Genomic DNA, 57,671 nt, shown 5'->3' with positions numbered 1-57,671 from the left:
GTCGGTCGCGTTCTCGAGGGCACCCTTCATGCCGGCGAAGCGCTGGTCGAGCATCTCGCGCCCGAGGAGGTCCTTGATCTGCTCGTAGGCCTGCCGGGCTTCGCCGCTCTGCCACCGGTAGTCGGACAGCTCGGCGACGGCACCGGCCGGGGACGGCGGCAGGCTGTCGAGCTGCAGCTGCGCCAACGCCCGGTCGCCGTCGTCGAGGTCGACGTCCCGGGCGAGCTGTGCCCGTTCGGCACGGAGCGCCCGGTCGAGCAGTTCGCGGACCTCCTGGAGCGTCCCGTCGAGGTGGTGGTCGCGGGTCAAGGCCCTCCGGCGTTCGGCCACCTGGCGTGCGAGGTCGTCGAGTCCGGTCTGGTCCCGTCCTCCGCGACGCAGGAACTCGCGCAGCGCGGCCTCGGCACTCGTGCCCGCCATGACGTCGCGTCCGACGGCGTCGAGCGCCTCGGACAGGTCGGCAGGAGGCGCGAGCGGGTCGGGGCCGTCGGCGTACGCCTGGTAGCGCGCGGCCCGGTGCAGGCGACGGTTACTCCTGGCCACGTCGTCCCTCAGAACCCGTAGGCCGCTTCACCGTCACCGCTCTCCTTGCTGACCCGACGGGCCAGGAAGAGGCCCTCGAGCGCGAGCTCGACGGCGCCCGCCCGGGCGCCGTCGGTGGTCGCGCCGAGGCGTTCGGCCACCCGGTCGTACAGGTCGTCCTCGCCGAGCGAGGGCAGCCCGGCCAGGAAGTCCCGGGCGGTCACCTGCTCACCGGTGGTCACCATGACGCCCGACTCGAGGGCGTCGACGAGGGCGCCGAAGTCGAGGCCGCGGAAGTGCGCCCGCACGGTCTCGGCCGTGGCCGTCCTCAACAGGTGCTCGAGCACCTCCTCGGCGCGGTCCTCCTCACCCGACTCGAACTCGATCTTGCCGCCGAGCACGTCGACCGCGGTCTCGAGGTCGATCGGCCGTGCCACCGCGACGTCCTCGCCCTGACGGGTCGCGCGGTGCAGTGCGGCGGCGGCGATGGTCTCGGCCCCTGCGATGGCGAACCGGGCGCTGACGCCGCTGCGCTGGTCGACCGACGGGGACTCGCGGAGGGCCCGCGTGAACCGGGCCAGGATCTCGACGAGGTGGTCGGGCACCTCGGCCACGAGGTCGGCCTCCTGCCGGACGACCGCGACCTCGTCGGCCAGCTCGGTCGGGTAGTGCGTCCGGATCTCGGCCCCGAAGCGGTCCTTCAGCGGCGTGATGATGCGTCCGCGGTTCGTGTAGTCCTCGGGGTTGGCGCTGGCGACGACGAGCACGTCGAGCGGCAGCCGCAGCACGTACCCACGGATCTGGATGTCGCGCTCCTCCATGACGTTGAGCATCGCCACCTGGATGCGCTCGGCGAGGTCCGGCAGTTCGTTGACCGCCACGATGCCGCGGTGCCCTCGCGGGATGAGCCCGAAGTGGATCGTCTCGGGGTCGCCCAGGCTGCGGCCCTCGGCCACGCGCATCGGGTCGACGTCGCCGATGAGGTCGGCGACGCTCGTGTCGGGCGTCGCGAGCTTCTCGACGTACCGCTCGTCGCGGCCGCGCCAGGCGACCGGCAGGTCGTCGCCGAGTTCGGCCGCCCGGCGGCGGCTCTCGGTCGTGATCGGCTCGAACGGGTGCTCCCCGAGCTCGGATCCCTCGATGACGGGCGACCACTCGTCGAGCAGCCCGGCGAGGGTGCGCAGCAGCCGGGTCTTGCCCTGGCCTCGTTCGCCCAGCAGGACGACGTCGTGGCCGGCGATCAGGGCCCGTTCGAGCTGGGGGATGACCGTCGACTCGAAGCCGTGCAGTCCGGGCCAGGGGTCGCGGCCCTCCCGGAGGGCGTCCAGCAGGTTGTCTCGGATCTCGGCGCGGAGGGGCTTCGGGACGTGGCCCGAGCGCCTGAGCTCGCCGACGGTTCTCACGGAGGGAGGCATCACCCCGGCGACGCTACGCTTCCGACCCCGACCTGGCGAGGGGCGCCTCCTGCGAGCTTGCCGTGACCCCCCGACCGGACGACGGCGGCCGCTCGCGGTCAGCGGTCAGCGGTCAGCGGCCGGCGGCGGCGCGGGCGGCGGCCTCGACGCGGTCGTGGTGCCGACGCCATCCGTCGGCGTCCCGGTCGGGCACGTTCGGGTCGGCGGGACCGTTGCCGAGGCCGCCGTCGATCAGCTCGCGGACCAGGTCGGCATGGCCGGCGTGCCGGGCCGTCTCGACGGTCAGGTGCACCAGGATCTGGTGCAGGGTGACCTCACGCCGGTCAGGTCCCCACCAGGGAACGTCACCGCGGGCGTCCAGGGGCAGCACCCGGACGGTCTCGTCGGCGTGGGCGTTCGAGCGTCGGGCGAGGTCGACGACGAAGGCGCGGCTCTCGTCGGGCGTTGCCCACAGGTCGGCCTCGGGTTCGCTCTCGTCGGTGAGCCACGGCGTCTCGATGCCGCTCGGACGCCCGAAGACGTCGCCCAGGTAGCCCAGCTGCACGGTCGCGACGTGCTTGACCAACCCCAGCAGATTCGTCCCGCTGGGGACGAGCGGACGGCGGACGTCGTACTCGGTCAACCCGTCGAGCTTCCGCACCAGGTCGTCGCGCGAGCGGGTCAGGTAGCGGCTCAGGTGTTCCTTCTCGTCCATGCCGACACTCTGCCGGTCTCCCGACGGGCCGTCCAGCGCGGAGGGCCGGAGGTGCCCTACTGGACCGCCGCGGTCAGGCGCGCGACGTTGTCGAGCACCTGCAAGGGGGCGGGCCGCGTCAGCCAGCCGGCGAGGGTGATCTCGTGCGACTTCGAGCGGTAGTCCTCTTCGATGTCGCGCACCTGGTCGACGAAGCCGGCGCCCCGCACCATGAGCGACACCTCGAAGTTGAGGCTGAACGATCGCATGTCCATGTTGCTCGACCCGATCACCGCCACGTCGTCGTCGACCGTGAAGTGCTTCGAGTGCAGCACGATCGGCTTCTCGTACAGGAAGATGCGCACCCCGGCGCGCAGCAGGGTCTCGTAGTACGAGCGCTGGGCGTGGTAGACGAGGAACTGGTCGGCGACCTCGCAGGCGAAGAGCTGGACGTCGACGCCGCGCTCCGCGGCCGTCGTGATGGCGTAGAGCATGGAGTCGTCGGGCACGAAGTACGGGCTGGCGATGATGAGGCGCTCCTGAGCGCCGTAGACGAGGGCGTTGAACAGCCGCAGGTTGTTCTCGCCGTCGAACCCCGGTCCGCTGGGGACGACCTGGCACTCGAAGGCGTCGTCACCCGTGCGCGGTTCGACTCGGGGCCCGGTCCGCGCGTCGGTGGGCAGTTCGTCGGTCTCGCTGTACCAGTCGGTGATGAACAGGGCGTTGAGGCCGATCGCGGCGGGACCGTCCACGCGCACCATGAGGTCCTTCCATTGCAGACCGCGCCGCATGTTCCCTCGCTTGTTGTAGCTCGGGTCGGTCATGTTCTGCGAGCCGGTGAAGGCCACGTCGCCGTCCACGACCACGATCTTGCGGTGGTTGCGGAGGTCGGGCCGCCGCCACATGCCCTTGGTGGGGTGGAACGGCAGCATCTCCTCGAAGCGGATGCCGGCGTCGCGCAGCCACGTGCGCGTCACGCGTCCTTGCGGGTTGCGGATGGTCGCCCAGTGGTCGTAGAGCACCCGCACCTTGACGCCGCGGTCGTGGGCCCGCTTCAAGGCGTCGAAGAACAGGTAGGTCGACTCGTCGCGGGTCAGGATGTAGAACTCGACGTGCACGTACCGCTCGGCCGCGTCGACGGCCTCGGTCATCGCCGCGATCGACCCCGCGTAGTCCGGCAGCAGCCGCGCCGTGTTGCCGGGGATCAGCGGCATCGCGCCGAGCGTGCGGTTCAGCTGCACCACCGTGCCGAACCAGGGCGGCTGGGTGTCGGTCGGCACCCGGTTGTCGAGGCCCTGGGTGTTCTCGAGGATCAACGAGTTGATCTCGCGCTGCTTGTCACGCCGGTCCTTCGGCAGCTTCGAGCTGCCGAGCAGCGCGTAGAGCACGCTGCCGGGGATGGGTGCGACGAAGATCGCCATCAGCCACGCCATCGCCGAGCTCGGCCGACGGTTGCGCGGGACGACCGCCACCGAGACGATCCGGATGAGGACGTCGACCACCAGGACCACGGTGGGGAAGGCCTTGAGGAGCTTGCGCCAGGTCATCCGCCGATCATCGCAGGTCGGCGGACGACGCGGCCGACGGAACGACGCCGCACCGCGCCTCCTATGCTCGGGGCATGCCCGCCGGTGACCCGCGCCCGTCCCGTCCCGACGTCGACCTGGTCGTCGTCGGGGGCGGTGCCATGGGGCTCGCGACGGCCTGGCAGGCCGCGTCACGGGGGCACGAGGTCGTCCTCGTCGAGCGTTTCGAGCAGGGCCACCACCGGGGTGCCTCCCACGGGGCGACCCGCAACCTGAACCTCGCCTACGACGACGCCGACTACGTCGCCCTCGCGAAGGAGGCGCGGGTGCGGTGGGACGCGCTGGCCGACGAGACCGGCACCCCGCTGCTCGACCTCGTGGGGGTCGTGAACCACGGTCGCCCGTCGATGCTCCGCCGCATGCGGGCGCTGCACGTCGAGGCGGGCGTCCCGAGCGAGCTGGTCGACCCCGTCGAGGCGGGGGAGCGGTGGCGGGGCGTCCGCTTCGAGACCGAGGTGCTGCACGTGCCCGGCAGCGGACGGATCCGGGCGGCCGACGCCCTCCGCGCCCTCGCCCGTGCCGCCACCGACCACGGCGCGCGGCTGCTCTGGTCGACGCCCGTGACGGGCCTGCACGTCGAGGGGCCCGAGCGCGTGCGCGTCGTCACGGCCGACGCCGAGATCGTCGCCCGCCGCGTCGTCGTCACGGCGGGTGCGTGGACCGACGACGTCGTCGGCGGTCTCGTGAGCCTGCCCCGCCTCACCGTGACGCAGGAGCAGCCCGCCCACTTCGCCGTCCGCGACGCCGACGCGGTGTGGCCGAGCTTCAACCACCGGCCCGACCCGGACGACTCCGCCGAGTCGTGGTGGCCCGGGGCGGTCTACGGCATGCTCACGCCCGGCGAGGGCGTCAAGGCCGGCTGGCACGGCGCCGGGCCGGTCGTCCACCCCGACCGTCGGTCGTACGCCGCCGTCCCCGAGCAGCTCGAGGCGCTGCGGCGGTACGCGAGGGAGTGGCTGCCGGGCGTCGACGCCGAGACGGCCGACCCGATCAGCTGCACCTACACGACGACCGACGACGAGGACTTCGTCCTCGACCGGGTGGGTCCCGTGGTGGTGGGTGCCGGGTTCTCGGGCCACGGGTTCAAGTTCACGCCGCTCGTGGGCTCGATCCTCGTCGACCTCGTCGAGGGCGGCGAGGCGCCAGCGAGGTTCCGCCGGCTGGGCCGACCGTGACCGGGCGACCGGCCACGGCCCGGGGCACCGTGGCGGGCCTCCCGTTCGTCCGTCGCGGCACGGGCACTCCCACGATCCTGCTGCCCGGCATCGGCCCCGGACGACACCACCCCTCGGCCTGGGACCGCACCCTGCTGCGCCTCGAGACGGCGGCGCTCGCCCGCGAGGTCGAGCTGTGGACCCTCGGACGTCGGCGCGGCCTGCCGCCCGGCACCACGATGCGCGACCTCGGGGACGACGTCGCCCGAGCCGCCGCCGAGATCTCGGACGACCCGATCGACGTCGTCGGCACCTCGACGGGCGGCAGCATCGCGTTGCAGCTCGCGGTCGACCACCCGCGGACGGTGCGTCGCCTGGTCCTCGTCTCGGCGGCCCATCGCCTCGGCGACGACGGCCGCGAGGCCCAACGCCGCGTCGCGGCCCACCTCCGAGACGGCGACCCGGGACGGGCCGCGGCGACCATGCTCGGCCAGACCACGACCGGCGTCACCGCCTCGAACCTCCTGCGCCGCTTCGGCCGGTTGGCACCCCACTTCGTCGTCGGTGAGCGTCACCACGACCTCGTCGCCACGCTCGAGGCCGAGGACTCGTTCGACGTGGGCGACCGCCTCGGGGCGGTCACCGCTCCGACGCTCGTCGTGGCCGGGGGAGCGGACGGCTTCTACCCCCTCGACCTCGTCGCCCGGACCGTCGCCGGCCTGCCGGACGCGACGCTCGCCGTGCACCGCCGGTCCGGGCACCTCGGGCTGGGCTCGAGGGGAGTCTCGCGCGAGGTGCTCGCCCACCTGACCCGCGCCTCCTGACCCGCCGCCGCCGGCGTGGGCCGACGAGGGCGCCCGGTGGCTCGAGAACGACGAATGTGCCGGTCGGACCGGCGAGTCCGCCCGGCTGGGGACCGTTCGTCACCTACCATCCGAGCATGGCCGACAACGTGCAGACCGCGAGCGTCGGGGGCATCGCGCCTCCCGACGACGACGTCGCGTTCCACCGGCGCCGTGTGACCTTCGTCGCACCCCTCGACGACACCGCCCCCGAGCGACCCGCCCGGCCGGGCCGGCACGACCAGGAGCACCACCCCGTGAACCACACCCTCGCCCCCGAGGCCCCCGTCGACGACCTCGCCGGCCCCGCCGAGACGGCCGACGCCGCACCCGCGGACGCCGCACCCGTGGCCGTCCTGCCCGTCAGCCCTCCGCACCGCGAGCCCCGTCCCGTCTCGACTCCGTCCCACCGGGCCGACGTCGACCTCGACGACGTCGTCCCCACCGACGCGTACGAGGCCCGCCCGGCGAGCGTCGCCCGGCACTCGGTCGACACGTCGGCGATCACGCTCCCGGTGCTCGCCGTCCCGGTGCCCGACGACCTGCCCCAGCCCCCCGAGCGACTGACGCTCGACGACGAGGTGCTCGCCCGACTCGTCGAGAAGCGCTTCGACGACACGGCGACGATCGACCTCATGGCCGTCGTGCAGGCGCAGCTCGACCTCCGCCGGGTCGAGGCGGCCCGCTTCGCCTCGTGGGAGGACGAGATCACCCGCGTCGGCACCGACGAGGCGGCTCGAGCCCTCGAGGCCACCCGCCTCCGCTTCACGGGAGTCGTCCCGGTGGTCGGCCACGGCGCGTCGCGCGAGCCACGACCCGTCGTCGAGGCCGGCCACGCACCGGCCGCCCCCGCCGGCCCCGCCGCCGAGCCCGCCGAGGTCGAGGCCCCCGCCGTCGTCGCGTCGACCGGCCCCCAGGGCGTCACCGCCGCGTCGGGCGACGAACCCGCCGAGCGCGCGACCGCCGACCAGGAGGCGCTGGTCGCGTCGACCGCGTCGGCACCCGACGCGCGGGCGGTCGCCGCCGTGCCCGCCCCGACCCTGCTGCGTCGCCCGACGGCCCTCGTGGTCGCCGCGGCGGCCCTGCTGGTGGTCGTCGCGGCCCTCGTGCTGGCCTTCGTCCCCGGCCTCGTGCCGGCCTCGGCCGTCCTGGCGACGGTCGCCGTCCCCCTGACGACCGGCCTCGTCGGCCTGGCCGCCCTGGCCTCGGTCTCGACGCGACCCGACGACGCCGCGCGCGTCGCCCGCCGCGGTCCGGTCGGCGTGGTCGCCGGGGTCGTGGTCGGCACCGTGGTCGGCTACGGCGTCCTCCTGAGCGACCTGGGCTCGCTCGCCTGGCAGGGCTACCTGGTCCGAGCCGTCGACCTGACCGGCCTCTCGACGCCGGTCTCGGTCGTCGCCGCCGTCGTCGGCGCCGGCGTCGTCGCCTTCATCGTCGCGGTCATGATCACGGGGTTCCGCTCGACGGCTCGCGACTAGGCTGTCGAGGTGTCCACCCTCGCCTCGGTCAACTCCGTCATCGAACGCCTCTGGCCTCTCGCGGGCGCCTCGTCGTGGGACTCACCCGGCCTCGTCGTCGGCGATCCCGACCAGCCCGTGAACCACGTGCACCTCGCGGTCGACGCAGTGCTCGACACGGTCGACGAGGCCCTCGGCATGGGGGCCGACCTGCTGCTCGTGCACCACCCCCTGCTGTTCCACGGCGTCTCGACGGTGTCGGAGGACACGACGAAGGGCGCCGTCGTCGCCCGGCTCGTCCGGGCGGGGTGCGGCCTCGTCGCCGCCCACACGAACGCCGACGTCGTCGAGACCGGCACGTCCCGCGTCCTCGCGCACCAGCTCGGCCTCGTCGAGCAGCGTCCGATCGTCGAGGGGTCGGTCGACGGCACGGGCCTGGGCGTCGTCGGGCGCCTGCCGCACCCCATGACCCTGGTCGCCCTCGCCCGCCAGCTCGGCGACGTCCTGCCGCCGACGGCGTCCGGCGTGCGCGTCGCGGGCGAGGCCGACCGCGTGGTCGAGACGGTCGCGCTCTGCGCGGGCGCCGGCGACTCCCTGCTCGCCGACCCCGCCGTGCTCGACGCCGACGTCTACGTCACGAGCGACCTGCGACACCACCCCGCGTCCGACGCCCGCGACCTCATGCGACTCGGCCGCGGCCCGGCGCTCGTCGACGTCTCGCACTGGGCGAGCGAGTGGCTCTGGCTCGACACCGCGGCCGCGCAGCTCCGCCTCGAGCTGCACGACGTGGAGGTGACCCTCAGCGACCTGCGGACCGACCCGTGGGACTTTGCCGTCGTGCAGTGACCACCCCCGGGCCGTCCGTGGCGACGGCCCCGCGGCGTGACCTCCGAGACCCACGCGACCCGCGCCTCCCGGGTGCCCCGCCCCCCGCATCCCTCCGATCACGAGAAGAGCCCCCATGCCCCTCATGAAAGCCAGCTACGAACACCAGGCCCTGCTGCTCGACCTGCAGCAGCTCGACACCACGCTGCGCCAGATCGCCCACAAGGGCGCGAACCTGCCCGAGATCGCCGTGCTCGCCTCGCTCGAGGGCGACGGGTCGCGCCTGCGCAGCCGCCTCGCCACCGAACAGGGCGCGTGGGAGGACGCGCAGGCCGAGTTGCGACGGATCGAGTCCGACGTGGCCGTGGTCGAGGCGCGAGTCGCCCGTGACGAGCAGCGGATCGCCGCGTCGTCGTCGACGAAGGACGTCGCGGCCCTCGAGGGCGAGCTGGCCGCCCTCGCCAAGCGCCGTTCCGACCTCGAGGACGTCGAGCTCGAGGTCATGGAGCGCGTCGAGAGCCTCGGCGCCGTCGCCACCGTCACGCGCGGCGAGCTCGACCAGCTCGACACCCGCCGGGTCGACGCCGAGACGGGTCGCGACGCGAAGCTCGCCGAGCTCGAGGCCGAGCGGGCCGAGGTCGTCGCGAACCGCGAGACCATCGCGGCGACCGTGCCGCCCGAGCTGCTCGCCCTCTACGAACGCCAGCGCGACCGCTACGGCGTGGGCGCGTCGTTGTTGCGCGGCGGCGTCTCGAGCGCCAGCGGCGTCGCCCTGACCGGCAGCGACCTCGCCGCCGTGCGCGCCGCGGCCGAGGACGACGTCGTGCTCTGCCCCGACAGCAACGCGATCCTCGTGCGGACCTACGAGTCGGGCATCTGAGACCCGTCGACGACGTGCTCGCCCCCGGTGCCACGAGGTGCCGTCACACCGGTAGGCTCGGTCTCGCGGATGGGTCGACAAGACGGTCGCGTCGGCGGGTGCGAACCCGCCGCCGAGGAACGTCCGGGCTCCACAGAGCAGGGCGGTGGGTAACACCCACCCGGGGCAACCCGCGAGAAAGTGCAACAGAGAGCAGACCGCCACGGGTCGCACCTCCGGGTGAGACACGGGGTAAGGGTGAAACGGCGGTGTAAGAGACCACCAGCGGCTCGGGTGACCGGCCGGCTATGTAAACCTCGCCCGGAGCAAGGTCAAAGAGGGGACGTCGAGGCTGCTCGCCGAGTCCCCGGGTAGACCGCTAGAGGGCTGCGGCAACGTAGTCCCGAGAGAGATGGCCGTCCAGGGTGCTTCGGCACCGGGACAGAACCCGGCGTACCAGTCGGCCCATCCGTCTCACGCGAGAGGGCCCAGGGTCAGGAGGCGCGCCTCCTGACCCTGGGCCCTCTCGCGTCGGCCGCGACCCGCCTCAGAACGCCGGGTTCGAGTCGGCGGCCAGAGCGGCGGCACCCATGATGCCGGCGTTGTTGCGCAGCTTCGCGGGGACGATCTCGGCCCGCAGGTCGAGCAGCGGCAAGAATTCGTCGTGGTGCTTCGAGACGCCCCCGCCGACGATGATCAGGCGCGGGTAGAGCAGGGCCTCGAGGTGCGAGTAGTACTTCTGCAGGCGCTTGGCCCAGTGCTTCCAGCTGAGGTCGTCGCGCTCCTTCGCGGCGAAGGAGGCCTTGGTCTCGTAGTCCTTGCCGCCGATCTCGAGGTGACCGAGCTCGGCGTTGACGATGAGCACGCCGTCGTTGATCAGCGCGGTGCCGATGCCCGTGCCCAGGGTCGTCATGACGACGAGGCCCTTGACGTCCTTGGCGGCGCCGAAGCGCGTCTCGGCGTAGCCGGCGGCGTCGGCGTCGTTGACGAAGTGGATGTTCCGGCCGAGGGTGGTCTCGAAGAGCTTCTCGGCCTCGAAGCCGATCCACTTCTTCGACACGTTGGCGGCCGACAGGGTCTTGCCGTCCATGATCGCGGCGGGGAAGCACACGCCCACCGGCAGCGAGGCGTCGTCGAGGCCGAGCTCGTCGACGATCTGCTTGACGACCGCGACGATGGCGTCGGGCTCGCCGCCCTCGGGCGTGCTCTTCTTGATGCGGTCCGAGAGGAGTTCGCCGCTCTCGAGGTCGACGATCGCCCCCTTGATGCCGGTGCCGCCGATGTCGATTCCCACTGCGGTGCGTGCCATGGGGGGTCCTTTCTCAGGAGAGCGTGAGGATGTCGGCACCGCGTTCGGTGACGACCAGGGTGTGTTCGAACTGGGCCGTGAGGCTCTTGTCGCGGGTGGTGACGGTCCAGTCGTCGTCCCAGACGTCGGCGTCGATGCCGCCGAGGGTGAGCATGGGCTCGATGGTGAACACCATGCCGACCTCGATGACGTCGTCGTACTGCGGGGCGTCGTAGTGGGGGATGATCAGACCGGAGTGGAACGCCCGGCCGACGCCGTGGCCGGTGTAGTCGCGCACGACGCCCAGGCCGAAGCGCTTGGCGTACGACTCGATCGCGCGACCGATCACGTTGACCTGGCGCCCCGGGGCCACGGCCTTGATGCCCCGCCGCAGGGCCTCGCGGGTGCGTTCGACCAGGTCGACGGTCTCGGGCGACCCCTCGCCGACGACGAAGGTGCGGTTGAGGTCGCCGTGCACGCCGTTCTTGAAGGCGGTGATGTCGACGTTGATCAGGTCGCCGTCGGCCAGGACGGTGTCGTCGGGGATGCCGTGGCAGATCACCTCGTTCAGCGACGTGCAGACCGACTTGGGGTACCCGCGGTAGCCCAGGGTCGACGGGTACGCGCCGTGGCCCACGACGAAATCGTGCGCGACGCGGTCGAGCTCGTCGGTGGTGACGCCGGGGCGGAGAACAGCCTCGACGGCGTCGATCGCCCGCGACGCGATGCGGCCGCTCTCGCGGATCAGCTCGACGGTCTCGGCGTCGTAGACGTCGCCGCCGGTGTACTCGGCCGGTGCGGCCCTGCCGACGTACTCGGGTCGGGCGATCGACGGGGGGACCGGACGCTGCGCTGAGATCCGGCCCGGGGTCAAGAATCCGTGGGAGTCCCGGGGCATACGATCAAGCTTAGGGGGAGCGCGACGGGCTCGCGTTCTCGACAGCCGCACCGAGAGGACGACACCATGGCCGAGTTCTGGTTCAACACGAAGACCCACGAGGTCGAAGAGGGCAAGGTCTCGCCGGCCGTCGACCGCGCCGGGCCGTACGCCACGCGCGACGAGGCCGCCCACGCGATCGAGACCATCAAGGCACGCAACGCCGCCCTCGACGCCGAGGAGGCCGCCGACGACTGATCGGCGGAGCGTCCCGTCGGCGGTTCGCCGACGGGACCCCCGGGGCGTCAGACCGTCGTCGGCCGGTACGTGATGGGCAGGCGGCGGTCGCGACCGAAGGCCATGCCCGAGATCTTCGGGCCGATCGCCCCCTGGCGCCGCTTCCACTCGGATCGGTCGACCAGCTTCGTGATCTCGGCCACCGTGTCGGCGTCGTAGCCGAGCGCGACGACGTCGGCGGCCCCGAGCGCGTTCGTCACGTAACCCTCGAGGATGCCGTCGAGCACCTCGTACGGCGGCAGCGAGTCCTCGTCCTTCTGGTCGGGGCGCAGTTCGGCCGACGGGGGTTTCGTGATCGAGTTCTCGGGGATCGGGGCGGTCTCGCCGATGGATTCGGCGTAGGCGTTGCGCCACCGGGCGAGCTCCCAGACCATCGTCTTCGGGACGTCCTTGATCGGGGCGAACCCGCCGACCGAGTCGCCGTAGATCGTCGAGTAGCCCACGGCCAGCTCGGTCTTGTTGCCGGTGGTCAGCACGAGGTGGCCGTGCAGGTTCGACAAGCCCATCAGCACGAGCGCCCGGGCGCGGGCCTGGACGTTCTCGGCGGCGAGGCCCGTGAGGTGCAACTGCTCCTCGAACGGCGCGACGAGGTCGGCGATCGGCTCGGTCGAGTAGCGCACGCCGATCCGCTCGGCGACGTCGTCGGCGTCGCTGCGGCTGTGCTCGCTCGACCACTGACTGGGCATCGAGACGCCGTGGACGGCGTCGGGCCCGATGGCGTCGGCGGCGATCGCCGCGCACACGGCCGAGTCGATGCCACCCGAGAGGCCGAGGATCACGCTGCGGAACCCGTTCTTCCGCACGTAGTCGCGGGTGCCGAGCACGAGGGCGTTCCAGAGCTGCTGCCGGTCGTCGGGCAGTTCGGCGACGTCGCGTCCGACCGCGGACGAGGAGGCGCGGCCCGCGTCGGATCCGGAGCCCCCGTCGCCGGTCGCCTCGGTCGCCGCCTCGAGCTCGACGCGGCGGATGCCCTCGGGCAGCTCGGTGTCGGTGGCCGCCTCGGGCTCGAGGTCGACGACGAGCAGGTGCTCCTCGAACTGCGGGGCCCGGGCGAGGATCGTCCCGCTGCCGTCGACGACGACGCTGTCGCCGTCGAAGACCAGGTCGTCCTGCCCGCCGACGATGTTGACGTAGGCCACCAGGGTGTCGTTCTCGACGGCCCGGCGGGTCACGAGCGGCAGGCGCACCTCGTCCTTGTCGCGGACGAACGGGCTGGCGTTGATCACGACGAGCAGGCCGGCGTCGGCGTGCAGGACGCGTTCGACCGGGCCCCCGTCACGCCAGAGGTCCTCGCAGACGACGAGGGCGACGTCGACGCCCGCCACCCGGACGACCAGCAGTTCGTCGCCGGGGATGAACACGCGGTACTCGTCGAAGACCGAGTAGTTCGGCAGGTGGTACTTGGCGGTGGTCGTGACGACACGCCCGCCCTGCAGGACGCTCGCACAGTTCTGCGCGATGGCCGTCGGGGCGTTGCTCGTGCCGAGCAGCCGGGGCTCGAAGGGGCCGTCGGCGTGGCCGACGACGACGGGCAGGTCTCCGAGCCCTTCGGCCTCGAGGGTCTCGGCGAGCACCTCGACGGCGTGCCGACTGGCCTGCAGGAAGCTCGGCCTGCTGGCGAGGTCCTCGATCGGGTAGCCCGTGACGCTCATCTCGCCGGCGGCGAGCAGGTCGGCGCCCGAGGCGTGGGCTCGACGGGCCGCCTCGACGATCTGGGCGGAGTTGCCGGCGAGGTCGCCGACGACGGGGTTGGTCTGCGCGAGCGCCAAGCGGAGTCGGGGCATGTCCACTACCGTAGTGGCGGAGCAGAAAGGCCGTGGCATGGACAAACAGAGGGACTTCGTCCTCCGCACGATCGAAGAGCGCGGCATCAAGTTCATCCGCCTCTGGTTCACCGACGTGATCGGCACGCTGAAGTCCGTCGCCATCGCCCCGGCCGAGGTCGAGGGGGCCTTCGCCGAGGGCATCGGCTTCGACGGCTCGGCCATCGAGGGCCTCACCCGGTCGTACGAGGCCGACGTGCTCGCCCAGCCCGACCCGACCACCTTCCAGATCCTGCCCTGGCGCGGCGAGGTCGATCCGACCGCCCGCATGTTCTGCGACATCACGACGCCCGACGGTCAGCCCGCCGTGGCCGACCCCCGCAACGTGTTGAAGCGCACCCTGGCCCGGGCCGGTGAGCGGGGCTTCACGTTCTACACGCACCCCGAGGTCGAGTTCTACCTGCTGAAGAGCGCCCAGCTCGGGGCCGACGGCCCCCAGCCGGTCGACTCCGCCGGCTACTTCGACAACGTGCCCGGCGGCACCGCCCACGACTTCCGCCGACGCTCGGTGCGCATGCTCGAAGACCTCGGCATCTCGGTCGAGTTCAGCCACCACGAGGCGGGTCCCGGCCAGAACGAGATCGACCTGCGCTACGCCGACGCCCTGACCACGGCCGACAACATCATGACCTTCCGCACGGTCATCAAAGAGGTGGCCATCGAGCAGGGCGTCTTCGCCTCGTTCATGCCGAAGCCGTTCAGCCAGCACCCCGGCTCGGGCATGCACACGCACATGTCCCTGTTCGAGGGCGACTCCAACGCCTTCTACGAGGCCGGCGCCGAGTACCAGCTCTCGACCATCGGCCGTCAGTTCATCGCCGGCCTGCTCAAGCACGCTCCCGAGATCACCGCGGTGACCAACCAGTTCGTCAACAGCTACAAGCGACTCTGGGGCGGCGACGAGGCACCGAGCTTCGTCACGTGGGGCCACAACAACCGTTCCGCCCTCGTGCGAGTCCCCCTCTACAAGCCGAACAAGGGCAACTCGAGCCGTGTCGAGTACCGCGCGATCGATTCGGCCGCCAACCCCTACCTGGCCTTCTCGCTCATGCTCGCGGCGGGCCTCAAGGGCATCGAAGAGGGCTACGAGCTGCCGGCCGAGGCCGAGGACAACGTCTGGGGCCTGAGCGACGCCGAGCGTCGTGCCCTGGGGTACCGGCAGCTGCCGGCCAGCCTCGACCACGCCCTCTCGATCATGGAGAACAGCGAGCTCGTGGCCGAGACGCTGGGGGAGCAGGTCTTCAACTACGTCCTGCTCAACAAGCGTCAAGAGTGGAAAGAGTACCGGGCCCAGGTCACGCCGTTCGAGCTGCGCTCGAACCTCGAGATCCTCTGACCGCCGGCCGTCCCATCCCCATGCCCCGATCCGCGACCGGTCTCTCCGAGCTGGCGCGGTTGGGCTTCGACGACCTCGGCGGCGGCCGTGACCGGCTCGACCGCCTGGTCTCCGAGGTGCCCGGCATCCGCGACCTCGTCCCGTGGTTCGCCACGGTCGCCGACCCGGACGCGGCCCTGCGGCACCTCGAGAGGTCGGTGGAGCGAGACCGGGCCGGCGTGGTCGGGCTGCTCGACGGCGGGGCCGGTCCGCGCCTCCTGAGGGTCCTGGGCGCGTCCGAGGGCCTCGCCGACTTCGTCGCGCGCCGACCGGCCGAGGCGGCGGTGCTGCTCGACCCGCTCGACGCACCGCCGTCCGCCGAGGCCTACCGGCTCGACGTCCGACGGGCCGCCGAGGGGGCGACCGGCGACGAGGCCCGGGTCGCCCTGCGCGTCCGGTACCGGCGGCACCTGCTCCGGCTGGCCGCGTACGACCTCGAGGCCGACCACCCCGTCGAGGTGTTGCCCCGGGTGGCCGCCGCCCTGGCCGACCTCGCCGGCGCCGCCCTCGACGCGGCCGTCGACGTCGCCCGGCGCGAGGTCCCGTTCCCCGCCGCGGACGTCGAGCGCACCCGGCTCGCCGTGATCGGCATGGGCAAGGCGGGGGCCCGTGAACTGAACTACCTGAGCGACGTCGACGTCGTGTACGTGGCCGAGGGGGTCGACGGGCTCGAGAACGGTCGGGCCGTCGAGATCGGCAGCCGACTCGCGATGCACGCCGCCCGGGCGATCTCGGACCTCGCGGTCGAGCCCGACCTGTGGGAGGTCGACGCGAACCTGCGTCCCGAGGGCAAGGACGGAGCGCTCGTCCGCACCCTCGAGTCGCACGTCGCCTACTACGAGCGCTGGGCGAAGGGGTGGGAGTTCCAGGCCCTCCTCAAGGCGAGGCCGCTGGCCGGCGACGTCGAGCTCGGCGAACGGTACGTCGCGGCCGTGGCACCCTTCGTCTGGTCCGCCGCGGCCCGTGAGAACTTCGTCGAGTCGGTGCAGGCCATGCGCGAACGCGTCACGGCCCTCATCCCGGCCGACGAGGTCGACAGGCAGCTCAAGCTCGGGCCGGGCGGACTGCGCGACATCGAGTTCACGATCCAACTCCTGCAGCTGGTGCACGGCCAGGCCGACGATCGCGTGCACCAGCGGTCCACGCTCGACGCCCTCGAGGCCCTGGCCGCCCGCGGCTACGTGGGTCGCGCCGAGGCGGCCGAGTTCGACCGCGACTACCGCGTGCTCCGGCTGCTCGAGCACCGCATCCAGCTCACGCGCCTGCGCCGGACCCACCTCATGCCGACCGACGAGAACGCCCTGCGGGTGCTGGCGCGCGGCACCGGCCTCGCGTCCGGCGCCACCCAGCTCGTCGACCTGTGGCAGGGCGTGAAGCGGCGGGTGCGGACGCTCCACGTTCGGCTGTTCTACCGCCCGCTCCTCTCGGCGGTGGCCGCCCGCCCCGAAGAGGACCTCGCCCTCAGCTCCGACCAGGCCACCGCCCGGCTCGCCGCGATCGGCTTCGCCGACCCCAAGGGCGCGCTGGGCCACATCGCGGCGTTGACCGCCGGCGTCTCCCGACGGGCGAACATCCAGCGACACCTGCTGCCCGCCATGCTGCAGTGGTTCGCGGACGGCACCGACCCCGACCTCGGCCTGCTGGCGTTCCGTCGGCTGAGCGACGGACTGGGTGAGTCGTACTGGTTCCTGCGCATGCTGCGCGACTCGTCGGGGGCCGCCCACCGCCTCACGACGGTCCTGTCGTCGTCGACCTTCGCGGCCGACCTGCTCGACCGCATCCCCGAGGCGGCGGCCTGGCTCGAGAACGACGCCGAGCTCCGCGCCCGGCCCCTCGAGAGCCTGCTCGACGAGACGACGGCGACGCTCGCCCGCCACCGGTCGCCCGACGCGGCGGCGACCGTGCTCCGGCAGGCCCGCCGCCGCGAGATCCTCCGTCTCGCGATCGGTGGCATCCTCGGCATCCTCGACATCGACGCGCTCGCCCGCGGCCTCACGGCGGTGACCACCGCGTCGGTGACCGGGGCCCTGGCCCTGGCCCGGCGCGCGGCGGGCGACCTCGAGTTCGGCGTCGTCGCCATGGGGCGCTACGGCGGGGGCGAGCTCGGTTTCGGCTCGGACGCCGACGTCCTCTACGTCTACCGGGCGCGCGAGGGTGACGAGACCGCGCACCGCCGGGCCCTCGCCGTCGCCGCCGAGATGAGCCGGCTCACCTCGGACGCTCTCGTGCCGTTCGACCTCGACACCGGGCTGCGTCCCGAGGGGAAGAACGGGCCGGTGGTCCGGTCCCTGGCGTCGTACCGCGCCTACTACGCCCGGTGGTCGCTCACCTGGGAGGCCCAGTCCCTGCTGCGGGCACGACCCGTGGCCGGCGACCCCGCACTCCTCGACGACTTCATGACGGTCGCCGACTCGGTCCGCTACCCGTCCGACCTGACCGAGCAGCAGGTGCGCGAGGTCAAGCGCATCAAGGCCCGGGTCGAGTCCGAGCGGCTGCCGAAGGGGGCCGAGCCCTCGAGGCACCTGAAGCTCGGGCGCGGGTCGCTCAGCGACGTCGAGTGGTTCGTCCAACTACTGCAGTTGCAGCACGCGGTCCGCGTGCCCGGCCTGCGGACGCCGTCCACGCTGGACGCGCTGGCGGCGGCCCGTGACGCGGGCCTCGTCTCGTCGGACGACGCCCAGCGCCTGCACGACGCCTGGATGATGGCCTCGAGGGCTCGTTCCGCCGTCACCCTCTGGACCTCGCGCACGCAGGACGTGCTGCCCCGTGACCGGCGCCAGCTCGAAGGGGTGGCCCGGTTGATGGAGTACCCGCCGGGTTCCGCCACCTCGCTGGAAGAGGACTACCTCGCCGCGACCCGGAGGTCCAGGGCGGTCTTCGAGCGGGAGTTCTACGGCGTGGAGGAGACCCCCGAACCCCTCGGCTGACCTGGTCGGCCGGGCGCGACACGCCCGGGATGCGATCTCGGCCCGTTCTCGCCCCGGGGTACTCCGGCCCGTCGCGGCCGTACCCCGAACGAGTCGCTCGTACCCCGGGTCAGATGTCCGGGTCGTTTCGGGCAGATGACCCGCCTGCGGGGGCCACGCGCGGCCCTCGCGGTCCGTCACCTCGTTTGCCCATCGGGCAACGACATGTCGGACCTGACCGGGGAGGCGTCTGAGCGGGACTTTTGTCGACGTGGCGACACGGGGTCCCCGGTGCCCGCGCCACTCGTGTCGTCGGCGCTGCCTGCCCGTCGGTCGAGGTCGACCGTGTCGGCACTTCGGCCGACAGCAGCTCGACGGACCCGGTGTACCCCGGTCGGCCCGGTCGGGGCCCCACGCTCGGGGGGGTGGTTGTGGGCACCCCGTCGGTGACTGAGAATTCCCACAACCCGATAGACCAGTTCCCCAGCGTTGCGGAAGCCGATCCCTTTCTCACACCTCAGGTGGCCATCGTGTTGACCTTCATCCTGCAACTCCGCTCCATGGCGGGCGGATACCCCGAGATCTATCTCTTCGCCGCCTACAGCGCCCTCATCTGGGTGCTGTGGATCGTCAAGGTCCTGCTCTCGCGTCGCTACCGTCCCTTCACCGGCGAGTTCCGGGGCACCACCAGCGTCGTCGTGCCCGTGGTCGACGAACCCCTAGACCTGTTCCGCGACGTCATCGGCCGCATGGTCGAGCAGCGGCCGGGCGAGATCATCGTCGTCATCAACGGCAAGCCCAACCCCGAGCTGGCCGCGGTGTGCGACGAGTTCGGTCCGCTCGTCCGGTGGGTGCACACGCCGATCCCGGGCAAGCGCAACGCCGTCATGATCGGCACCGAGCTGAGCCGGGGCGACATCACCGTCCTCGTCGACTCCGACACCGTCTGGACGCCGGGCACGCTGCCCGAGCTGCTGCGGCCCTTCGCCCAGGAGAACGTCGGGGGAGTCACGACCCGCCAGCGCATCCTCGAGCCCGAGCGCAGCTGGATCACCCGGTGGGCCGACTGGCTCGAGAACTCGCGGGCCCTCTACTCGATGCCGGCCCAGAGCGTGCTCGGCCAGATCGGGTGCCTGCCCGGTCGCACCATCGCCTTCCGGCGCGAGATCCTCGTCCGGGTCATGGACAAGTTCATGACCGAGAAGTTCATGGGCGTCTTCCTCGAGGTCAGCGACGACCGCACCCTGACGAACCTCACGCTGAAGGAGGGCTACCGCACCGTCTACCAGCACACGAGCCTCGTCTACACGGACGCGCCGTTGCAGGTCAAGAAGCTCTACAAGCAGCAGCTCCGCTGGGCTCGGGGCAGCCAGTACAACACCCTGCGCATGATGCCGTGGATGGTGGGGCACGCCCCCCTGCTGGCGTTCTTCTTCGCCATGGACATCGTGCTGCCGTTCATGCTGATGGGCGTCATCGGGGGCTGGATCTACCGCGGCATCACCGGCCAGGGCGTCAACCTCTACCGGGGCATCCTCGAGGAGTACGGCGTCCAGACCGGCCTCATCAGCATCGTCGTCCTGATGGTGATCTCGTCGGTGCTCAGCATGGCGATCCGCCAGATGCGCCACCTCGCCGAGAAGCCGTCCGACTTCTTCCGCCTGCCGGTGTTCATCATCGTGTCGACGTTCTTCCTCATGCCCATCCGGGTCATCGGCTTCTTCCGCATGGGCCACGCCAGCGGCTGGGGCACCCGGGCCGGCGCCTACGCAGGAGGCGCGGCGAACGACGAGATGCAGGGCGCGCTGGACGAGGTGGCCGACGAGGCCCCGATCGACGCCCTCGAGCGGCAGTTCCGCGACGGCGTCGACCCCGGCGTCGACACCCTCTTCGACTTCGGCTCCGCGGCGGACGACACCGACGAGCACGGTGCCGTCCTGGTCAAGAGCCGCAAGGCCGCACTGGCCGCCGAGGCCGAGGCCGAGGAGGCTGACGCGGCCGCCCCGACGCCGATCGCCGCCCGGTCGACCGTCACCGCGCCTCCTCGACGCCGCCTCAACCCCAAAGCCGGATTCCCGTACCTGATCGGCGCCGCCATCATCGCCCTGGAGGTCTTCTTCATTGTCTGACTCGACCCAGGACTTCGTCACCCCCGTCCACATGCAGTCCGGCGCCTGGTGGGCGACCTCACACGGCAACGCCCGGCGCACGGCGCTCGGTGCCACCGCCGTGGTCGTCCTGCTCGCCATGATCTCGTGGTTGATCTGGATCTCACCCTCCGACAACGTGGTCCGCAGCGCCGTGACCGAGGTCACGGGCGTCGACCCGTCGATCAACGTCTCGTCGCTCAAGGCCGACCGCTCGGCCCTCCTCGACCAACTGGTCTCGGCCAAGGAGCAGCTCGCCGAGAGCAAGGCCGCCCTGGCCGACGTGCAACAGCAGGCCTGGACCTCCGAGGGTCAGCTGACCGCGGCCCAGGCGAAGCTCGCCTCGGCCGAGTCCGCGCTGGCCCAGGCCCGGTCGGCCGTCGACTCGGGCAGCGGTGGGGCCGGGAGCGGCACGGGCGGCGGCACGGGCTCCGGTGCCGGGGGGACGGCGTCCGGCGCCCGCGGCGACGGCACCTCGACCGGGGGCGCCGGGGGAGGCAACGGCGCCGGCACCGGCGCTGGCACCGGCACCGGCTCGGGAGGCGGTGGCTCGAGCGACGGGGGCACGATCGGCCCCGTCCCGGTCCAGACCCCGTCCCTGGCCTCGATCATCGATCCGGAGTCGCGCTACTTCGGTCTCTTCACCGACCAGGCACCGTTCAACTGGGCGACCTACGACGCCCAGGAGGCGGCGGTCGGGTCCGAGGCCAACATGGTCGGCTACTTCCAGGGCTTCGACCAGGACTTCCGCGCCGACGCCGTGCGGTCGTCGTGGTCGCGCGGCAAGCTGCCCGTGCTGACCTGGGAGTCGCAGCCGATCAAGGCGGGCAACAACGAGCCCGAGCAGCCCGACTACAGCCTGTCGAAGATCGTCGACGGCAGCTTCGACGAGTACCTGACCACCTACGCCGACGACATCGTGGCGAACGGCATGCCGCTCGCGCTCCGCTTCGACCACGAGATGAACGGCACCTGGTACCCGTGGAGCACGGACTACGGCAACAGCAAGGGCTCGGTCAACGGCAACGGGCCCACGGACTTCGTCGCGGCCTGGCAGCACGTGCACGACCTCTTCGAACGCCAGGGGGCGAACGAACTCGTCGCCTGGGTCTGGGCACCCACGCGCGTCGACCGCCTCGCGACCGGCAAGACCGGCGGCAGCGACCACACGTCGCAGGAGTTCCTGGCCACCCTCTACCCGGGTGCCGACTACGTCGACATCGTGGGCATGTCGGGCTACTACCGGCCGCCCTACGACGACAAGTCGAAGCCCACCTTCGCCAGCACGTTCGGGGCCACGCTCGCTCAGCTCCGGGCCGTGGCGCCGGGCAAGAACATCCTGCTCGCCGAGATCGGAGCCAGCGAGACGGGCGGGTCGTCCGATCCCACCTCGACCAGCGAGAAGGCCCAGTGGTTCAACTCGCTGTTCACCGCCCTCGCGGATCCGGCGAACGACGACATCATCGGCTTCTCGTACTTCGACCTGGTCGCGACGACCGTCGTCGACGGGGTCCGCTCCACGAACGACTGGCGCCTCACCTCGCGTTCGGACAGCCTCGCCGCCTTCACCGAGGGCATCACCCGCCGCGACATCGGCTTCGACCTGGAGCCCTCCCCGTGACGGCCTCCCACCCCACCCCACGCACCCCACGCACCTCCCTCATCCCCAGGAGCGCATCATGACGAACGACGCCACCACCCCCGAGTCCGTGACCCCCGAGTCCGCCGCCGGCACCGCGGTGAAGCCCCGCATCAGCGTCATCGGCACCGGGTACCTCGGGGCCACCCACGCCGCCGCCATGGCCGAGATGGGTTTCGACGTGATCGGGGTCGACACCGACCCCGCCAAGGTCGCCGCCCTGGCCGACGGCCGCGTGCCGTTCTTCGAGCCCGGCCTGCCCGAGCTCATCGTGAAGCACGTGACCTCGGGTCGCCTGAGCTTCACGACCGACCTCGCCGAGGCCGTGGCGCTGTCGGACGTGCACTTCGTCTGCGTCGGCACGCCGCAGCGACGGGGGAGCCACGCCGCGAACCTCTCATACGTCGAGGAGGCCACCCGCAACGTGGCCGCGGCCCTCAGCCACGACGGCCTCATCGTCGGCAAGTCGACGGTGCCCGTCGGCACGGCGGCGCACCTGCGCGAGATCGTCGCGGGCGTCGTGCCGGCCGGCGTCACGGCCGACCTCGTCTGGAACCCCGAGTTCCTCCGCGAGGGGCACGCCGTCGAGGACACCCTGCGTCCCGACCGCATCGTCTTCGGGGGCACCGACGTCCGCACCGAGGCGCTCCTGCGCGAGGTCTACGCCCTGCCCATCGCCACGGGGACGCCGGTCATCTCGTGCGACCTGCCCACCGCCGAGCTCGTCAAGGTCAGCGCGAACGCCTTCCTGGCGACCAAGATCTCGTTCATCAACGCGATCAGCGAACTGTGCGAGGCGGCGGGTGCCAACGTGTCGACCCTGGCCGACGCGCTCGGCTTCGACGACCGCATCGGTCGGAAGTTCTTGAACGCGGGCCTCGGCTTCGGCGGCGGCTGCCTGCCCAAGGACATCAGGGCCCTGATGTTCCGGGCGAACGAGCTGTCGGCCCACCGAGTCGTCGGGCTCATGCAGCAGGTCGACGAGATCAACATGGCGCAGCGCCAACGGGTCATCGACCAGGCCATCGACGCCTGCGGCGGCTCGGTGCTCAACCGGCGCATCGCGGTGTTGGGCGCCGCGTTCAAGCCGCACACCGACGACGTGCGCGACTCGCCGGCGCTGAACGTGGCGGCCGCCCTGCACCTCCGGGGTGCCCAGGTGCTCGTGGTCGACCCCGAGGCGACGCAGACGGCCCAGCGCAGCTTCCCGACGCTGTCGTTCGCCGACTCCGCCGCCGAGGCCGTCACGGACGCCGACGCGGTGCTGTTGCTCACGGAGTGGCCCGAGTTCGTCGGGGCCGACGCGGCGGGGCTGGCCGAGCTCGCCGCGAACCCCGTGGTGATCGACGCACGGAACGTGCTCGACGCCGAGGTCTGGTCGGCCGCCGGGTGGGAGGTCCGCCCGCTGGGCGGCCGCCGCACCCCGGCCCAGCGCCGCGTGCTGGCGCCGACCGCCGTACCCGCCTGACCGGATCGTCGGGCACGGGCTGACGGGCCGCCTCCTGCGGGAGGCGGCCCGTCCTGCGTGCGCGACCCGCGCCTCCTGGTGGCCCGCAGTCCCGAGGAGGCGCGGGTCGCCTCACCGAGGACGCCCACCCGCGCACGCGAGAGGCCCGCACCCCCGGAGGGATGCGGGCCTCGCGGCGATCGTCGCCGGCTGGTCAGACGCCGAAGTACAGCTCGAACTCGAAGGGGTGGGGACGCTGCGCCATGGGCAGGATCTCCTTCTCGCGCTTGTACGCGATCCAGGTCTCGATGAGGTCCTCGGTGAAGACGTTGCCCTTGGTCAGGAACTCGTGGTCGGCCTCGAGCGCGTCGAGCGCACCGTCGAGCGACGCGGGCACCTGGGGGATGTTCTTCGCCTCTTCCGGGGGCAGCTCGTACAGGTCTTTGTCGACGGGCTCGTGCGGCTCGATGCGGTTCTGGATGCCGTCGAGGCCCGCCATCAGCTGTGCCGCGAACGCCAGGTAGGGGTTCGAGGCGGCGTCCGGCACGCGGAACTCGATGCGCTTGGCCTTGGGGTTGGTCCCCGTGATCGGGATGCGGATGGCCGCCGAGCGGTTGCCGGCCGAGTAGACCAGGTTGACGGGAGCCTCGAAGCCCGGGATCAGCCGGTGGTACGAGTTGATCGACGGGTTCGTGAAGGCGAGCACGGCGGGGGCGTGCTTGAGCAGGCCGCCGATGTACCACCGCGCGAGGTCGGAGAGCCCGCCGTAGCCGTTCTCGTCGTAGAACAGCGGCTTTCCGTCGTTCCAGAGCGACTGGTGCGTGTGCATGCCCGAGCCGTTGTCGCCGAAGAGCGGCTTGGGCATGAAGGTCGCGACCTTGCCCCACTGCTCGGCGGTGTTCTTGACGATGTACTTGAACTTCAGGATGTCGTCCGCGGCGTGGACCATCGTGTCGAACTTGTAGTTGATCTCCTGCTGGCCGCCGGTGCCCACCTCGTGGTGCGCGCGCTCGAGCTCGAGGCCCGAGTCGATCAGCTTGAGGCTGATGTCGTCGCGCAGGTCGGCGGTCTTGTCGACCGGGCTGACCGGGAAGTAGCCACCCTTGTACGCGGTCTTGTTGGCGAGGTTGCCGCCCTCTTCGACGCGGCCGGTGTTCCACGCGCCCTCTTCGCTGTCGACGCTGTACAAGCTGGCGTTCTGCTTCACCTCGTAGCGGACGTCGTCGAAGATGTAGAACTCGGCCTCGGGTGCGAAGAACGCGGTGTCGGCGATGCCGGTCGAGGCCAGGTACTTCTCGGCCTTCTTGGCCACCTGGCGCGGGTCGCGGCTGTACAGCTCGCCGTTGCGCGGGTTGAAGATGTCGAAGACGAGGACGAGGGTGCGCTCGGCGCGGAACGGGTCGACGTACCCGGTCGTGACGTCGGGGATGAGCTGCATGTCGGACTCGTGGATGGACGCGAAGCCCCGGATGGAGGACCCGTCGAAGAGCTGTCCGACGGAGAAGAACTCCTCGTCGACCGTGGAGGCGGGGATGTTGAAGTGCTGCTGGACACCGGGCAGGTCGGTGAAGCGGATGTCAAGGAACTTGACGTCGGTGTCCTTGATGAACTTCAGCACCTCGGAAGAATCGGTGAACATCTAGATGTCTCTCCAATGAGCTGGGAACGGATCGGATGCGGGACGCAGCCTCCGTCGAGGCTACGGAGGGGCCGTTTCGCTGCGGTGTCCCTCATGTTTCGGGCATGTTACGGCTCGGCCCCTCGGTAGGCTCGGGGCATGCCCGATCGCACCGCGCCTCCTTCTCGCCCCTCCGTCGGCGGACCCGACGACGGGGCCCAGCGGTGGCCCGGTGACCGTCTGGGCCTGCCCGAGAAGGGCCCGCGGTCGGTGGCACGGCTCGGGCGGCGCGTCGCCGGACTGGCCGTCGACTGGGGGGTCGCCTACGCCCTCGCCGCCCTCTTCTTCGGCGGCGAGGGGCTCGCGATCACGGGCGTCTTCCTGCTGATGCAGCTGCTGTTCCTCGTGCTGTTCGGCGGGTCGCTCGGGCACCTCGCCGTGGGCCTGCGGCTCGTGCCGATGGCGGGCGGCCGGATCGGCGTCCGGCGGCCCGTGGTGCGGTCGGTCCTGCTCGTCCTGGTCATCCCGGCCGTCGTGTGGGACCTGGACCAGCGGGGCCTGCACGACCGCGTCGCGGGCACGATCCTCGTCCGGGTCTGACCCGCCCGGCCCGACGGCGGACGACGACGGCGCCCCTCCTGGTCGGAGGGGCGCCGTCGTCACGTCACGTCGGTCGGCTGCATCAGCGCGGTCGACCGGACCGCACCTTGAACGGGTCGACGCCCTTCGGGATCGGCAGGCCGTTCTGCCCGAGCGACTGGAGGCGGTTGCTGATCGCCAGCACCTCGTTGCGGTTGATCGACGACTTCAGCTTGTTCATGCGGCCCGCGAGCTTGTGGAGCGGCACGGCGTCGGCGTCGGGGCCGACGTTCAGCACGTGGACGGGGACGTTCGGCAGGATGCGCGCGATCTTGCGGCGCTCCTCGTCGACGAGGCGACGGGTCTGACCCATCCCCCCCTCGGCGATCAGCACGACGCCCGGCCTGCCGACCGCGCGGTAGACGGCGGACTGGCTGCGGCCCTGGACGGCGACGGGCATCTCGGCGGCCCGCCAGGCACGACGGAGGCCGCTCTTCATCACGGCGCCGACCGCACCGGGCTGACCCTCGATCTGCGAGTAGGCGGCGCGCTCGGCCCTGCGGCCCAGGACGATCAACAGCAGCAGGAACCCGAGCATCACGCCGACGACGATGTACAGCACGAGGGCGAGCACGTTGCCGTCCGTGAGCAGGAGGGCCGCGGCCACGCCGAGCAACACCGGCACGAAGAACGCCAGCAGCATCATCGGCAGCGCCGTCTTGTCGACGCGGCGGGTCATCTGGAAGACCTGCCACATCTGCTTGAGACGGCCGGGTTCCTTCGGCGGTTTCGGGGACGTGTTCTCGGGGGACGTGCGTCGAGCCATGTGGACCAGGATACGGGGTCGGGCACGCCGACGGGTCCTCCCCAGCGGACCCGGGGTGCCGACGGTCGACAGGGGCCGGGACGGCGGCCCTCCTGGCGACCACGGTCGACCAGCATCGGCCCATGACGAACGGATCGGTCGGCCCCTACCGCGTGCTCTCACGCCGTCTCGACGGCGACGTCGAACGGCTCGATGCCGAGGCGCCCGACGGGCGTCGCGTCGTGCTCAGGAGGCGCGGGTCACGCCCCGCAACAAGGCGCGCCGTCGCCGAGGCGGTCGCCTTCGCCCACGCGGACCACCCGCACGTCGCTCGCCTCGTCGACGTCATGACGGGCCCGACGGGTGAGCTCGTGCTGGCCTTCGACGACGTCGGAGGCGATCCGCTGCCGTCGTGGCTGGCCGCACGGGGACGCCCGGAACCCGGAGAAGTGGTCACGCTCGTCGTCCCGATGCTGGCCGCCGTCCAGCACCTGGCCCGTCGAGGCGTGGCCCTCTCGGCTCTCGGCGTCGACGACGTGGAGGTCGACGCACGAGGGGCACCGGTCGTCGTCGGGCTGTCCGTCGCGGCGACGGTCGGCCCGGACGCAGTCGGCCCGGACGCAGTCGGGCCGGACGCCGAGGGTGCGTCGTTGTCCGTCGCGGCCGAGTTCGCCCGGTCGATGGTCGGACGGGCGACGGCGCCCGGCGGAGGGCCTCCTCCGGCATCCCTCGACGCGACGAGCTTCGAGTCGCTGGTCGAGTCGGTCTTCGACCTCGGCGAGGCCGTTCCGCTCTCGAGCGTCCACGTCTCGGACGACGGCGCCCCGACGGGTCACGCCGAGGTCGCGACGACGGACGAGCCGACCGCGCCGGCCTGGTGGGCCCTGCTGCCCGAGTCCGAGGTCGTCGCGAGGGTCGTCGCCTGGCTGCCGAGCCTGCGTCCTCGGGGCGTGCTCGCCGGGCTCCGACTCGTCAGGCCCCGCTACCGGGTGCTCGGAGCCGGCACCCTGCTCGTGGGCGCGGCGGCCCTCGTGCTCGGCACGTCGGTGACGGGTGACGTCGACCGGGCCGGCACCGTCTCTCCCGGTTCCACCGCCGAGACGGCCCCGGCGTCGGGCGACGAGGGACCCGCCACCGAGGCACCGCGGAGTGACGCCTCGACGGCGGCCGGGGCTGCCGGCCAGGAGCGACTCCGCACCACGGGCGAGGCGGATCAAGCGGACGAGGCGACCGTTCTCGGCGGGGACGCCGGTGCGGCTGCCACGATCCTCCTCGGGGCGAGGCTCGGCTGCCTGCGTGAGGCCACGCCGGACTGCCTCGCGGCGGTCGACCAGGCCGGTTCGCCGCTGGCCCTCCGCGACGCGGCGGTCCTCGCCGACCCGTCACTCGCCGGCGAGCTGGCCTTCCCCGTCGAGTTGACGGGCGAGTCCTCGAGGGCGGGTGGCACGGTCCTCCTGGGGGCCCGGGGCCCCGACGGCGAACCGGCCTCGGTCCTCGTGATGAGGACCGAGGCCGGTTGGCGGCTTCGCGACGTGTTCGTCGACGGGTGAGGCGCCGGGCACCTCATCCGTCGATCGTCAGATGCCGAGCTTCGAGGTGAAGTCCCCGCCTTCGAGGCGGTCCTTGACCGCGACCAGGAAGCGCGCGGCGTCGGCTCCGTCGACGATGCGGTGGTCGTACGACAGGGCCAGGTAGACCATGGAGCGGATGGCGATGGACTCGGACCCGTCCGCCTTGAGCACGACGGGACGCTTCACGACGATGCCGGTGCCGAGGATCGCCACCTGCGGCAGGAAGACCACCGGGGTGTCGAACAGGGCCCCACGCGAGCCCGTGTTCGTGACGGTGAAGGTGCCACCGGCCAACTCGTCGGGCTTGAGCTTGTTGTCGCGCGTGCGCTGGGCCAGGTCGGCGATCTGTCCGGCGATGCCCGCCAGGTCGAGGTCGGAGGCGTTCTTCAGGACCGGCGTCAGGAGGCCCCGCTCGGTGTCGACCGCCATGGCCACGTGCTCGTGGTCGGGGTAGACGATCGAGTCACCGTCGACCGTGGCGTTCAGCTTCGGGTGGGCCTTGAGGGCCTCGGCGGCAGCCAGGGTGAAGAACGGCAGGAACGACAGCTTGTTGCCGGTCTTCTCGAGGAACGCACCCTTGTGCGCGTCGCGGAAGGCCGCGACCTTGGTGACGTCGACCTCGACCACGCTGGTGAGCTGGGCCATGGCCTGCATCGACTGGACGGCGCGCTCGGCGACGACCTTGCGCAGCCGCGACATCGGGACGGTCGTGCCACGGAGCGGCGAGACCTCGACGGGTGCCGGGCCGGTCGACCCGGACTCCGACGTGGCCGCCGACGAGGCGGCCTCGGCAGCGGCGAGGACGTCCTCCTTGCGGATGCGGCCACCCACCCCGCTTCCCGTGAGGGTGGAGATGTCGACGCCCTTCTCGTTCGCGAGCTTGCGGACGAGGGGGGTCACGTAGCCGACCGGCGCACCACTGCTCGGCGCCGGGGCGGCCGGTGCCGGGGTCGCCGACTCCGACGAACCGGTGGCGGGCGACGGGGTCGGAGCCGACGGGGCGGGCTGCTCGCTGCTCGGCTGCGACGCCTCGGGCTGGGCGGCGGCGGGCTGCTGTCCGGCGTCGTCCTGCTTCGCGGCCGGAGCCGGGTCGACCGCAGGGGCGGGCTCGGGAGCACTCGCGGCGGAGTCCTCTCCGGGGGCGGGAGCCGCGGACGAGGGGACCTCGGGCTCCTCGGCCTCCGCCTCGGCCGGCGCCTCGGGGGCCTGCTCGGGCTCGGACGCGGCTTCGGGCTCGTCGGCGGGCGCCTCGGCTGCGCTGCCGTCTCCGATGCGGACGAGCGCCGTGCCGACCTCGACGGTCTCGTCCTCGGCGACGAGGATCTCCTCGATCACGCCCGCGACGGGGGAAGGGATCTCGGTGTCGACCTTGTCGGTCGAGACCTCGAGCAGCGGCTCGTCGACCTCGACGCGGTCACCGACGTTCTTCAACCAGCGGGTGACCGTACCCTCGGTGACACTCTCACCGAGTGCCGGGAGGTTGACGGATTCGCTCATCTGTGGGGCTCCTTTGACGACATTGTGTGTCTGTGGTTGCTGTGGTGGTGGTGCGGGCCCCTGCCGGGCAGGAGCGGGTGGTGCGGGTGGGTCACATCGCGTGGAGGGGCTTGCCGGCCAGGGCCAGCATGGCTTCTCCGAGCGCTTCGTTCTGGGTCGGGTGCGCGTGGATCAGGGGAGCGACGTCCTCGGGGTAGGCCTCCCAGTTGACGGCGAGCTGTGCCTCGCCGATCAGCTCGCCGACGCGGGCTCCGATCATGTGCACCCCGACGACCGGACCGTCGACGACGCGGACGACCTTGACCGAACCGCTCGTGCCGATGATGTGGCTCTTGCCGTTGCCGGCGAGGTTGTAGTCGTAGCTCGTGACCTTGTCGGCCCCGTACTGGTCAGCCGCCTTGACCTCGGTGAGGCCGACCGACGCGACCTCGGGGTCGGAGTAGGTGACCTTGGGGATGTTGACGTCCGAGATCACCTGCGGCTTGAGGCCGGCGATCTCCTCGGCCACGAAGATGCCGTGCTGGAAGCTGCGGTGGGCGAGCTGCAGACCGGGGACGATGTCGCCCAGGGCGTAGACGCCGGGCACGTTCGTGGCCAGGCGCTCGTTGGTCAGGACGAATCCGCGGTCCATCGCCACGCCGACCTCTTCGTAGCCGAGACCGGCCGTCGAGGGGCCGCGACCGACGGCGACCAGCATGAGGTCGGCGTCGAAGGTCTTGCCGTCCTCGAGGGTCACGACGACCCCGTCGTCGTTCTGCTCGACGCCCTGGAAGCGCACGCCGAGCGAGAAGGCGATGCCGCGCTTGCGGAAGGCGCGCTCGAACTGCTTCGAGATCGACTCCTCCTCGTTCGGGACGAGGTGGGGCAGGGCTTCGACGATCGTGACGTCGACCCCGAAGCTCTTCCAGACGCTGGCGAACTCGACGCCGATCACGCCGCCACCGAGGATGACGACCTTGTTCGGGACGTGGTCGAGGGCGAGCGCGTGCTCGCTGGTGATGACCTTGCCGCCGATCTCGAGTCCGGGCAGGCTGCGGGAGTACGAACCCGTGGCGAGCACGACGTTCTTGGCCTTGAGCGTGGTCTCGCCGACCTGCACGGTCGACGGCGACGTGAGCTTGCCCTCGCCCTCGACCGTGGTGATGCCGCGGGCCTTGACGAGGCCCTGCAGGCCCTTGTACTTGCTGGCGACGATGCCCTCGCGGTACGAGGTCACGGCCGCGATGTCGATGCCGTGGAAGTCGGTGTTCACGCCGTACTTGGCGGATTCGCGCGACACGTCGGCCACCTCGGCCGAGTGCAGCAGCGCCTTGGTGGGGATGCAGCCGCGGTGCAGGCAGGTGCCCCCGACCTTGTCCTTCTCGACGAGTGCGACGCTCAGGCCCAACTCGCTCGCTCGCAGCGCCGCGGCGTATCCGCCGCTCCCGCCGCCGAGCACCACCAGGTCAAAATTCTGTTCCGACACCCAGCAACTCCCTCGTGCGTTCGGCGGTGCCCCGACGCCGAGGCGGGGCCGTCGCGGTGGCGACGGCGCCCGACCCCGAACCGACCGCACCGTTCGGCGGCGTCGTCGTGACGCACGTCGGCAGGTGCTCTCGGGGGACCGATCTCAGCGGGTTTCTCCCGCCCCCACGACCCTACTACGCAGCGGAAAACTTGTCGGCCAGCTCGATCAGGGTGCGGACGGACACGCCCGTCGAGCCCTTGGCCGTGTAGCCGTAGCCTCCGCCCTTGTTGTTCGACGGCCCCGCGATGTCGAGATGAGCCCAGGGGATCGGGGTCGTCGATCCCTCTCGCGTGCCGACGAACTCGTTCAGGAAGACCCCGGCCAGCAACATGCCCGCCGCGGTGTTGCCCGGCGTCGCGTTGACCAGGTCGGCCACGTCCGAGTTGAGGCGCGCCCGCAACTCGGCGGCCAACGGCATGCGCCAGAAGGTCTCGCCGGCCGCGTCGGCCACCGTGACGATCTCGTCGGCGAGGTCGTCGTTGCCCATGACGCCCACGTACCTCGTGCCGAGCGCCACGACCTGCGCACCCGTCAGCGTGGCGACGTCGACGATGGCGTCCGGCCGCTCGTCGCTGGCCGCCACCAGCCCGTCGGCCATCACCAGGCGACCCTCGGCGTCGGTGTTGGTGACCTCGACGGTCGTGCCGCCCTTGATCGTGAGGACGTCGTCGGGGCGGATCGCCGTGCCGCTCGGCATGTTCTCCGCGATGCACAGCCACGCCGTCAGCCGGACGGGCAGCCGCAGCTTGGCGACGGCCACGGTCACGGCGAGCACCGTGGCCGCGCCGGTCATGTCGTCCTTCATGCCGAGCATGCTCGCGGCGGGCTTGAGCGACAGACCGCCCGTGTCGTAGGTGATGCCCTTGCCCACGAGGGCGAGGTGCTTGCCCGCCCCGGCGGGGGAGTACTCGACCTTGACGAGCCGGGGGCCCCGGCTGGAGCCCTGACCGACGCCGAGGATGCCGCCGTAGCCACCCTCGCGGAGGGCCTCCTCGTCGAGGACGGTCACCGAGAGGGAGTCGTCCGAGGCGTGCTCGACCGCGAAGTCGGCGAGTGCCTGCGGGTACATGTGCTGCGGGGGAGTCGTCGCCAGGTCGCGCACCGTGTGGACGGCCTCGGCCACCACGGCGGCGCGCTCGACGGCGGCCGCCGGCACCTCGACCGACGTCGCGAGGACGACGTCCCGCGCGTGCCGACGGCTGTCGGACGCCGTCGCGTGACGGAAGGCGTCGAACTCGTACGACGCGATGGCCGCACCCTCGAGGGTGGCGAGGGCTTCCCGGTCGTCGGCGACCGGGAGGGCGAGCACGACCCGGTCGACGGCGGTGAGCTGACGGACCGCGGCCCCCGCGGCGTACCGGAGGCCCTCGGCCGTGACGGTGTCGCCGAGACCGACGAGCGCGACGATCGAGGCGGTCACGCCGTGGCCGGGGACCTTGACGAGCTCGTCGCGGGCGCCGGTCACGCCGAGTGCGGCGAACGAGTCGGACAGCCCGGCGACCTCGAGGGTGGCCTCGGGGCCGTCGGCCCCCTTGACGACCCCGACGACGAGGACGTCGGCCTCGGCGGTGGTCGGATCGGACGAGAGGACGGAGAGCGTGGCGACGGTCATCGGGCCATCGTATCGATCGTGCTGTTCGCTCTGGGCACGTGGTCGTCGTCCCCGGTCGGCGACTCCCGATGCCTAGCATGGAGACCATGCACGACCCCGCAGCCCTCTACGACTTCACCCCCGACGCCGACGGCGTGCCCGAAGGTCTCCCGCTGGTCGCGGGCCTCACCGGGTTCGCCGACGCGGGCTCGGCGGTGAGCCAGCTCGCGGAGTACGTCCTCGACACGCTCGACCACACGCTCGTCGCCACGTTCGACGCGGACGAGCTGCTCGACTACCGGGCCCGCCGTCCGACCTTCACGTTCGACCAGGACCACATCTCCGAGATCGAGCCCTCGAGCCTGTCGCTCCACCTCGTCCGTGACGACCTGGGTCAGCAGTTCCTGCTCCTGGCGGGCTTCGAACCCGACTTCCAGTGGCAACGGTTCACCGCGGCCGTCGTCCAACTCGTCGAGCGCTACCGTGTGTCGACGACCACCTGGGTGCACTCGATCCCCATGCCGGTGCCTCACACCCGGCCCATCGGGGTGACGGTCAGCGGCAACCGCCCCGACCTGGTCGAGGCCATGTCCGTCTGGAAGCCCGTGACCCAGGCTCCCGCCAACGCGCTCCACCTCGTCGAGCACCGGCTCGGTGAGACCGGCCACCCGACGGCCGGCTTCGTCCTGCTCGTGCCGCACTACCTGGCCGACACCGAGTTCCCCGACGCGGCGGTGGCGGCCCTCTCGAGCATCAGTGCGGCCACGGGTCTCATCTTCCCCACCGACCGCCTGCGCGAAGAAGGCCGCGACTTCATGGTCAAGGTCGACGAACAGGTCGCGGGCAACCACGAGCTCTCGCGCCTGGTCGCCACGCTCGAGGAACGCCACGACACCTACATGCAGGGCAACCCGTTGCCGTCTCCGCTGACCGACCACGACGGCCAGGTGCCCACGGCCGACGCGCTGGCGGCCGAGCTCGAGAAGTTCCTGGCCACCCGCCGGGTGGACGGCGACGGCGACGACCGCGGCTGACGCGCACCGCGCCTCCCGGGTCCGGGCCGTCGTCCGAGCGCAGGAGGCGCGGGCCGGCGCCCAGCCCCCGGTCGGCTAGGGTCACGGGGTGAACTCCGCCCGCGCCTGGCTCGTCTGGGGCGCCGCCGTCTTCGCCTACGTCGTCGCCGTCCTGCAGCGTTCGTCGCTCGGCGTCTCGGGCGTCGAGGCGCAACAGCTCTTCGGCGTCTCGGCCTCGACCCTGTCGACTCTCGCGGTTGTGCAGCTCGTCGTCTACGCCGGACTGCAGATCCCCGTCGGCGTCCTGCTCGACCGTGTGGGGCCCAAGAGGCTCATCGTCGCCGGGGCGGTGCTGCTCGCCGCGGGTCAGCTCGTCGTGTCGCTCTCACCGCCCGCGATCGGCGTGGCCGTCGCGGGCCGCGTGCTCGTCGGGGCCGGTGACGCCATGACCTTCATCTCGGTCATCCGGCTCCTGCCCGCGTGGTTCCGCGGGCCGATCCTGCCTCAGGTGTCGCAGTGGACCGGCAACGTCGGCCAGCTCGGACAGGTGCTGTCGGCGGTGCCCCTGTCCGTCGTGCTGCACGGGGCGGGCTGGACGCCGGCCTTCCTGAGCGCCGCGTCGCTCTCGGTCGTGGCCGCCGTGGTCGTGCTGCTGGTCGTCAAGGAGTCCCCTGCCGGCCGCCTCCGGTCCGAGGCGGTCGTCACGTGGGCCGACGCGGGACGACAGCTCGGTCAGAGCGTGCGGCGACCGGGCACCCGACTGGGGTTCTGGTCGCACTTCGTGACGCAGTCGTCCGGCACCGTCTTCAGCCTGTTGTGGGGCGTGCCGCTGCTCGTGGGCGGGCTCGGGTTCTCGACCGGCGAGGCGTCGGGGATGCTCTCCCTGCTCGTGCTGTCGGGCGTCCTGGCGGGGCCCGTGCTCGGCGTCCTCGTCGCGAGGTATCCCATGCGGCGCTCCAACCTCGTCCTGGGCATCGTCACGATGCTCGGCGTGGTGTGGACGACCCTGCTGGCCTGGCCCGGCACGCCGCCGCACTGGCTCGCGTACGTCCTCGTCGTCGCCCTGGGGGTGGGGGGCCCGGGGTCGCTCATCGGCTTCGACTTCGCCCGGACCTTCAACCCGCTCCGCAGCCTCGGCGTCGCCAACGGGGTCGTGAACGTCGGCGGTTTCCTGGCCAGCTTCGTCATGATGTTCCTCATCGGGGTCGTGCTCGACCGTCTCGACTCGGCGCGCATCGCCTCCGGCCTCCCGAGCGACCTGTTCTCGTTCGACTCGTTCCGCGTGGCGCTGCTGGTCCAGTACGTCGTGGTCGGCGGAGGAGTCGTGGCGCTCCTGGTCGAACGGCGGCGGACGCGGCGCGGTCTCCGCCTCGAGGAAGGAATAGAGGTCGCCCCCCTCTGGGTTGCCCTCAACAGGCGGTGGCAGGCCGCGCGCCGGCGTGGCCGGGGCGGGTCCACCGCCTGACCCCGTGTCGTCCGGCCCACGCCGGACGTGCAATAATGAGACACGGACCCGTTCATGTCCATCGATCGAGACACGCGTCGGCACAGCCGACGGGCACTCGCCCGAGGACTTGACATGGGTCCTCGTACTGCCCGAATTCGGCCGACGCCCAGTGCCGGTCGACGTCCCCACCGGCGCGCGAGAAGGCGACGACCGCGTCCGGTCCGGACGTACCGAGAACTGAAAGGTGTTCGCATGGCTACACGCAGCAAGGCGACCACGGCCCCCGACGAGGCCGCGAGCGACGACACGGCCGTCGAGGCCGAGACCACGGCCCCCGCGGCCAAGAAGGCTCCCGCCAAGAAGGCCCCGGTCAAGAAGGCGGCAGCGAAGGCTCCGGCGAAGACCGCCGCCGCCAAGAAGACCGCCGCGGCCGAGGCGACCGACGACGAGGTCGACGCCGACGCCGTCGTCGACCCGGCGGCGAGCGACGAGGCCGACTCCGACAGCCCGACCCCGGCACCCGAGATCCTCCCGACCGGCGCCCTCGTCATCTCGCAGGACGACGACGACGAGATGCCCGTCTACTCGACGACCATCACCGGCGCGACGGCCGACCCGGTCAAGGACTACCTGAAGCAGATCGGCAAGGTCGCCCTGCTCAACGCGGCCGAAGAGGTCGAACTCGCCATGCGCATCGAGGCGGGTCTCTTCGCCGACGACAAGCTCGCGAACAGCACCGGCCTGAGCCGCGAGCTCGAACGCGAGCTGCGGTGGGTGTCCCGTGACGGCCAGCGGGCCAAGAGCCACCTGCTCGGCGCCAACCTCCGACTCGTGGTCAGCCTCGCCAAGCGCTACACCGGCCGTGGCATGCAGTTCCTCGACCTGATCCAAGAGGGCAACCTCGGTCTCATCCGCGCGGTCGAGAAGTTCGACTACACCAAGGGCTTCAAGTTCTCGACCTACGCCACCTGGTGGATCCGCCAGGCGATCACGCGGGCCATGGCCGACCAGGCGCGCACCATCCGCATCCCGGTCCACATGGTCGAGGTCATCAACAAGCTCGCCCGCGTCCAGCGTCAGATGCTGCAAGACCTCGGTCGCGAGCCCACTCCCGAAGAGCTGTCCCGTGAGCTCGACATGACGCCCGAGAAGGTCGTCGAGGTCCAGAAGTACGGCCGCGAGCCCATCTCGCTGCACACGCCCCTCGGTGAGGACGGCGACAGCGAGTTCGGCGACCTCATCGAAGACACCGAGGCCGTCGTCCCCGCCGACGCCGTCGGCTTCACCATGCTGCAGAAGCAGCTGGAGTCGTTGCTCGACAGCTTGTCCGAACGCGAGGCGGGCGTGATCCGCATGCGCTTCGGGCTGGGCGACGGCATGCCCAAGACCCTCGACCAGATCGGTGACACCTTCGGCGTGACGCGCGAGCGCATCCGCCAGATCGAGTCCAAGACGATGGCGAAGCTCCGCCACCCGTCGCGATCGCAGTCGCTCCGCGACTACCTCGAGTAGGCCCGTGCGTTACCTGGTCCCCGTCCTGGCCGGCCGTCTCGTCCGGGCCGTCGCCCGGCTCCGTGGCGGCGGCTCGGCGTACCCGGGGCGGACCGTCCTCACGCTCGCCCCCGACTTCCTGACGCACGTCTCCTCGCAGTTCGAGCGCGGCGTCGTCTTCGTGCTCGGGTCGAACGGCAAGTCGACCACGACCATGATGCTGACCGAGACCCTGCGGGCCCACGGCCTCAAGGTGTTCACGAACCCGACGGGCGCCAACCTGCCCCAGGGCATCGCGTCCGCGTTCTTGCGCGAGGTCACGCCGTTCGGACGCGTCCGCGGCGACATCGGCGTCATCGAGGTCGACGAGGCGTTCGCCGTCGAGCTGACGAAGTCGTTGCACCCGTCCACCGTCCTCATGCTGAACGTCCAGGTCGACCAGCTCTACCGGTTCTTCGAGACCGAGCGCGTCGGCACGATGATGACCGACACCGCGGCCGCGGCCACGACCGCGGTCGTCACCAACCGCGACGACCAGCACCTAGGCCCCTACCAGGGCGTCGGTCGACAGGCCGTCACCCGTTTCGGTGCTTCGCCGGAGGTCGTCTCGGCATCGCCCAACGGCCTCCAGAACGCCCACGACTTCAGCCGCCGGGCGGACGACTCCCTCGTGGCCGAGACCGAGGTCACGGCCCTCACGGGCGACGGAGCGACCATCACCGTCTCGGGCACCCCGATCGACCTCCGCCTGCCGGCGCGGGGACTGCACTACGCCGTCGACGCCGCCGCGGCGTTGCAGACCGCCTCGGTGGTCCTGGGCCACCCCGTCGACCCGGCCGCGGTCCGGCGGGCGTTCGACGGGATGAAGCCCGCCTACGGGCGTGGTGAACGGATGTCCCTCGGTGACGACGAGGCCGAGTTCATCATGTTCAAGAACGCGGCGAGCCTCCAGCTCAACCTCGACGCCCTTCCCCAGGACGTCGAACAGGTGATGCTCGCGATCGACGAGGGCACGCCCGACATCTCGTGGATCTACGACATCGACTTCTCCCACCTCGACCACGTCGACGTCCTGGCCGGGGCCAAGGCCTGGCAGCTCGCCCTGAGGCTCGAACACGAGGGCATCCCCGTGCACGTGATCGAGGAGGACATCGCGAAGGCCATCCGGCTCATGCGTGCCCTCCCGTCCTCGGGTGACCACACCAAGCACTTCGTGACGAACTACGAGCAGATGATGTTGGCGCGCCGCATCCTCGGCCACCCCGACCTGGAGAAGACCGCGTGAGCGACGACGTCCTCCGAATCGTGCACCTCTACCCCGAAGAGCTCGGCGTCAGTGGTGACCGAGGCAACGTGACCACCCTCGCCGTCCGGGCACGTCGCGCCGGCATCGACGGTTCCGTCCTCGAGTACCGCGTCGGCGACGACGTCCCCACCGTGGCCGACGTCGTCGTCGTGGGTCACGGGCCGTTGTCCGGCGTCCGCTCGGTCGCCGAGGACGCGCGCCGCCTCCGGCCGGCCCTCGAGGCCTTCGCCGCCTCGGGCGTCCCGGTCGTCGCGGTCGGCGGAGGCCTCGAGCTGATGAGCCGTGGCGTCGAGACCGTCGAGGGCGAGACCGTCGAGGGCGTCGGCTTCTTCGACGCCCTCGTCCGCCGTGGTGCGCCCCGACGGACGAACTACCTGACGGTGACGACGGACTACCAGGGCGACGAGCTCACGCTCTTCGGCTTCGAGGACCACGCCGCCCACCTCGAACTGGGTCCCGACGCCGAGGCGTTCGGCTCGGTCGTCCACGGCGGAGGCAACGGAGACGGTCGAGAGGGCGTCCGGCGGGGTGTCTCGTTCGGCACGCAACTCAAGGGTCCCGTGCTGCCGCTCAACCCGGCCCTGACGGACCGCGTGCTGCGCGTCGCCCTGAGCCGCCGCATGATCTCGTACGCGGCGGGTGCACCCCACGCCAAGCTCGACGAGTACGCCGCCGCGTCGCAGCGGGTCATCGCCGACAACCTCGAACGGTCCTTCAAGGCCATGTGACCTCGTCGTCGGTCGACGACACGACGAAGGCCCCGCACCGATCTGGTGCGGGGCCTTCGTCGTGCGTGCGACCCGGGCTGTGGTCCGGGTCGCCGTGGCGTCTCAGTGGGCGAGGAGCTTGGAGCTCTCGTCGAGCCACTCGATGGCGGTGGGCTGCAGCTTCTCCTTGAACTTCGCGCCGTGGTGGGCGCAGAAGAGAAGTTCGCCGGTGGCCATGGTGGCGCGGATGTAGGCCTGGGCCCCGCAGCTGTCGCAGCGGTCTGCGGCGCTCAACTGGTAACGGGAGCCGAGCTCGTCGACGGCGGTCTGGTCGGTGGCCATCTGAGTCATGTGATGCTCCTCCTGACGGTGGTGCGGTGGGTGGTGACACTCATCAAAACACGCCGAGGTCGCGATCGCGTGACATCGGGCCCGATTTCGCTCATCGCGTAGTGCCGACGAGCCGATCGAGTGTCGGAGCCGCCCTGTCGGCGGCCCTCGGTAGTCTGTAACGCGGCCACCGCCTCCTCGCATTCCCGCCGTCGAGCCACGAGGCTCCTGGAGAACCATGCCCCCCACCTCGTCCGCACCCGCCTCCGACTACTCGGCTCGTCACCTCTCGGTGCTCGAGGGCCTCGAGGCCGTCCGCAAGCGGCCCGGCATGTACATCGGGTCGACCGACTCGCGGGGTCTCATGCACTGCCTGTGGGAGATCATCGACAACTCCGTCGACGAGGCCCTGGGCGGCCACGGCGACACCATCGACGTCGTCCTGCACGACGACGACAGCGTCGAGGTGAGAGACAGCGGTCGGGGCGTGCCCGTCGACATCGAACCCAAGACGGGTCTGAGCGGGGTCGAGGTCGTCTTCACCAAGCTGCACGCCGGCGGCAAGTTCGGCGGCGGCTCGTACACGTCCTCCGGGGGCCTCCACGGGGTCGGGGCGTCCGTCGTCAACGCGTTGTCCGAGAGGCTCGACGTCGAGGTCGACCGGGGCGGCAAGACCTACGCCATGTCGTTCCGCCGGGGTGAACCCGGCACGTTCGACGACGCGGGCGAACCCACGCCCGATTCTCCGTTCACCCCCTTCGTGTCGGGCAGCGTGCTGCGCGAGGTGGGCAAGACCAAGCGCGGCGTCACGGGCACACGGGTCCGTTACTGGGCCGACCGGCAGATCTTCACCCGGGGTGCGTCGTTCCAGACCGACGAGCTCTCGGGCCGGGCCCGACAGACGGCGTTCCTCATCCCCGGTCTCACGCTGACCCTCCGCGACGAGCGGGCAGGGTCCCTCACCGACGGCGGCTTCCCCCTCGAGAGCAGGTTCCGTTTCGACGGGGGCATCAGCGAGTACGTCGAGTTCCTCGCGCCCGACACCGCCGTGACCGACACGTGGCGCATGACGGGGTCCGGCACCTACACCGAGACGGTGCCCGTCCTGACCGAAGGCGGCGCCATGGTCGCCACCGAACTCGAACGGCAGTGCGACGTCGACATCGCGCTGCGCTGGGGCAGCGGCTACGAGACGGTCTTCCGCAGCTACGTCAACATCATCGCCACGCCGAAGGGCGGGTCCCACCAGGCGGGGTTCGAGACCGGCCTGCTCAAGTTCGTCCGACAGCAGGTCGAGGCGAACGCCCGTCGGCTCAAGGTCGGCAACGACAAGATCGAGAAGGACGACGTCCTCGCCGGCCTGACCGCCGTGCTGACGGTCCGTCTGCCCGAGCCGCAGTTCGAGGGTCAGACCAAGGAGATCCTGGGCACGCCGGCCGTCCGGGCGATCGTGGCGAACGTGGTGGCCGACGAGTTCGGCACGCTCTTCGCGTCCGGCCGGCGTGAGGACAAGGCGCAGACCGGGCTCGTCCTCGACAAGGTCGTGGCCGAGATGAAGTCCCGCATCGCCGCCCGTGCGCACAAAGAGACCCAGCGTCGCAAGAACGCCCTCGAGAACTCGACCCTGCCGGCCAAGCTCGTCGACTGCCGATCCAACGACGTCGCGAACAGCGAGCTCTTCATCGTCGAGGGCGATTCGGCGCTCGGGACGGCCAAGGTCGCCCGCAACAGCGAGTTCCAGGCACTCCTGCCCATCCGCGGCAAGATCTTGAACGTGCAGAAGGCCTCGGTCAGCGACATGCTCTCGAACCTCGAATGCGCCTCCATCATCCAGGTGCTGGGCGCCGGCTCGGGGCGGTCCTTCGACCTCGAGGCGGCCCGCTACGGCAAGGTCATCATCATGAGCGACGCCGACGTGGACGGCGCCCACATCCGGACGCTGTTGCTCACGCTGTTCTTCCGGTACATGCGTCCGATGATCGAGGCCGGGCGGGTGTTCGCCGCCGTCCCTCCGCTGCACCGCGTCGTCGTCGTGCACCCCGGCAGCAAGCCGAACCAGACGCTCTACACGTACTCCGAGAAAGAGCTGCACGGGGTCCTCGCCGGACTCAAGCGCACCAACAAGAAGTTCCAGGACCCCATCCAGCGGTACAAGGGTCTCGGCGAGATGGATGCCGAGCAGCTCCGCACGACGACGATGGAACGCCAGAACCGCATGCTGCGTCGCGTGAAGGTCGACGACGCCGAGAACGCGGCCCGGGTCTTCGAGCTGCTGATGGGCAACGACGTCGCTCCGCGGAAGGAGTTCATCATCGACGGAGCAGGCCTCAGCCGCGACCGCATCGACGTGTGAGCGTCCCGCCGCCCGAGGCCGCGTGACGTCGAGCACGACGACGCCCCTCGGTCCCGAGGTCGACGGTGTCGGGCCCCGGCCCGGGTCGGGTCATTCGCCGGGTTCGGCCCCGGCGTCCAGCCCCGTCGCGGAGTCCGTGATGTGGGCCACGGACGCCCCGATCGACCCGATGACGGCTTCGAGCGGCGTGCCCGACCCGTCGCGACGGGAGAGCTCGGACGGCAGGGTGCGCACGGCACCGTCCGGCCCCACCGCCTGCACGGGGCGAGGGCCGACCCAGGCAAGGGTGAGGGCGTCTTCTCCCTTCAGCAACGAGTGGGATCGGACGCCGCCGGTCGCCCGCCCCTTGCCCGGGTACTCGTCGAACGCACTCAGCTTGGCCCGCCCGGGGTCGGTGCCGGCGATCGTCGAGCTGCTGCCCGAGACGGTCGCCACGACGGCCTCGCGGCCGGCGGACACGGCTCCGAAGAAGATCACCGTGGCGTCGTCCGGCAGGTTGATGCCGGCGACGCCCCCTCCGGCCGGCCCCTGGGGACGCACCGACGACGCGCTGAACCGCAAGAGCTGCGTGGCCGACGAGACGAAGACCAGGTCGTCGTCGTCGACCCCCTGGGCGACTCCGACGACCTCGTCCCCCTTCTTCAGCGAGATCACGGGGAAGTCGGGTCGGGCCGGGTACTGGCCGGTCGCGACGCGCTTGACGACGCCCCGGGCCGTCCCGAGGGCGATGGTCCGCTCCGAGGTGAGCGAGACGAGTCCGAGGACGCGCTCCCTCTTGTCGACGAGGCCGACGTAGTCGCGGACGGGGACCCCCGCACCGAGCTGGACCGAGGTCGGGGGCACGGAGGGCAGGTCGACGGGGGTGAGCCGGATGAGGCGACCGAAGGTGGTCACCGCACCGATCTCGGTGCGGGCCGTCGTGTCGATCGACGACAGGACCGCGTCGTGCTTGGTGCGCCGCGCCGGGGGAGTGGGCGCCGCCGAGTCGGGGTCGAGGTGGTCCACGCGCAGGATGCGGCCCGTGGTCGAGAGGAACACCCGGGTCGGGGTGTCGGCGATCTCGAGTACGGGTGCCGCCTTGCTGCCGCGGCCGGACGTGGCCACGCTCGGCCTGGCCTCGGTCAACAGCGTGCGCCGCGGGGTGCCGAACTGCTCGGCGATCTCGCCGAGCTCGCTCGAGACGAGGGCACGGAGGCGGGCAGGATCGGCCAGCAACGCCTGGAGGTCGGCGATCGCCGCGAGCAGCTCGTCCCGCTCGGCCTCGAGCTCGATGCGGCTGAACTTGGTGAGCCGCCGCAGCTGCAGGTCGAGGATGTACTCGGCCTGGATCTCGCTGAGGTCGAAGACCTCCCGCAGGCGGGCCCGGGCGGCGGCCGTGTCGTCGCTCGTCCGGATGACCTGGATGACCTCGTCGATGTCGACGATCGCGACGAGCAACCCCTCGACGAGGTGGAGGCGGTCCTCCTTCTTCGCGAGCCGGTAGCGGCTGCGACGGGTCACCACCGCGAGCCGGTGCGCGACGTAGACCTCGAGCATCTCCTTCAGCCCGAGCGTGCGCGGTTGACCCTCGACGAGGGCGACGGCGTTGATGCTGAAGCCGTCCTCGAGGGGCGTGTAGCGGTAGAGCTGCTCGAGCACGGCCTCGGGGCTGAAGCCCGTCTTGATGCCGATGACGAGACGCAGGCCGTGCTTGTGGTCGGTCAGGTCGGTGACGTCCGTGATGCCGGTGAGCTTCTTCGCCTGCACCCCGTCCTTGATCTTCTCGATGACCTTCTCGGGGCCCACGAGGTAGGGCAGCTCGGTCACGACGAGACCGTTCTTGCGCGCCGTGATGCTCTCGACGGCGACGCGCGCCCGGGTCTTGAAGCTGCCACGACCGGTGGCGTAGGCGTCGCGGACGCCGGCCAGACCGGCGATCGTGCCTCCGGTCGGCAGATCGGGGCCGGGCACGAAGGCCATCAGGTCGTCGAGGCTCGCGTCGGGGTGGTCGATCAGGTGACGGGCGGCGCCGACGACCTCGACGAGGTTGTGCGGGGCCATGTTCGTGGCCATGCCGACGGCGATGCCGCTGGCACCGTTCACGAGCAGGTTGGGGAACGCGGCGGGCAGCACCTCGGGTTGCATCAGCTGGTTGTCGTAGTTCGGCACGAAGTCGACGACGTCCTCGCCGAGCCCCTGCGTCATGGCCAGCGACGCCTCGGCGAGCCGCGCCTCGGTGTACCTCGGTGCCGCGGGCCCGTCGTCGAGGGATCCGAAGTTGCCGTGGCCGTCGATCAACGGGACCCTCATCGTGAACGGCTGCGCCTGACGCACCATGGCGTCGTAGATGGCGGTGTCGCCGTGGGGGTGCAGCTTGCCCATGACCTCACCGACGACCCGGGCGCTCTTGACGTGTCCACGGTCGGGACGGAGGCCCATCTCGGACATCTGGTACAGGATGCGTCGTTGGACGGGCTTGAGGCCGTCACGGGCGTCCGGCAGCGCCCGTGAGTAGATGACCGAGTACGCGTACTCGAGGAACGACCCCTGCATCTCGAGCGAGACGTCGATGTCCTCGATGCGTTCGCCGTGGTCGGGCTCGTTCGTGTTCTCGGTGGTGGTCATGCACTTCTCACGGATCGGGGTGGACGAGGCCCCCGGTCGTCGCTGTGCCAGACTGGGGCCGGTGTCCTCCATCGTACCGGCGCGCCCCCGAGGGGCCGCGAGCCTGGCCGACGTGGTGCCCTCGTGCCTCGCCTCCCTGCGGGGCGAGGTCAACGCCCTCGGCCTGCCACCGGTCAGGGCCGCCGTCGTCGTCGTGGTCGACGGCCTCGGCCAGGCGGCGCTCGGTGCCCGTCGCGGCCACGCCCGCACCCTCTCGGGGCTGAAGGGCAGCTTGTGGTCCGGCTGGCCGACCACCACCGCCGCCGCCCTCACGACGCTGACGACGGGCGCGCTGCCGGGGCAGCACGGACTCGTCGGCTACTCGGTCCTCGACGCCGAGAACGACCGCGTGGTCAAGCAGCTCTCCGGCTGGGACGACCGCATGCGCCCGGACGACTGGCAGCGTCGACCGACCCTCTTCGAGACGGCGACCGACGTCGAGTCCCACGCGGTGGGCCCGAAGCGCTACCGCTCCTCGGGTCTCACGGAGGCGATCCTCCGCGGCGCGACGTACGACGTCGCCGAGAGCGTGGGCGACCGCTTCGCAGCCGCGGCGCGACTGGTGGAGTCGAGCCGCGCCTCCCTGGTGTACCTGTACGTCCCCGAGCTCGACATGATCGCGCACCGGGCCGGGTGGGAGTCCGACGAATGGGCCGACGCGCTCGAGGGCGTCGACGCGGAGGTGCGGTCCCTCGAGGCGGCGCTGGCGCCGGACGTGGGCGTGATCGTCACGGCCGACCACGGCATGGTCGACGTGGCGGAGCACCGGCGCATCGTGTTCGGCGGGACGCCCGCCCTCGTGGACGGGGTCCGACACGTCGCCGGCGAACCCCGGTGCCTCCAGCTGCACCTCGAACCCGACGCGGACGACGGCCGGCGGCGGGCGGTCCTCGACGCCTGGCGATCGGCCGAGGCCGACCGCGCGTGGGTCCTGACCCGCGACGAGGCGGTCGAGGCCGGCTGGTTCGGCCCTGTCGACCCCGTGGTCCTGCCCCGCATCGGCGACGTCGTCGTCGCGGCCCGTCGCGGCGTCGCCTACTACGACGGTCGTGACCGGGGTGGCGAACCCGGCACGATGATCGGACAACACGGCTCGTGGTCCGACGACGAGACGATCGTGCCCCTGAGGGCGTTCGGCGCCTACCGCCGCTAGTCGAGGGCGCCGGCCGAGGCCGCTGGTCGACGCTGCCGGTCCACGCCGCGGGTCACCGCGGCCACGAGACGGTCGGGTCAGGCGGGATCGTCGTCGGACCGAGCGCCGAAGACGATCTCGTCCCAGCTCGGCATGGACGTCCGGCCACGGGCCTTCTTGGTCGGCTGGGCCGCGCTCGGCATCTCCCGGCGGGTCGAACGACCACGACTGCCGCGGATGCCCGAGGGCTGCACGGGCACGCTCTCGACGGTGATCTCGTCCCGACCCGACCGGTCGGGCACGACCGGCGCGGGTGCGGTGGCACCCTCGGGCAGGTCGAAGTCGTCGAGGGGGACGTCGATCACGCGGATCGAACCGGTCGCCGGGTGGTCGAGCCGTCCGTCGTCGTCCGAGAAGCGGGCCGCCTCGCGTTCGCCGCGGCGGCGACGCAACGCCTCGAGCAGGTCGGCGGTCTGGTCGTGACCGCTCGGGTCGTCGGGCGTCCGGTTGGCGGCCACGAAGGAGGCGGTGCTCCTGCCCCCGGGACGCAGCCGGTCGGTCGCGGGCTCGGCCGGTGCCTCGACCTCGACGTCCGGCTCGACGAGGAACGCCCCGCTGTCGAAACGACCGGACGTGTCGTCCGGACGGGAGTCGCGGCCCACGGCCCGGAGGCGGGGGACGAGCGGGCCCGCGTCCTCGTCGTGCCGGGAGAGACGATGGGCGTCGCCGCCGAGCGGCGCGAGGACCGACTTCTTGGGGTCGAACCGCCAGGTCGCGTCACGCTCGACCTCGTGCGTGACGAAGGCGACCTGGACCACCCACCCGTGTTCTGCGTCCTTGTAGGCGGTCCACTCGCGCTGCGTGGTGTCGGCCCCGTCGAGTCGCTCGTCGATGACGGCGCCGAACGTCGTCGCCTGCAGCTCGACGGGTGCGTCGTCGGCCACGGAGACGGGCACGGCGCGGGCGCTCTCGAGGACGAAGGCGCGCTCGGCGAGGACGGGACCCTCGAAGCGGTGCACGTAGTCGACGTCGGCACCGGTCAGCTCGGCGATCTGCGCCGCCGTCCTGCCGGCACGGACCAGGGCCTGGATCTCACGGGGCGGCGCCTTGCGCTCGACCGGGGCGTCGGCCGGGCTGGCCGCCCGGAGTTGCGAGTGCAGGGTGTGCGTGACGGGAAGGCGGTACTCGCCACCGGCGTCGGTGGAGACGAGCAGAGCTCCGCTCTGGACGCCGATGACCCTGAGATCCTGCATTTTCCACGCCTTTCACCGTCGTGATCCGGTGCCAAGAGTCGCACGTCGGGGCCCCTTCTCGCGGGAATACGACGGGCGTGCCGTCAGTTCTTACGAGGCGGCCGGAAGGCCGTGGGAACCGGTTTGCTATTCGACAACGAGTGATGCAAACTGCACCCGCCGAATCGGGCACACGAACGACCGAAGAACTGGATGGGCATGGCCACCGACTACGACGCACCTCGCAAGAACGACGACGACGGCTCGGAGTCGATCGAGGGGCTCAAAGAGAGGGTCCCCGACAAGATGACCGGCGTGGTCGACGACGACGCCGACAACCCTGGCTCGTTCGAGCTCGCCGGGCAGGACCTCTCGGACCTCGACCTCGACGTCGTCGTCCTCCCCCCTCAGGTCGACGAGTTCACCTGCGTCGAGTGCTTCCTGGTGAAGCACCGTTCGCAGCTCGACCACGAGACCAAGCTGGGCGCTATCTGCCGGGAGTGCGCCGCCTGAGCGCCTCCAGCCGGCGGACGACCTCGTCGGGACGACGGGTCGACACCAACCAGTAGGGCGCCGGGTCGTCGAAATCCGTCAACGAGATCTTGACGACCGGACGCACCCACCCCCGGAACAGGGTCCAAGCTCGCGCGTCGAGCCTGGGCCCTCTCTCTTTGGTGGCGTCGGCCCCGCTGAAGCCCTCGGCCTCGCCGATCTCGTGGGCGAAGAGCCGTGCCCGCCCTGCCGTGAACCCCTCGTCGTCGATGGTCAGCACGGGCGAGGTCAGGACGAGTGCGACGACGGCCCCCACGTAGAACACGACGGCCATCACGACGCCCACGGTCGAGTTGATGGGCAGGAAGACCAGCAGGGTGGCGGGGACGAGCAGGGCGCAGGCCACGAAGACGGAGAGCGGCGGGAGCAGGCGCTCACGGTAGGGGTTCATGGGTCCATTCGACCAGACTTCTGCACTACCCTCGACACGTGACCCAGACCCTCGACGTCCTCATCGCCGCCGAGGCGACCTCGGTCCCCGAGTACGCCCACCCCGGTGACGCCGGGGCCGACCTGTTGTCGACCGAAGACCTGGTGCTCCAGCCGGGGCGGCGGGCTCTCGTGGGCACGGGGGTGTCGATCGCGTTGCCCGACGGCTTCGCCGCGTTCGTCGTGCCCCGCAGCGGATTGGCGGCCAAGCACGGCATCACGGTCGTGAACGCCCCGGGCACCGTCGACTCCGGGTACCGCGGTGAGATCAAGGTCTCGTTGCTCAACACCGATCTCGAGACGGAGCACCACGTCGCCGTCGGCGACAAGATCGCCCAACTCGTCGTCATGCCCGTCGTCCGAGCCACGTTCGTCCCCGTCCCGACGCTCCCCGAGAGCGTGCGCGGGCTCGGCGGGCACGGTTCGACCGGATACGCACACAACACAGGAGGCACCGCGTGAGGAAGTCCAAGCGCCGCGAGCAAGAAGTGGCCGAGGTCGCGATCGACGTCGAATCGGCCGACGTCGCCGACGTCGAGGTCGACATCGAGTCGCTCGACGAGACCGAGGTCGAGGTCTTCGACGACTCGAAGTCGGCTCCCGGCGACCGCGCCGAGGTCGGCCCCCTCGACGAGACCGAGGCCAACCCGGTCCGCCCCTACGTCGACCTCGGCGGGGTCAAGATCCTGCCCCGCGAGGGTCTGCACCTCCGCCTCGAGGTGGAAGAGGGAAGCAAGCGGGTCGTCGCCGTCGGTCTCGACTTCGCGAAGTCGACCCTCCAGGTGCAGCCCTTCGCGGCGCCCAGGACCACCGGCCTCTGGAACGAGATCCGCGGGCAGATCAGCGAGCAGATCGAGAAGCAGGGCGGGACGACCGCCGAGGTCGACGGGCCCTTCGGTCCCGAGGTCCGCGCCGAGATCCCCGTGATGGGAGGCGACCCCGGCACGACGAGACGGGCCCGCTTCATCGGCGTCGACGGCCCGAGGTGGTTCCTGCGCGGCGTCATCGCCGGCGACGCCGCGGACGACGGCGAGGCCGCCGAGAAGATCGAGGAGCTCTTCCGCAGCATCGTCGTCGTGCGTGGCACGACCCCCATGCCTCCCCGCGAGCTCATCCCGCTCGCCATGCCCAAGGCAGGCCCGACCGACGCCCCGGGCACCACGCCCTCGGTCGTCTGACCCGACGTGTCGGCGACGCCCGAGCGGCCCGATCCGTCCGATCCCACCCCGCTCGACGACCCGAGGGTGTCCCTCGCGGCCCAGCTCCAGGCTGCGGCGCGTCGAGCCGGCATCGGGCAGGTCGCGCCCGGCGAGGTGCCGACGGCCGCGGCGCTCCTCGCCGCGATCGGAGGCGTGCGGGGTCTCGTCGAGTCCATCGTCCCGGGTCTCGGGTTCGTGGTCGTCTACACGATCACCCGTGACGTCGTGCCGTCGGTCCTCATCCCGCTCGTGCTCGCCGTCGCGTTCGTCGTGGTCCGGGCGATCCAACGCGGTCCCGTCGCGCAGGCCCTGGCCGGCGTCCTCGGCATCGCTCTCTCGGCGGGCATCGCGCTGCTCTCGGGCCGGGCGGAGAACAACTTCGTCCCCGGCCTCTTGATCAACGCGGCGTCCCTCGTGGCACTGCTCGTGAGCATCGCCGTCCGGTGGCCGCTCATCGGCGTCGTCGTCGGGCTGCTCACCAACGACGGGACGGGCTGGCGGGCGGATCGGGCCAAGCGTCGCGTGCTGGTGCTGGCCACGTGGTTGTGGGCCGGGCTCTTCGCCGCACGCCTGGCCGTCCAGGCACCCCTCTGGCTCGCGGGCGACGTCGCCCTCCTCGGCACCCTCAAGCTCGTCATGGGCGTGCCGCTGTACGCCGGGCTGCTCTGGGTGACCTGGCTGCTCGTGCGGACGGTCTACCGGGGACGCGACGCGGCGGACGACGCGCGGGGCCCGTCGACCTGACCCGCGCCTCCTGGTGCTATGTTTTATCTCGACATCGAGACAAATCGCTGGGATCGGCCCCGGGGAGACCCCGCGGACTTAGGCTGACCTCGCTGGTGCGCGTCGCGCCCACCGGCCAAGATGAGGGCGTAGTCAGCAAGGGAGACGGCACGTGTCTGCAATCAACAGTTTCGGCTCGAAGAACACCCTCACGGTCGGGTCCACCGACTACGAGGTCTACCGCATCGACGCGGTCGAGGGTTCTTCGAAGCTTCCGTTCAGCCTCAAGGTCCTGCTCGAGAACCTGCTCCGCACCGAGGACGGTGCGAACGTCACGGGTGACCAGATCCGGGCACTCGGCTCGTGGCAGCCGACCGCCGACCCCGACACCGAGATCCAGTTCACGCCGGCTCGCGTCGTCATGCAGGACTTCACCGGCGTGCCCTGCATCGTCGACCTCGCCACCATGCGCGAGGCCGTCGCCGAGCTCGGCGGCGACCCCACCAAGATCAACCCGTTGGCGCCCGCCGAGCTCGTCATCGACCACTCGGTCATCGCCGACCTCTTCGGCAGCGAGAACGCCCTCGAGCGCAACGTCGAGATCGAGTACGAGCGCAACGGCGAGCGGTACCAGTTCCTGCGGTGGGGTCAGACGGCCTTCGACGACTTCAAGGTCGTCCCGCCGGGCACCGGCATCGTCCACCAGGTCAACATCGAGTACCTGGCCCGCGTCACCTACAGCCGCGAGGTCGGGGGCGTGCTCCAGGCGTACCCCGACACCCTCGTCGGCACCGACTCGCACACGACGATGGTCAACGGCCTCGGCGTGCTCGGGTGGGGCGTGGGCGGCATCGAGGCCGAGGCCGCCATGCTGGGTCAACCGGTGTCGATGCTCATCCCCAAGGTCGTCGGCTTCAAGCTGTCGGGCTCGATCCCCACCGGCGTGACCGCCACCGACGTGGTCCTCACCATCACCCAGCAGCTGCGTCGCCACGGCGTCGTCGGCAAGTTCGTCGAGTTCTACGGCGAGGGCGTGGCCGAGGTGCCGCTGGCCAACCGCGCCACCATCGGCAACATGAGCCCCGAGTTCGGTTCGACGGCGGCGATGTTCCCCATCGACGACGTGACCCTCGACTACCTTCGCCTCACGGGCCGCTCCGACGAGCAGATCGACCTGGTCGAGCAGTACGCGAAGCTGCAGGGACTCTGGCACGACCCGTCGATCGAGCCGGTCTTCAGCGAGTACCTCGAGCTCGACCTCGCCACGGTCGTCCCGTCCATCGCGGGTCCGAAGCGTCCGCAGGACCGCATCGAACTGACCGAGGCCAAGTCGCAGTTCGAGGTCGACCTCGAGAACTACGCCGGCACCGACCACTCGCACGTCGACGCCGCCGTCGAGGGCACCTTCCCGGCGTCCGACCCCATCGGCTTCACGGCCGAGGACGACGACGAGGCGCAGCCGCACACGATCTCGCACACGTCCCACGCACCGGCCAAGGTCTCGAAGCCGACGTCCGTCGCCCTCGAGGACGGCTCGACCTTCACCCTCGACCACGGCGCCGTCGCCATCGCGGCCATCACGTCGTGCACGAACACGTCGAACCCCTCGGTCATGCTCGCCGCCGGCCTGCTCGCCCGCAACGCCAGCAAGAAGGGCCTCAAGGCCAAGCCGTGGGTCAAGACGACCCTCGCGCCCGGTTCGAAGGTCGTCACCGACTACTACGAGAAGGCCGGTCTGACCTCGTACCTCGAGGACCTCGGCTTCTACACCGTCGGCTACGGCTGCACGACCTGCATCGGCAACTCGGGTCCGTTGCTCGACGAGATCTCGACGGCCGTCCAGGACAACGACCTGGCCGTCACGGCCGTCCTGTCGGGCAACCGCAACTTCGAGGGTCGCATCAACCCGGACGTCAAGATGAACTACCTGGCGAGCCCGCCCCTGGTCATCGCCTACGCCCTGGCCGGCTCGATGAACTTCGACTTCGAGAACGACGCGCTCGGCACCTCCGACGACGGCACCGACGTGTACCTCCGCGACATCTGGCCCGACGCGGCCGAGGTGCAGCAGACCATCGACTCGTCGATCGACACCGGCATGTTCACGCACGAGTACGCGGGCGTCTTCGACGGGGACGAGCGGTGGCGGTCGCTGCCGACACCGACCGGTGCGACCTTCGAGTGGGACTCCGAGTCGACCTACGTCCGCAAGCCCCCGTACTTCGAGGGCATGACGATCGAGACGACGCCGGTCACCGACATCCAGGGTGCCCGCGTCCTGGCGAAGCTCGGCGACTCGGTCACGACCGACCACATCAGCCCCGCCGGTTCGATCAAGGTCGACAGCCCGGCGGGTCACTACCTCGACGAGCACGGCGTCGACCGAAAGGACTTCAACTCGTACGGTTCGCGCCGGGGCAACCACGAGGTCATGATCCGCGGCACCTTCGCCAACATCCGGCTCAAGAACCAGCTGCTCGACGGCGTCGAGGGCGGCTACACCCGCGACTTCACGCAGCCGGACGCACCGCAGTCGTTCATCTACGACGCCAGTGCCCGCTACCAAGAACAGGGCACGCCCCTGGTCATCCTGGGCGGCAAGGAGTACGGCTCGGGATCGTCCCGTGACTGGGCCGCCAAGGGCACCAGCCTGCTGGGCGTCAAGGCCGTCATCACCGAGAGCTTCGAGCGCATCCACCGCTCGAACCTCATCGGCATGGGCGTGGTGCCCCTGCAGTTCCCCCAGGGCGAGAGCTGGGAGTCCCTGGGGCTCGACGGCACCGAGCAGATCGACATCGTCGGCCTCGAACAGCTCAACGACGGGACCACGCCGAAGACGGTCCGCGTCACGGCGACCCCGACGGCCCACTCGCCCGAGGGCAAGCAGCCGGTCGAGTTCGACGCCGTCGTCCGGATCGACACACCGGGCGAGGCGGACTACTACCGCAACGGCGGCATCCTGCAGTACGTCCTGCGCAGCCTGGTCTGATCACCGGACCGCACCGACCCGAGACCCCCGGACGAGCACGCGCGTCGTCCGGGGGTCGTACGGCGTTCTCGCCGGGCACGTGCCTAGAGTGGACGGATGCCCGAGAGGGCGGAGGAGGAAGACCAGCATGAGCCTGTTGCAGACGATCACGGGGCCTCGCGACCTCGACCGCCTGACGAACGACCAGATGGTCGAACTGGCCGCCGAGATCCGTCGGTTCCTCGTGACCGAGGTGTCGAAGACCGGGGGCCACCTCGGCCCGAACCTGGGCGTCGTCGAGCTCACCCTCGCCATGCACCGCGTCTTCCACTCGCCGCACGACGCCTTCGTCTTCGACACGGGTCACCAGTCGTACGTGCACAAACTGCTCACCGGTCGCCAGGACTTCTCGGCCCTGCGCCTCCGCGGAGGGCTCGCCGGCTACCCCCAGCGTTCCGAGTCCGAGCACGACATCGTCGAGAGCTCGCACGCCTCGAGTTCGCTCTCGTGGGCCGACGGCATCTCGCGGGCGTTCCAGCTCACCGGTCGCGACGACCGGCACGTCGTCGCCGTCGTGGGCGACGGAGCCCTGACCGGCGGCATGACCTGGGAGGCGCTGAACAACATCAGCGACGACAACGACCGTCGCCTCACGATCGTCGTCAACGACAACGGGCGCTCGTACGCCCCCACCATCGGTGGCATGGCCCGGTTCCTGAACACCGTCCGCACGCGGCAGGCCTACCGCGAACTCCACGTCGGGAGCCGCGCCGTCTTCGACCGACTCGGGCACCCGGGTCGCGCCGTCTACCGCGGCGTCCGCGGGGGACTGCACGGCTTCCTGAGCCGTTTCACCAACAACGAGGCGCTCTACTCCAACCTCGACATCAAGTACATCGGCCCGGTCGACGGGCATGACCAGGTCGCCATGGAAGAAGCGCTGCTCCAGGCGAAGAACTACGGTGCCCCGGTCATCGTGCACGCCATCACCGAGAAGGGCCGGGGGTTCGACCCGGCTCGGGCCGACGTCGCCGACCAGTTCCACGCGGTCGGGCAGATCGACCCCGAGACGGGCGAGCCCCTCGAGGCCGCGACGTCGCCGTCCTGGACGTCGGTGTTCGCCGACGAGATCGTCGACATCGCCGAGCACGACGAGAAGATCGTGGGCATCACCGCCGCCATGCTGCGACCGGTGGGCCTGCACAAGCTCGCCGAGCGGTTCCCGTCGCGGGTCTTCGACGTCGGCATCGCCGAACAGCACGCCGTCACGAGTGCCGCCGGGTTGGCCTTCGGCGGTCTCCACCCCGTGGTCGCCCTCTACGCGACCTTCGTGAACCGCGCGTTCGACCAGGTCCTGATGGACGTAGCCCTCCACCGGGCCGGCGTGACCTTCGTCCTCGACCGCGCCGGCGTCACGGGGCCGGACGGGCCGAGCCACCACGGCATGTGGGACCTCGCCCTCCTGCAGATCGTGCCACACATCCGTCTCGCTGCTCCTCGGGACGCCACGAGGCTCCGCGAAGAACTGCGCGAGGCCGTCACGGTCGACGACGCCCCGACCGTCATCCGTTTCTCGAAGGGTGCGGTCGGCGTCGAGCACGAGGCCGTCGAGCGTCTGGGGGACGGCGTCGAGGTCCTCCGGCGAGGCGACCACGACGACGTGCTGATCGTCTGCGTCGGTCCCATGGCCGGCGTCGGGCTCGACGTCGCCGAGCGCCTGCAAGACCAGGGCATCGGCGCGACCGTCGTCGATCCACGTTGGGTCGTCCCCGTGCCGAAGAGCGTCATCGACCTGGCCGCCACGCACCGACTCGTCATCACCATCGAGGACGGCGTGCGCGTCGGTGGCATAGGCACACGGGTGCGGCAGGACCTCCGCGGTGCCGGGGTCGACACCGCCGTGACCGAGCTGGGCCTCCCGGACGAGTTCCTCGAGCACGGCTCGCGGGCCGAGATCCTCGAGGAGGCCGGCCTCACCCCGCAGCACATCGCCCGCGACGTCGTCGCTCAGGTGCTGGGCAGTCGCATCCCGGTCGCCCGACCCCTCGACGACGCCTCGTCCACCCCGCGGAACGACGACGCACGACGCGACTGACGGCCCCCTGAACCGCCAGGGCCGTCGACCGGCGGTCATGACGAACGCCCCCGTCTCGATCCGAGACGGGGGCGTTCAGTCGACGCGGGGCCGGTCGCCGGTCTAGTCGAGGCCGCGGATCGCCGGTTCGTGGAAGTCCCGACCGCGCACGCGGCGCGAGGCACCGACCCGATCGAGGTACGGGGTCACGCCGCCCATCTGGAAGGGGTAACCCGCGCCGAGGATGAGGCAGAGGTCGATGTCCTCGGCGGCCGCCACCACGTGGTCGTCGAGCATGCGTCCGACCTCGTCCGCGAGACCGTCCTCGATGCGCACCCGCAGCTCGTCGTCGCTGAGGGCGGTACCGGGCCCTGCTGCCAGCGCCACGGCCTTCTTGTCGAAGCCCTTGCGGCGTCCCTTCGAGTCGCGCTCGAAGATCGTGCCGTGCTCGGCGAGACGGTGGAGGCCCTCACTCGCGAAGAACCGGTCGGGGAAGGCGGTGTGATGGGTGTCGAGGACGTGCGCACCGACCGTGAGCCCCACGAGCTCGAGGAGCTCGAAGGGAGTCATCGGCAGTCCGAACGGTGCGGTGGCGCGATCGACCACCTCGAAGGGCGTCCCCGTCTCGACCGCGTGCATGGCCTCACCGAGGAGTTTGGCCAGGATGCGGTTGACGACGAACCCGGGGGTGTCGGCCGTGATGACGGCGTTCTTGCGCAAGGCCTTGGCCGTGACCATGGCCGTGCTGAGCGTCTCGTCGTCGGTCAGGGGTGTCTTGACGACCTCGACCAACGGCATGACGGCGACGGGGTTGAAGAAGTGGAAGCCCACCAACCGCTCGGGGTGGGCCAGCCTCGCCCCGATCTGCTCGACGCTGAGCGACGACGTGTTCGTCGCCAGCACCGTGGTGTCGGACACGACGGCCTCGACGTTCGCGAAGACCTCCTGTTTGACGCCGAGTTCTTCGAACACGGCCTCGATGACCCAGTCGGCGTCGGCGAAGTCCGCCAGGTCGGTGGTGCCCGTGATGAGCGCCTTCAGCCGGTTCGACTCGTCGCGTGAGATCCGCCCCTTGGCCTGAAGGTCGTCGATCTCGCCGCGGATGCGGCCGAGAGCGGTGTCGACCCGAGCCTGGTCGAGGTCGGTGATGACGACGGGCACGCGGAGCCGACGGACGAAGAGCAAGGCGAACTGGCTCGCCATGAGGCCCGCCCCGACGATGCCGACCTTGCCGACCTTCCGCGCGAGGTCGGGCGAGGGAGCACCGGCGGGCTTCTTCGCCCGCTTCTGCACGAGGTCGAAGGCGTACATGCTGGCGTGGAACTGGTCGCCGGCGACGAGGTCGGCCAGGGCTTCGTCCTCGGCCGCGAACCCGGTCGCGCGGTCGGTGTTCTTCGCCGCCTTGAGCAGGTCGAGGGCGGCGTACGGGGATTTCGCCACGGTGCCGATCTTCGACTCGAGCGACTTGCGCGCGACCGAGACGGCGACGTCCCATTTCACCGCCCGTTCGAGCTTGCCGGGCACGTTCGGCCGCTTGACCACGACCCGTCCGGTCAGCACTCCGTCGGCCCATCGGATGCTGTCCTCGAGAAACGAGGCCGGGCCGAAGGCCACGTCGACGATGCCGAGTTCGAGCGCCTGGGCGGGTTTGAGCGTGCGGTTGTTCTTCAACGGGTTCTCGATGACGACCTTGAGGGCGTTCTCGATGCCGATGAGGTTCGGCAGCAGCCAGGCGCCACCCCAGCCGGGGATGATCCCGAGGAACACCTCGGGCAGGGCGATCGCCGCGGCCGACGAGTCGACCGTGCGGTAGTCGGCGTGCAGGCCGATCTCGAGCCCACCGCCGAGGGCGAGCCCGTTGACGAACACGAAGGTGGGCACGCCGGCGTCGTGCAGCTTGCCCAGCACGGCATGGCCGAGCCGTGCCAGTTCGCGGGCGACGTCTCGACTGGGGATGGCGCTGACCTTGCTCAGGTCGGCACCCGCCGCCAAGAAGTACGGCTTGCCCGTCACGGCGATCGCCGCGATCTCACCCGAGGAGGCGCGGGTGCGGACCGCGTCCAGGGTCGCGCCGAACTCGTGCAACGACGCCGGCCCCAGGGTGCTCGGTCGGGTGTGGTCGCGGCCGTTGTCGAGCGTGACGAGGGCGAGGACGCCCCCGGACGGCAACGGGACGTCGTGGACGTAGGAGTGCGTGACGACCTCGTCGGCCGACAGCTCGGTCAGTTGTTCGATCGCCGTGCTCATGCGCGCGCCGCCTTCCGCGAGTGGTGGGGGTTCTCCCAGATGACGCTGCCGCCCTGGCCGAGTCCGATGCACATGGCGGTGAGGCCGTAGCGCACCTCGGGGTGCTGCTCGAACTGACGGGCCAGCTGGATCATCAGGCGCACGCCCGACGAGGCCAGGGGGTGCCCGACGGCGATGGCGCCGCCCCAGGGGTTGACGCGGGGGTCGTCGTCGTCGATGCCGAAGTGGTCGAGCAGCGACAGCACCTGCACGGCGAAGGCCTCGTTCAGTTCGAACAGCCCGATGTCGTCGATCGAGAGGCCGGCCTTGCGCAGGGCCTTCTCGGTGGACGGGACGGGACCGATGCCCATGATCTCGGGCTCGACGCCGGCGAAGGCGAAGCTGACCAGGCGCATCTTGGGGGTGAGGCCCAACTCCTTCGCGGCCGCGCCGGACGCCATGAGGCTGACCGTCGCGCCGTCGTTGAGTCCGGACGAGTTGCCCGCCGTGACGCGACCGTGCGGTCGGAAGGGCGTACGCAGGCCGGCCAGCCCCTCCATCGTGGTCTCGGGCCGGGGTGCCTCGTCACGGGTCGCCAGCCCCCAGCCCTGGTCGGTCTTGATCGCGACCGGGACGAGGTCGGGCTGGATCTGGCCGGCGTCGTAGGCCGCGGCCAGCTTCTGCTGCGACCGCATCGCGTAGCGGTCGGACCGCTCTCTGGTCAGCTGCGGGAACCGGTCGTGGATGCGCTCGGCCGTGTTGCCCATGTTCAGGGCCTCGCCGCTGACGAGCTTCTCGGCGACGAACCGCGGGTTCGGGTCGGCGGCGAAGCCCATCGGGTGGCGACCCATGTGCTCGACGCCGCCGGCGAGGGCGACGTCGTAGGCGCCGAACGCGATGCCGCCGGCGACGGTGGTGACGCTGGTCATGGCGCCGGCGCACATGCGGTCGATCGCGTAACCGGGCACGGACCGGGGCAGGCCGGCCAGCAGCGCCGTCGTGCGACCGAGGGTGAGCCCCTGGTCGCCCTGCTGCGTCGTCGCCGCGATGGCGACGTCGTCGATGCGTTCGGGCGGGAGGGACGGGTTGCGTTCGAGGAGGCCCTTCATCGCCTTCACGACCAGGTCGTCGGCCCGGGTCTGCCAGTACATGCCTTTGTCGCCGGCCCGACCGAACGGGGTGCGTACCCCGTCGACGAACACGACATCGTTGCTCTCGGCCACATTGCCTCCAGTGTCAGGATCTGCTCCCGATCTTAGGGACGACGTCGAGGGCCCGAGAATCGTTCGAGCAATCCTACGAAGGCCCGTCGCCCGTCGGCTCGGGCTCTTGGTGGGCGTCGACAAAGGCCTCGGCGACGGCCTCGGCCACGGCGTCGACCTGCCACGCCCGTGCCCCGAGCTCGACCAAAGCCGCCGAGATCGTCGGCGTGTCGAAGGGGATCGGCGGGTCCCAGGCGAGACGGCGGAGGGTCTCGGGCGTGAGCAGGTTCTCGACGGGGAGGTCGAGCCCCTCGGCGATGTCGGTGACGCGCGGCCGCACCGCC

General features: G+C 71.1%; 45 protein-coding genes and 1 other RNA gene (2 of these 46 running past the window's edge). 27 read left to right on the top strand and 19 right to left on the bottom strand.

Features of this window, described 5'->3' with window-relative positions:
* The 4 genes from ABID81_RS08360 to cls form a co-directional block, all read right to left on the bottom strand.
* On the bottom strand, window positions 1-543 hold the start of the coding sequence (locus tag ABID81_RS08360) for a vWA domain-containing protein (RefSeq protein ID WP_354594322.1). It extends 1,455 nt beyond the left edge of the window; 543 of the gene's 1,998 nt are visible here — the first part of the coding sequence; it begins with the start codon at window positions 541-543; its stop codon lies beyond the left edge, outside the window.
* Window positions 544-551: 8 nt separating this feature from the next.
* Complete coding sequence (locus tag ABID81_RS08355) at window positions 552-1,937, bottom strand: magnesium chelatase ATPase subunit I (RefSeq protein ID WP_354594321.1); 1,386 nt, start codon at window positions 1,935-1,937, stop codon at window positions 552-554.
* A gap of 112 nt (window positions 1,938-2,049) precedes the next feature.
* The gene (locus ABID81_RS08350) at window positions 2,050-2,631 is read right to left on the bottom strand and encodes a DinB family protein (RefSeq protein ID WP_354594320.1); all 582 of its coding nucleotides are present in this window, start codon (window positions 2,629-2,631) and stop codon (window positions 2,050-2,052) included.
* Window positions 2,632-2,687: 56 nt separating this feature from the next.
* Window positions 2,688-4,157: a cardiolipin synthase gene (gene cls / locus ABID81_RS08345; RefSeq protein WP_354594319.1), complete on the bottom strand. Its 1,470-nt coding sequence runs from the start codon at window positions 4,155-4,157 to the stop codon at window positions 2,688-2,690.
* A 74-nt stretch (window positions 4,158-4,231) separates the two neighbouring features.
* On the opposite strand from cls, the gene ABID81_RS08340 reads away from it, so the two are divergent.
* From ABID81_RS08340 to rnpB, 6 genes are all read left to right on the top strand, one after another.
* Complete coding sequence (locus ABID81_RS08340) at window positions 4,232-5,371, top strand: FAD-dependent oxidoreductase (RefSeq protein WP_354594318.1); 1,140 nt, start codon at window positions 4,232-4,234, stop codon at window positions 5,369-5,371.
* The gene (locus tag ABID81_RS08335) at window positions 5,368-6,174 is read left to right on the top strand and encodes an alpha/beta fold hydrolase (RefSeq protein ID WP_354594317.1); all 807 of its coding nucleotides are present in this window, start codon (window positions 5,368-5,370) and stop codon (window positions 6,172-6,174) included. The genes ABID81_RS08340 and ABID81_RS08335 overlap by 4 nt, the downstream gene beginning before the upstream one ends.
* A 116-nt stretch (window positions 6,175-6,290) precedes the next feature.
* On the top strand, window positions 6,291-7,670 hold the full coding sequence (locus ABID81_RS08330; RefSeq protein ID WP_354594316.1) for a hypothetical protein: 1,380 nt from the start codon (window positions 6,291-6,293) through the stop codon (window positions 7,668-7,670).
* A 9-nt stretch (window positions 7,671-7,679) separates the two neighbouring features.
* The gene (locus tag ABID81_RS08325; protein WP_354594315.1) at window positions 7,680-8,495 is read left to right on the top strand and encodes a Nif3-like dinuclear metal center hexameric protein; all 816 of its coding nucleotides are present in this window, start codon (window positions 7,680-7,682) and stop codon (window positions 8,493-8,495) included.
* Window positions 8,496-8,610: 115 nt separating this feature from the next.
* Window positions 8,611-9,354 carry a zinc ribbon domain-containing protein gene (locus ABID81_RS08320; protein WP_354594314.1) on the top strand — a complete coding sequence of 248 codons (744 nt, stop codon included), beginning with the start codon at window positions 8,611-8,613 and terminating at the stop codon, window positions 9,352-9,354.
* 70 nt (window positions 9,355-9,424) lie between these two features.
* Window positions 9,425-9,805, top strand: an RNA gene (rnpB, locus tag ABID81_RS08315) — RNase P RNA component class A.
* Window positions 9,806-9,880: 75 nt separating this feature from the next.
* On the opposite strand, the gene ppgK is transcribed toward rnpB, so the two are convergent.
* Both ppgK and map read right to left on the bottom strand, forming a co-directional pair.
* The gene (gene ppgK / locus ABID81_RS08310) at window positions 9,881-10,642 is read right to left on the bottom strand and encodes a polyphosphate--glucose phosphotransferase (RefSeq protein WP_354594313.1); all 762 of its coding nucleotides are present in this window, start codon (window positions 10,640-10,642) and stop codon (window positions 9,881-9,883) included.
* A gap of 13 nt (window positions 10,643-10,655) precedes the next feature.
* Window positions 10,656-11,519, bottom strand: a complete 864-nt coding sequence (gene map, locus ABID81_RS08305; protein ID WP_354594312.1) for a type I methionyl aminopeptidase — start codon at window positions 11,517-11,519, stop codon at window positions 10,656-10,658.
* Between the two features lie 66 nt (window positions 11,520-11,585).
* Between map and ABID81_RS08300 the strand changes: the two genes are divergently transcribed.
* A complete protein-coding gene (locus ABID81_RS08300) occupies window positions 11,586-11,756 on the top strand; it encodes an SPOR domain-containing protein (RefSeq protein WP_157490001.1) in 171 nt (56 codons plus the stop codon).
* 47 nt (window positions 11,757-11,803) lie between these two features.
* Here the strand turns inward: ABID81_RS08300 and ABID81_RS08295 are convergent, their stop codons facing one another.
* On the bottom strand, window positions 11,804-13,579 hold the full coding sequence (locus ABID81_RS08295; protein ID WP_354594311.1) for an NAD+ synthase: 1,776 nt from the start codon (window positions 13,577-13,579) through the stop codon (window positions 11,804-11,806).
* Window positions 13,580-13,616: 37 nt separating this feature from the next.
* Between ABID81_RS08295 and ABID81_RS08290 the strand changes: the two genes are divergently transcribed.
* From ABID81_RS08290 to ABID81_RS08270, 5 genes are all read left to right on the top strand, one after another.
* Entirely contained in the window at window positions 13,617-14,954 is a 1,338-nt protein-coding gene (locus ABID81_RS08290; protein ID WP_056256547.1) for a glutamine synthetase family protein, read from the top strand.
* A gap of 20 nt (window positions 14,955-14,974) precedes the next feature.
* Window positions 14,975-17,920: a bifunctional [glutamine synthetase] adenylyltransferase/[glutamine synthetase]-adenylyl-L-tyrosine phosphorylase gene (locus tag ABID81_RS08285; RefSeq protein ID WP_354594310.1), complete on the top strand. Its 2,946-nt coding sequence runs from the start codon at window positions 14,975-14,977 to the stop codon at window positions 17,918-17,920.
* Window positions 17,921-18,429: 509 nt separating this feature from the next.
* Window positions 18,430-20,028: a glycosyltransferase family 2 protein gene (locus ABID81_RS08280; RefSeq protein ID WP_354594309.1), complete on the top strand. Its 1,599-nt coding sequence runs from the start codon at window positions 18,430-18,432 to the stop codon at window positions 20,026-20,028.
* On the top strand, window positions 20,021-21,667 hold the full coding sequence (locus ABID81_RS08275) for a glycoside hydrolase family 26 protein (protein ID WP_354594308.1): 1,647 nt from the start codon (window positions 20,021-20,023) through the stop codon (window positions 21,665-21,667). Before ABID81_RS08280 ends, ABID81_RS08275 begins: the two co-directional genes overlap by 8 nt.
* Before the next feature lie 58 nt (window positions 21,668-21,725).
* The gene (locus ABID81_RS08270; protein WP_354594307.1) at window positions 21,726-23,153 is read left to right on the top strand and encodes a UDP-glucose dehydrogenase family protein; all 1,428 of its coding nucleotides are present in this window, start codon (window positions 21,726-21,728) and stop codon (window positions 23,151-23,153) included.
* A 193-nt stretch (window positions 23,154-23,346) separates the two neighbouring features.
* Here the strand turns inward: ABID81_RS08270 and glnA are convergent, their stop codons facing one another.
* Window positions 23,347-24,771, bottom strand: a complete 1,425-nt coding sequence (gene glnA / locus ABID81_RS08265) for a type I glutamate--ammonia ligase (protein ID WP_354594306.1) — start codon at window positions 24,769-24,771, stop codon at window positions 23,347-23,349.
* Window positions 24,772-24,909: 138 nt separating this feature from the next.
* Here glnA and ABID81_RS08260 point away from each other — a divergent pair, with 138 nt between their 5' ends.
* On the top strand, window positions 24,910-25,350 hold the full coding sequence (locus ABID81_RS08260; RefSeq protein WP_354594305.1) for an RDD family protein: 441 nt from the start codon (window positions 24,910-24,912) through the stop codon (window positions 25,348-25,350).
* An 82-nt stretch (window positions 25,351-25,432) separates the two neighbouring features.
* Here the strand turns inward: ABID81_RS08260 and ABID81_RS08255 are convergent, their stop codons facing one another.
* Window positions 25,433-26,155 (bottom strand): DUF4191 domain-containing protein, encoded by a 723-nt coding sequence (locus tag ABID81_RS08255; protein WP_354594304.1) that lies wholly within the window; start codon window positions 26,153-26,155, stop codon window positions 25,433-25,435.
* 122 nt (window positions 26,156-26,277) lie between these two features.
* On the opposite strand from ABID81_RS08255, the gene ABID81_RS08250 reads away from it, so the two are divergent.
* The gene (locus tag ABID81_RS08250) at window positions 26,278-27,684 is read left to right on the top strand and encodes a serine/threonine-protein kinase (protein WP_354594303.1); all 1,407 of its coding nucleotides are present in this window, start codon (window positions 26,278-26,280) and stop codon (window positions 27,682-27,684) included.
* A 27-nt stretch (window positions 27,685-27,711) separates the two neighbouring features.
* Here the strand turns inward: ABID81_RS08250 and sucB are convergent, their stop codons facing one another.
* The 3 genes from sucB to ABID81_RS08235 form a co-directional block, all read right to left on the bottom strand.
* The gene (sucB, locus tag ABID81_RS08245; protein ID WP_354594302.1) at window positions 27,712-29,202 is read right to left on the bottom strand and encodes a 2-oxoglutarate dehydrogenase, E2 component, dihydrolipoamide succinyltransferase; all 1,491 of its coding nucleotides are present in this window, start codon (window positions 29,200-29,202) and stop codon (window positions 27,712-27,714) included.
* A 91-nt stretch (window positions 29,203-29,293) separates the two neighbouring features.
* Window positions 29,294-30,667, bottom strand: coding sequence for a dihydrolipoyl dehydrogenase (gene lpdA / locus ABID81_RS08240; RefSeq protein ID WP_354594301.1), 1,374 nt, complete (start codon window positions 30,665-30,667; stop codon window positions 29,294-29,296).
* A gap of 175 nt (window positions 30,668-30,842) precedes the next feature.
* Complete coding sequence (locus ABID81_RS08235) at window positions 30,843-32,321, bottom strand: leucyl aminopeptidase (RefSeq protein WP_354594300.1); 1,479 nt, start codon at window positions 32,319-32,321, stop codon at window positions 30,843-30,845.
* 86 nt (window positions 32,322-32,407) lie between these two features.
* Between ABID81_RS08235 and ABID81_RS08230 the strand changes: the two genes are divergently transcribed.
* The 5 genes from ABID81_RS08230 (at window position 32,408) to ABID81_RS08210 (ending at window position 38,285) form a co-directional block, all read left to right on the top strand.
* Complete coding sequence (locus ABID81_RS08230; RefSeq protein ID WP_354594299.1) at window positions 32,408-33,334, top strand: proteasome assembly chaperone family protein; 927 nt, start codon at window positions 32,408-32,410, stop codon at window positions 33,332-33,334.
* A gap of 88 nt (window positions 33,335-33,422) precedes the next feature.
* Window positions 33,423-34,778, top strand: a complete 1,356-nt coding sequence (locus ABID81_RS08225) for an MFS transporter (RefSeq protein WP_354594298.1) — start codon at window positions 33,423-33,425, stop codon at window positions 34,776-34,778.
* Between the two features lie 234 nt (window positions 34,779-35,012).
* Complete coding sequence (locus ABID81_RS08220; protein WP_354594297.1) at window positions 35,013-36,272, top strand: RNA polymerase sigma factor; 1,260 nt, start codon at window positions 35,013-35,015, stop codon at window positions 36,270-36,272.
* Window positions 36,273-36,276: 4 nt separating this feature from the next.
* On the top strand, window positions 36,277-37,536 hold the full coding sequence (locus ABID81_RS08215) for a MurT ligase domain-containing protein (protein ID WP_354594296.1): 1,260 nt from the start codon (window positions 36,277-36,279) through the stop codon (window positions 37,534-37,536).
* The gene (locus ABID81_RS08210; protein WP_354594295.1) at window positions 37,533-38,285 is read left to right on the top strand and encodes a cobyric acid synthase; all 753 of its coding nucleotides are present in this window, start codon (window positions 37,533-37,535) and stop codon (window positions 38,283-38,285) included. The genes ABID81_RS08215 and ABID81_RS08210 overlap by 4 nt, the downstream gene beginning before the upstream one ends.
* A 102-nt stretch (window positions 38,286-38,387) precedes the next feature.
* On the opposite strand, the gene ABID81_RS08205 is transcribed toward ABID81_RS08210, so the two are convergent.
* Window positions 38,388-38,615 (bottom strand): DUF7455 domain-containing protein, encoded by a 228-nt coding sequence (locus ABID81_RS08205; RefSeq protein ID WP_043592677.1) that lies wholly within the window; start codon window positions 38,613-38,615, stop codon window positions 38,388-38,390.
* Window positions 38,616-38,832: 217 nt separating this feature from the next.
* On the opposite strand from ABID81_RS08205, the gene ABID81_RS08200 reads away from it, so the two are divergent.
* Complete coding sequence (locus tag ABID81_RS08200; RefSeq protein ID WP_354594294.1) at window positions 38,833-40,947, top strand: DNA gyrase/topoisomerase IV subunit B; 2,115 nt, start codon at window positions 38,833-38,835, stop codon at window positions 40,945-40,947.
* Window positions 40,948-41,037: 90 nt separating this feature from the next.
* Here the strand turns inward: ABID81_RS08200 and ABID81_RS08195 are convergent, their stop codons facing one another.
* A complete protein-coding gene (locus ABID81_RS08195; RefSeq protein WP_354594293.1) occupies window positions 41,038-43,551 on the bottom strand; it encodes a DNA gyrase/topoisomerase IV subunit A in 2,514 nt (837 codons plus the stop codon).
* A 61-nt stretch (window positions 43,552-43,612) separates the two neighbouring features.
* Here ABID81_RS08195 and ABID81_RS08190 point away from each other — a divergent pair, with 61 nt between their 5' ends.
* Window positions 43,613-44,743 carry an alkaline phosphatase family protein gene (locus tag ABID81_RS08190; RefSeq protein WP_354594292.1) on the top strand — a complete coding sequence of 377 codons (1,131 nt, stop codon included), beginning with the start codon at window positions 43,613-43,615 and terminating at the stop codon, window positions 44,741-44,743.
* A 77-nt stretch (window positions 44,744-44,820) separates the two neighbouring features.
* Here ABID81_RS08190 and sepH read toward each other — a convergent pair whose 3' ends face one another.
* On the bottom strand, window positions 44,821-45,975 hold the full coding sequence (sepH, locus tag ABID81_RS08185; RefSeq protein ID WP_354594291.1) for a septation protein SepH: 1,155 nt from the start codon (window positions 45,973-45,975) through the stop codon (window positions 44,821-44,823).
* A 198-nt stretch (window positions 45,976-46,173) separates the two neighbouring features.
* On the opposite strand from sepH, the gene ABID81_RS08180 reads away from it, so the two are divergent.
* Window positions 46,174-46,467 carry a DUF4193 domain-containing protein gene (locus ABID81_RS08180; RefSeq protein WP_043592858.1) on the top strand — a complete coding sequence of 98 codons (294 nt, stop codon included), beginning with the start codon at window positions 46,174-46,176 and terminating at the stop codon, window positions 46,465-46,467.
* Here the strand turns inward: ABID81_RS08180 and ABID81_RS08175 are convergent.
* Window positions 46,442-46,897, bottom strand: a complete 456-nt coding sequence (locus tag ABID81_RS08175) for a DUF3093 domain-containing protein (RefSeq protein WP_354594290.1) — start codon at window positions 46,895-46,897, stop codon at window positions 46,442-46,444. The genes ABID81_RS08180 and ABID81_RS08175 overlap by 26 nt on opposite strands.
* A 38-nt stretch (window positions 46,898-46,935) precedes the next feature.
* Here ABID81_RS08175 and dut point away from each other — a divergent pair, with 38 nt between their 5' ends.
* From dut to dxs, 5 genes are all read left to right on the top strand, one after another.
* Window positions 46,936-47,397 carry a dUTP diphosphatase gene (gene dut / locus ABID81_RS08170; RefSeq protein ID WP_354594289.1) on the top strand — a complete coding sequence of 154 codons (462 nt, stop codon included), beginning with the start codon at window positions 46,936-46,938 and terminating at the stop codon, window positions 47,395-47,397.
* Window positions 47,398-47,480: 83 nt separating this feature from the next.
* On the top strand, window positions 47,481-48,113 hold the full coding sequence (locus ABID81_RS08165; protein ID WP_354594340.1) for a DUF3710 domain-containing protein: 633 nt from the start codon (window positions 47,481-47,483) through the stop codon (window positions 48,111-48,113).
* 66 nt (window positions 48,114-48,179) lie between these two features.
* Window positions 48,180-48,878 (top strand): DUF3159 domain-containing protein, encoded by a 699-nt coding sequence (locus ABID81_RS08160; RefSeq protein WP_354594288.1) that lies wholly within the window; start codon window positions 48,180-48,182, stop codon window positions 48,876-48,878.
* Window positions 48,879-49,029: 151 nt separating this feature from the next.
* On the top strand, window positions 49,030-51,846 hold the full coding sequence (acnA, locus tag ABID81_RS08155) for an aconitate hydratase AcnA (RefSeq protein ID WP_354594287.1): 2,817 nt from the start codon (window positions 49,030-49,032) through the stop codon (window positions 51,844-51,846).
* Between the two features lie 127 nt (window positions 51,847-51,973).
* Window positions 51,974-53,920 (top strand): 1-deoxy-D-xylulose-5-phosphate synthase, encoded by a 1,947-nt coding sequence (gene dxs, locus ABID81_RS08150; RefSeq protein WP_354594286.1) that lies wholly within the window; start codon window positions 51,974-51,976, stop codon window positions 53,918-53,920.
* A gap of 102 nt (window positions 53,921-54,022) precedes the next feature.
* On the opposite strand, the gene ABID81_RS08145 is transcribed toward dxs, so the two are convergent.
* The 3 genes from ABID81_RS08145 to ABID81_RS08135 all read right to left on the bottom strand — a co-directional run.
* Window positions 54,023-56,146, bottom strand: a complete 2,124-nt coding sequence (locus ABID81_RS08145) for a 3-hydroxyacyl-CoA dehydrogenase NAD-binding domain-containing protein (protein ID WP_354594285.1) — start codon at window positions 56,144-56,146, stop codon at window positions 54,023-54,025.
* Window positions 56,143-57,348: a thiolase family protein gene (locus ABID81_RS08140; RefSeq protein WP_354594284.1), complete on the bottom strand. Its 1,206-nt coding sequence runs from the start codon at window positions 57,346-57,348 to the stop codon at window positions 56,143-56,145. Before ABID81_RS08140 ends, ABID81_RS08145 begins: the two co-directional genes overlap by 4 nt.
* A gap of 73 nt (window positions 57,349-57,421) precedes the next feature.
* A protein-coding gene (locus ABID81_RS08135; protein WP_354594283.1) for an HRDC domain-containing protein crosses the window boundary here: on the bottom strand, window positions 57,422-57,671 show its 3' portion. It continues 1,055 nt past the right edge of the window; the window shows 250 of its 1,305 coding nt (coding positions 1,056-1,305); its start codon lies beyond the right edge, outside the window; its stop codon occupies window positions 57,422-57,424.

The sequence above is a fragment of the Frigoribacterium sp. PvP054 genome, from assembly GCF_040547465.1.
In the GTDB taxonomy this organism is placed as follows: Bacteria; Actinomycetota; Actinomycetes; order Actinomycetales; family Microbacteriaceae; genus Frigoribacterium.
This window is presented reverse-complemented; position numbering and strand designations above follow the sequence as displayed.

Bases quoted from the DNA above. Each gene is read 5' to 3' on its own strand.
- ABID81_RS08200 (WP_354594294.1), top strand. From the start codon at position 38,833: ATGCCCCCCACCTCGTCCGCACCCGCCTCCGACTACTCGGCTCGTCAC.
- ABID81_RS08195 (WP_354594293.1), bottom strand. From the start codon at position 43,551: ATGACCACCACCGAGAACACGAACGAGCCCGACCACGGCGAACGCATC.
- ABID81_RS08320 (WP_354594314.1), top strand. From the start codon at position 8,611: ATGCCCCTCATGAAAGCCAGCTACGAACACCAGGCCCTGCTGCTCGAC.
- ABID81_RS08220 (WP_354594297.1), top strand. From the start codon at position 35,013: ATGGCTACACGCAGCAAGGCGACCACGGCCCCCGACGAGGCCGCGAGC.
- ABID81_RS08330 (WP_354594316.1), top strand. From the start codon at position 6,291: ATGGCCGACAACGTGCAGACCGCGAGCGTCGGGGGCATCGCGCCTCCC.
- sepH (WP_354594291.1), bottom strand. From the start codon at position 45,975: ATGCAGGATCTCAGGGTCATCGGCGTCCAGAGCGGAGCTCTGCTCGTC.
- ABID81_RS08270 (WP_354594307.1), top strand. From the start codon at position 21,726: ATGACGAACGACGCCACCACCCCCGAGTCCGTGACCCCCGAGTCCGCC.
- ABID81_RS08205 (WP_043592677.1), bottom strand. From the start codon at position 38,615: ATGACTCAGATGGCCACCGACCAGACCGCCGTCGACGAGCTCGGCTCC.
- ABID81_RS08180 (WP_043592858.1), top strand. From the start codon at position 46,174: ATGGCCACCGACTACGACGCACCTCGCAAGAACGACGACGACGGCTCG.
- ABID81_RS08295 (WP_354594311.1), bottom strand. From the start codon at position 13,579: ATGCCCCGACTCCGCTTGGCGCTCGCGCAGACCAACCCCGTCGTCGGC.
- ABID81_RS08340 (WP_354594318.1), top strand. From the start codon at position 4,232: ATGCCCGCCGGTGACCCGCGCCCGTCCCGTCCCGACGTCGACCTGGTC.
- ABID81_RS08290 (WP_056256547.1), top strand. From the start codon at position 13,617: ATGGACAAACAGAGGGACTTCGTCCTCCGCACGATCGAAGAGCGCGGC.
- ABID81_RS08230 (WP_354594299.1), top strand. From the start codon at position 32,408: ATGCACGACCCCGCAGCCCTCTACGACTTCACCCCCGACGCCGACGGC.
- ABID81_RS08355 (WP_354594321.1), bottom strand. From the start codon at position 1,937: ATGCCTCCCTCCGTGAGAACCGTCGGCGAGCTCAGGCGCTCGGGCCAC.
- ABID81_RS08285 (WP_354594310.1), top strand. From the start codon at position 14,975: ATGCCCCGATCCGCGACCGGTCTCTCCGAGCTGGCGCGGTTGGGCTTC.
- ABID81_RS08250 (WP_354594303.1), top strand. From the start codon at position 26,278: ATGACGAACGGATCGGTCGGCCCCTACCGCGTGCTCTCACGCCGTCTC.
- ppgK (WP_354594313.1), bottom strand. From the start codon at position 10,642: ATGGCACGCACCGCAGTGGGAATCGACATCGGCGGCACCGGCATCAAG.
- sucB (WP_354594302.1), bottom strand. From the start codon at position 29,202: ATGAGCGAATCCGTCAACCTCCCGGCACTCGGTGAGAGTGTCACCGAG.
- ABID81_RS08175 (WP_354594290.1), bottom strand. From the start codon at position 46,897: ATGAACCCCTACCGTGAGCGCCTGCTCCCGCCGCTCTCCGTCTTCGTG.
- cls (WP_354594319.1), bottom strand. From the start codon at position 4,157: ATGACCTGGCGCAAGCTCCTCAAGGCCTTCCCCACCGTGGTCCTGGTG.
- ABID81_RS08235 (WP_354594300.1), bottom strand. From the start codon at position 32,321: ATGACCGTCGCCACGCTCTCCGTCCTCTCGTCCGATCCGACCACCGCC.
- ABID81_RS08300 (WP_157490001.1), top strand. From the start codon at position 11,586: ATGGCCGAGTTCTGGTTCAACACGAAGACCCACGAGGTCGAAGAGGGC.
- ABID81_RS08255 (WP_354594304.1), bottom strand. From the start codon at position 26,155: ATGGCTCGACGCACGTCCCCCGAGAACACGTCCCCGAAACCGCCGAAG.
- ABID81_RS08260 (WP_354594305.1), top strand. From the start codon at position 24,910: ATGCCCGATCGCACCGCGCCTCCTTCTCGCCCCTCCGTCGGCGGACCC.
- ABID81_RS08350 (WP_354594320.1), bottom strand. From the start codon at position 2,631: ATGGACGAGAAGGAACACCTGAGCCGCTACCTGACCCGCTCGCGCGAC.
- map (WP_354594312.1), bottom strand. From the start codon at position 11,519: ATGCCCCGGGACTCCCACGGATTCTTGACCCCGGGCCGGATCTCAGCG.
- dxs (WP_354594286.1), top strand. From the start codon at position 51,974: ATGAGCCTGTTGCAGACGATCACGGGGCCTCGCGACCTCGACCGCCTG.
- glnA (WP_354594306.1), bottom strand. From the start codon at position 24,771: ATGTTCACCGATTCTTCCGAGGTGCTGAAGTTCATCAAGGACACCGAC.
- ABID81_RS08145 (WP_354594285.1), bottom strand. From the start codon at position 56,146: ATGAGCACGGCGATCGAACAACTGACCGAGCTGTCGGCCGACGAGGTC.